This is a genomic window from Salinispora goodfellowii, assembly GCF_059570675.1.
Genome location: NZ_JCANTD010000013.1, coordinates 1 through 55861, shown reverse-complemented (window position 1 = coordinate 55861; position 55861 = coordinate 1). Strand labels below are relative to the sequence as shown.

Here is a 55861-nt window from a genome sequence, read left to right as displayed (position 1 = left end):
TGGTTTCGTGCCCGTCGAGAGTGATCACCTCCCGCCCGAAGGAGCGCTGGTAGTTGGTGAACTTGATCCGACCACCGTTCGGGCCGCCGCAGAAACAGAACGTCTTCGTCTTACGGTCCACTCGCTCTAACTGGGTGATCTTCAGGTCGGGGTGCTCGACGCCGATCGCGGCCAGCACCTCGGCCCTTGTTTCGAGACGCACGCCGAGCGACATGTCCGGCGCGATCGTCTGGACCCCGAACGCCGTCAGGAGGTTGTGAGTGCTGGTCACCCCGTGCCGGCCCGTGGCCAGCACCAGACGTGCCGTCTCGACGGTGACAAGGCCACCGTGGGTCGCTACCGCCAGCGTCAGGCGGTCCCCCTCCAGGGCGACGGTGACAAGTTCCGACTTCTCCCAGACGGCCAGAGCGTCGTGGCGGAAGCCGTGCAGCGCCGTGAGCATGTCCCGGACCTGCGTCTCCCCCAAGACCGCGACCGGGTACTCCCGGATGGCCAGGCCGTTCCCGGCAAACGCCTTGATAACTGGCGCGCCAAGCCTCGTGCCACTCAGAATGGGTGGCTCTGGCAGTGGAGCGGTCAGGAACTGGAACGCGCGCTCGCACAGTTCGTCGGCGCGGTCCTCACCGAAGTGATCGATCAGGCGGCGGCCGGATGGCAGCAAGCTCAACTTCACCCCGTCGCCGTAGTGCACACAGCCGCCAAAGCCACTGATCACATTGCAGATCCCGGCGCACCCCGTGCAACGCAGCCCTCGGTCGACCGGGCACGGCCGATTCCGCATCCCCCGCCCGGCCTCCAACAACAGCACCCGTAGGTCCTGGGCCTGGCGCACGACCTCGTGGGCACAAGCCAGACCACCCGGGCCGGCGCCGACGACGACGACATCGAAGAACATGGCAGACATTCCTTCCAACAGTCGCAGGGGATCGGAAGCGAACAGCCACCCCCGCGACCGGACGCGCTGCATGTCCACGGCTGGCCCAGCAAATCGACAACAGCTGCGGCCAGCGCGATGATCACCATGCAGGGCAGCAAAGGTGCCCGTCCGGACAGCTATCTCCCAAGACTGCGCGGACGATCCGCCCCGGCCTTTCGGGGAAGGCTCACTTACAGTCGCCGACGTCGGGTGTTGTCGGACAGGCATGTCATCGGACTATGACAATCCACCGACACCCGCTGCCGCGACCGCGCCCGGCCGTCTCGGTCGGCCGCGACCCCGGCGATGCTCGACAGGGTTAGCTGCCCGTACGCGTGCGACGATGCTTCTATGAACCACAGCAGCGCCGGCTTGGTCATCTGGGACGTTGACGGGACGCTTATCCCTGCGGACTTGCGCTGGCTGACGCGCGCGATCGCTCGTGCGTACGGCATCGCGCAGTCCGAGGTTGTCTTCCCTGACAAGAAGGTGCATGGGTATACGGACGAGTCGATCGCCATCGACACGGCGATCGCTTCGGGCGTGGACCCGTCATCTGCGGAGGCGGGCATACCCGCCTTCCGCCAGGCCATCGCCGCGGTCATGCGAGAGGGCCGGCAGGAGCTGGCTGAGGTCCAGCCGCCGTATCCAGGTGCGGCGGCGAGCATCGCGAAGCTGCACGAACATGGCTTCATCCAGACCGTGCTGACCGGCAACCTGCGTTCGGCCGCCGAGGTGAAGCTGGACGTGGCGGGCTTGGACGGTTTTCTTGATCTTCGCATCGGCGGGTTCGGGTCGGACGCGCGAGATCGCTTCCAGCTTCCGGCAGTCGTAGCTCAGCGCTACTCCGCGATCTACGGTGATCCGCTCGATTCCGCTCGAGCGATCGTCATCGGTGATGCGCCCAACGATATCGCTTGCGCACGTCACGCCGACTTTCGCGTCGCTGTCGTCGCTCACCGGCTTGGGCGTCGAGAGCTGGCATCCTACGAACCTGACGTGGTACTCGACAGTCTCGACCCGACGACGGTGGTGGCAGCCGTCAGTTCGCTGTTGAGTGCGGGCGGGACGCCGGCTGCTCGTTAGGCGGCCATCTGCTCCTCGAGTTCGAGGACAAGCGGCTCGTCGCGCCATCGGTCCAACCGTTGTCGAGCTCGTTGGGCTCGAGCGATGCCCCGATGGTTGCCACCTGCTTTCAGCTGGTCGTAGGTGGCGCCAAGCAGGGTGCAGGATCGTTCGAGTTCGCCGGCGTCGGCGTAGGCGCTGGCGAGGTCTACGGCTGCCGCCAACGCGACGTTGGCGTTGGCGTGGTCGTGTTGCAGCATCTGTACCGCACTTTCCAGCACGGTCACCGCCTGGTGGGGCTGACCGAGCAGGAGATGGCACGTGCCCGCGTAGACGTGGAGGCGAGCGCTACTCCAGTCGCTGTAGAGGCCGACACAGTCAACGGGCGACAAGTCGTTGACCGCTTCTTCTGCCCGCTTCAGGGCCGCCGTGGCCTCGCGGGGAAGTCGCAGGGCCGCGAAGGCTTGGGCCTGCTCGGCAGCTACTCGCGCCCGTGCGGGTGGACTGAGATCGGTGGACGCGCGGGCGGCCTCATCGAGTAGCCGCAGGCCGATCATGATGTCACCGTCTGCGTCGATCAGTGTGGCGGCTTCGGAGTGGAGGTTGCTCTCGAAGATGCGTGCCGTTGCGCTGATCCTGCGGCTGCCGAGCCTGTCGCCGAGCTGGCGGGCATAGGCGCAGTGAGCGAGTGCGAGGGCGCGGTTGCCCTGTGCGCTCCACAGCCGGCTGGCGACGATCGAGGCTTCGGCGAGCATCGCTCCGATATCAGCGCGGATGGGAGCACGACCCGCTTTGCGATACAGCGTCGACAGGCAGTCACGGTGGGCCTCGATCAGGCCCAGTAGCGCGTCGGGGGACACGGCCTGGCGCTGCTGGGCCAGCATGCTGGTGAGTGTGGAAAAGCTGTTCCACTCGCCCATCAGGTAGTCCGTTCCCGGCATGCGGGCGAGCGCCTCCGCAGCGGTGGAGGACGAGGGCTCAGCAGCCACGTGGCACGCCGTAGGGGCGGCCGTGCCGCTCAGCACGCGCCGGTTGCTGGCGAGCCGGATGCGATCGTATTCCCGGACCAGTCTGCCGCCGGTGCCCAACACCTCGTCGCTTCGGGCCCAGAAATCGCGGCCCACGCGCTGCCGGCCGGTCTCCACGTTCGCGATCGTGCTCCGCCCATAGCTCACCCGCGGGGCGTACGCCTCCTGCGTGTAACCAGCGGCTTTGCGGCTGCGGGCCAACATTTGACCAAGAGCGATCCATGCCTTGGCCACGTCTTGTGGTGGCACGCTCGACATCAGCAGCTCCCGATGGGTACGAACGCTCGCGCGAGGCGAGGCAGGTTGGTGTGGGAGCACTGTAGTGCAGGTCTGTGATGCGTCAGCTACTCAGCGGCTTCATCCAACACTCTTCCGACAAAGTTCCGACATTGGCCTCGCGGTCGTCCGAACTCGCGTGACCTCCGATGCTCGTATGCTCCCTGCTCGTGACCCACGAGCCGGCCAACAATGATCACGAGATTGAAGCCAAGTACCGCGTCGACGACCTGCAGGGGTTGATCACGGCGCTCGCCCGGCGGCAGGTCGTGTTGACGGAGCCGTCGGTCCAGGACGACCAGGCGTACGCACCAGCCGGCTGGTCGTACGGAATGTTGAAGGTCGGTGTGCCGTTCGCGCGTCTTCGCACGCAGGAGGGGCGTCATCTGTTCACCGTGAAGAAGCCGATCGACAACGAGATGGCGTGCCTGGAGCACGAATGCGTGATCCTCGACCGCGACGCGATGCATGATGCTCTCGCCACGATGGGTTGGGTGCCAACGGTGCGGATCGTTAAGCAGCGCCGAGTCGGCGATTGGGACGGCGCGAAGGTATGCGTGGACGTCGTTGACGGGCTCGGCGCGTTTGTCGAGGTGGAGCGATTGGTCAGCTCCCAGCACTCAGGTGAACAGGTGCAGCGCGGACTCGACGCGATGATTCGCTCACTCGATGTGCCAGTACGGCGGGTTGTGGACACCTACGACACGTTGATCTGGAATCTGACGAGCGCGGCCGTGAGGACGTCGGCCCCGTTCTGAGGTGGGTCGAGTCCACGGATGTTGCCGCCCCGGCTGTGACGGCTGGAGACCTGGGCCGCCGCGCTCGACTGGCTTCAGGGGAACTGCAGGAGTGGCACGTCGTAGAGGTCGGCTTGGCGAACACGCGTCATCGTTGGCTCGAGGATCTCCACGATGATCATTTCGGTGAGGAACTGGACGGTCGCGGCGAGCAGGTGGCTGGTGTGGGCGGTGGCGCTGTGCGCTTTCAAGCCCACGGTGAGGTGGATGTGCGGCTGGATGGCGTCGGTGTCGGGGTCGTAGGCGAGGGTGCCGCCACCGAGGGCTTCGATGTTGGTCAGATGGACTTTGGACCAGACCGGGGCGTCGGGGTTGTCGAGGCGTTCGCAGGTGCCGACGATGTCCGCGGTGGCGAGGCCGGCGATGAAGGTGGGGATGTAGCCCTGGCGGATGTCGTGGGCGCGGCAGGTGCGGTCGATGGCGTCGTAGAAGTCTTCCCCGTGGTCGAATACCGCGACGATGGTGCGGCCGGTGACGACTTCGCGGCTGCGCAATAGGGGCTCCTTCGAATTCGGTCGGCGTGCGGTGAGAGCTGGGTGCCACCGGGAGGATCGTGTCGCGTGGCGCCGGTGCCGGCCTATTAGCGAGTGAGGATGGTAAGGGTGTCCTCGAAAGTGCGGGCAAGGCTGGCGAGCACGGCCTGTCCCTTGGCTTCGGTGGCCAGTGATGGTTGCCCGACTACTCCGGTGCTCGTGTAGGCGGTCATGCCGAGCGTCAGGAGGTGTGGCCGTTCCGTGAGGTGGTCGGCGGTTCCGAAGCCCGGACCGACGGTGTGCGGTGCGGCGTGGAGCAGGATAGACGTCTCGATCTCTCCGGCGTGCATGTCGTCGTGGGTGGTGCTGTGCAAACCGGCGTCGTGGCGTGCTTGGTCCCAGTCCTGGCGTCCCGGGAACAGTGCGAGGCGTGGCCGGTCGGTGTTGGCCTCTTGGACGATGTTGGACAACACGTAGTTGCCGCCGTGCCCGTTGACGAGCACGAGACGATCGATGCCTTGCTCGTGGAGGGACGCCACGACGTCGTTGATGATGGCGGTGAGGGTGGTCGAGCTGAGACTGACAGTTCCTCGCCACGCGGCGTGCTCGTGAGAGCAGGACAGAGTGATTGGCGGAAGTAGGAACAGGTCGTAACGTTCCGCGAGCGCGGTGGCGATGGCGCTGGCCACGATGGTGTCGGTGGCGAGCGGTAGATGCGAGCCGTGTTGTTCGAAGCTGCCGATGGGCAGGACGGCGACCGACGCTTGGCGGCGCGCTTCGTCGGCTGCCGTGGCGATCGTCCAGAGGGTCACGCGCCTATTCTGCCGCTCGTCTAGGGGGACGTGAGATCCAGCAAGCCACGATGTTGCCCGTGCCGGCACCCCGACCACCGGCGGCCGGTGCGTCGATGTCGGCGCTATGCGCCAAGTGGTCGGTGAGACCTTCGAGGCGAGGTTGGTTCAGGTAGGCGGCGGCTGCCAGGTGAGGCAGTAGCCCAGGGCCGGCATGGAGGTAGTCGAAGCGATATCCGTTTCCGGCACGGCCGATCCAGCTATGTGTCTGCACGTCGGGGTGCAGAGTCCGGTGGACGTCGCAGAGCCCGAGTGTGGCGAGGGCGTCGAGGAAGTCGTACTCGAAGGGTCGGAAGCCGGGGTAGCGGGGTTGGTGGTCGCGGCTGATGACGTTGTAGTCGCCGCCGACCACCAGATGTGCGCGGTCGGTGGTGGGTAGTCGGGCCAGGGTGTCGGTGACGGTGGTGAGGAAGGTCCGCTTCTTGGCGAGCTTGGCCGGTGCCCGGTCGCTGGAGGGGACGTAGAGTCCGAGGATCGTGACGGCGGGGTCGGTGTCGAGGATGACGGCGGGGGCCCGGCCAGGCAGGCTGATGCCCGCGCTGAGGTGCGAGGCTGGGCGGGTCGGGATGCGGCTGGCGATGGCGCAGCCGCGGTCGCCGTCAGTCGACGGCTGGTGGGCGATGGACATCCCGGCTGCCCGCAGGCCGGTGAGCAGGTGCCGGGTGCCGGGTCCGTTGCTGGTTTCGGTCAGGATGATCACGTGGTCGTCGCGTTGCAGCAGCCAGGTCAGGAGTTTCTGCGCGCGGGCGAGCGCGGCGGCCTGCACGTTGATCGTCAGAATGGACAGCACGGTGAGCCTCGCTGGTCAGGGGCCGTCGGCGGGTAGCAGGGCGAGAATAGTGTCCACGACCTGTTCGGGGTTGAGGCCGTGGCAGGAGACGACGTGTTGGCGCCACTGCTGCCGGTGCAGGTGGGTGGCGGCGTCGCGGTAGAGGGCGAGTTCTTTCTCGGGCGAGCCGGCCAGTTCCAGCCTGGTCAAGTGTGGTCTAGCTGCCAGGCGGGTGCGGATGACCTCTGGGTGGTCTTCGAGGTAGATGACGGTGGCGGGCAGGACGTAGCGGTTGTAGGACCAGATCTCGCCGAGGTCGAGGCCGTCGATGCGTTGCAGCACCAGCGAGGAGGCGACGTACCGGTCGGTGACGACGTGCAGTCCGTCGTCGAGCCGGGGGATGATCTCTGTTTCGATGTGCGCGGCGCGGTCGGCGGCCAGAGCGAGGGCCAGTGCCTTGCCGTGCAGGAAGGATTCCTGGCGGCGCAGGAGCTGGCCCAGGGGCGTGCGGGTGGGCTCGCCGGTCAGGTGGACCCCTGCCGGTCCGAGTTCGGCGAGGCGGTCGGCCAGGCGACGGGCGACGGTGCTCTTGCCGACTCCGTTGGGGCCCTCCACGGCGATGAACAGGCTGCTCACCCCTTGGCCAGGGACAGCGGGAGCAGTCGACGGCCGGATGGGTCGGTGACGGGGCACTGCTCGGTATCGACATCGCCGATGCGGCCACCGGTGGCGATGACCGCGGCAGGGCAGCCCTTGCCGCACTGTCCGGCCAGCGCGCAGGAGCCGCAGGTCGGGTTGGCGCCGAGCCGGTAGCGGCCGTGGAAGTCGTAGGCGTCGAGGCCGGTGACAACCTCACTATCGAGGATGTTGCCGGTGAGGAACTCGGCATCACGATGCGCGGAGGCGGGCGTGCGAGCGGCGAAGACCAGGTAGGGGCACACGGCGACCTGCCCGTCGACGAAGACGTAGATCAGTTTTCCCGCGTCGCATCCGCCCAGCGGCAGGTCCTTGTTGGGGAACCGGATGCGCACGAGGTCGACCTGGCCGGCGAAGCGGTCGGTCACGGCCGTGATGGCGTTCATCGCGGCCGTGGTGGCGGCGAGCTTACTGCGGCTCTTCACCCCCCGTCCGAAGGAGGACAGCGGGTTCATCAGCACGTACTCGGCGCCGACGTCGACGGCGAAGGCGCACAGGTCAGCGAACTCCTGCGGCACGGTCAGCGCGTTGGGCGTGGACAGCAGGCCCTTGAGGAGGCCGGCCTCGGCGAACTTGCGGGTGGTGGCGACGGTGGTGGCGAACGACGACCGGTCGCCGCGGAACTTGCCGTGGCTGTCGGGCCGGAACCCGTCAAAGGACACGTTGACGTGAACGTTGCCCAAGGCGGCCAAGGCGGCTATATCGGCGTCGCGGGTCAGCGTCGCGTTGGTGCAGATGCCCACCGGCAGTCCCTGATCGGCCACCGCCTGGCACATGGCGATCAGGTCGGGGTGGACGAAGGGCTCGCCCCCGGTGAGCGTGAGGCGTTCGACTCGGGCGTCGAGCAGCCGGGGCAACACTCGGGTGGTGAAGTCGCCCAGGGACAGGTCAGACCCGACTGCGGTCGAGGAGACGAAGCAGTGGGCGCAGTGCAGGTTGCACCGTTCGGTGATCTGCACCAACGCCTTGCGTCCATCCCCGCCGACGGAGGTGCGGAAGTAGCAGGACGAGGCGTGGGTGTCCACGATGAGGCGCTTCATAAGGATCTTCCCGCGGTAGTGAGATGAACTCCGGACGCGCCAAACGGGGCGGCGTCGGGATGCCCTGCAGGATCGTCGTGCCGGGGGTGGTGTTGCCGCTGCCGCCCTGCCAGCTGACGGTCCACCCGCCGCTCTGGTTGCCGATGTCGTCGGCGCTCCTGCCGGCGACGAAGATCCGGCTGTTCGTGCGCAGCGGCAGCGCGCCGCCGTTCTTCAGCAGCACCTGCGACTCGGCCACCGCCTCGCGGGCCAACTCACGGTGTGCCGCGCTGCCCAGGGTGCCCGCGTACGAGCGGTCCGCGAGGGGGCGCTCGAAGAGGCCCAGCTCGAACTTCTTGGTCAGGATCCGCCGGTTGGCGTCGTCGATGCGTGACATGGGCACCCGGCCGGCCTGCACCTCGGCGCGCAGGAGCGTGATGAAGGACCGCCAGCCGTCGGGCGCCATCACCATGTCGATGCCGGCGTTGACCGCCTGCGCCACCTCGGCGCCGGTGAAGCCGGGAGCGCCGTCGATCTGGTCGATGCCGTTCCAGTCGGAGACCACGAAGCCGGTGAAGCCCAGCTCGTTCTTCAGCAGGTCGGTGATCAGGTAGCGGTTGCCGTGCAGCTTCTGCCCGTTCCAACTGCTGTACGAGATCATGATCGAGCCCACGCCCCTGCCGATGGCCGCCACGAACGGCGGCAGGTGCACGGCGCGCAGCTCCGCCTCGGAGAGCTGGGCGTCGCCCTGGTCGGTGCCGTTCGTGGTCCCCCCGTCACCGACGTAGTGCTTGGCGGTGGCCAGCACGCTGGCCGGCCCGCCGAGCGTGGCGCCCTGGTAGCCGGTGACGATGCCGCTCATCTGCGTCGCCAACTCGGGCTTCTCGCCGAACGACTCGTAGGTGCGGCCCCAGCGGTCGTTGCGGGCCACGCAGAGGCAGGGCGAGAACGTCCAGTCCACGCCGGTGCCGGTGACCTCCTCGGCGGTCGCCCGGCCGATCCGCTCGGCCAGGTCGGGGTCGCGGGTGGCGCCCAGACCGATGTTGTGCGGGAAGATCGTCGCGCCGACCACGTTGTTGTGCCCGTGCACGGCGTCCGAGCCGTAGATCATCGGGATGCCGAGCGGCGTGGCCAGCCCGCCCCGCTGGAAGGCGTCGTACATGTCGGCCCAGCCGGCCGGGGTGTTCGGTGACGGCGCCGAGCCGCCGCCGGAGAGGATGGAGCCGAGCCGGTAGGTGGTCACGTCGGCCGGACTGACCTTGGCCCGCTCGGCCTGGGTCATCTGGCCGATCTTCTCGTCCAGCGACATTCGCGACAGCAGATCCGCCACCCGCTGCGCCACCGGCAGGGACGGATCCTGATAGGGCAGCGTCTGAGCCGCCGCGACCGGGGTCAGGGTCAGGCCGGTCGCGGCGAGCGCGACCGCCGTGGCCACGCCGACGACGGCTGTCCGGGTACGAGATGGGCGCGTGGACCTGTGGAGCCGGATGGGCATGAGCATTCCCTTCGGGAATCGTGGTGGTGCTCCTGAGGTTGCCCTTGCCCGGACCTCGGCTCCGCTTCATGATGCCACGCCCCGCGCCCTCCTCGGAGGACGGCCGCACCAACCGGCCGACGCCTCACCGGCCGGTTAATAGTGCCGTGACCACGAACGTAGACGGTGTGGGGGTCAGGCTGCTCGGGTGGCGGGTTGGCCCCATCGTCGTTGGCGTTCGCTGCGGATGCGGGCGCGTTCTCGGCGTTGGGCGGCCAGGACGTAGGGGTGGCGGGCGTTGGCGTTGCGCCACCGTAGGTAGGCCCTCAGCCGCCGGGTCAGCGCGGGGTGGTTGGGGTGGTTGGAGCCGGCGATGACGAAGGTGCGGAGCTGCCCGAATTGGGCCTCGATCGGGTTGGCCCAGGAGGCGTAGGTCGGGGTGAAGCAGAGTTCGACCTTGTTCCGGGCCGCCCATTTGCAGATCTTGACGCCTTTGCGGACAGGTTGTCCAGGATGACGTAGATGGGCGCGCCGTCCGGGCAGCCGGTGCGGGCGTCCCACCGGCGTTCACCCGGCCCCTGCCTGCGGGCGGATCACCAGGGGCCCGAAGTCGTCGAACGCGAACACCCGCTGCGGGAAGCGGCTGCTCACGTGCTCGATCCGGGCGAGCTTGACGTCCCGGTCAGGGTCGGTGGACTCCTTCCACGTCTTGGTCCGCTGGAAGGTGATCCGATGCCGGTGCAGGATCTGCCGCAGCCGTTCCCGCCCGACCCGGACCCGTCGAGTCGAGTGAACGCGCAGGTGGTCGGCGAGCTTACGGATGCTCCACCGGGTGAACGGCCGCCCCAGCCTCTCGGGGCGGGTGTTGGCCGTCTCGACGATGTACTGCTCTTCGTCAGGACTGATCTGGCGGGGACGGCCACCCGCCCACTGAGGGTCCAGGCTAGCCATCCCCATCTCGTTGAACCGGTGGATGACCTGCCGGATCGTGTCCTCATCGGCTTGGACGAGACGGGCGATCGCCGGCACCGTGTTCCCGCCGGCAGACGCGAGCACGACCATCGCCCGCCGTAGTCGGATCGCTGAGCCGGTTCCCCGGCGGGTGATTCTGAGCAGCTGCTGACCTTCCTGATCACTCAGCCGCCGCACGCGTACAGGATCTGCCATCGCCACAGCCTGACCGCCGCGACGTCGTCGGGCCGTCAGGCCGGACGGCGTGTCATCCAACACCGTGAACGTTCGTGGTCACGGCAGTAAGCGGCACAGCCGTCCCACCTGACCACCACCGCTGCCGCGAACCGGAACACCGGTCAGGTAGCGGCGATCCCGCGTCGGTAGGCGCGGTGGCGCGCGGCAGAGCTGCATTTCGCCTGTGGCGTTTCGCCTGCTGCCAAGAATTGCCGATCTTTGTCTGCTCCGGCCCAACAGCGGCTCTACGGTCACCTCGGCGTGCCCTGACCCGCCGCCAGCAACCGTTCGATCGCCCTTTTCCGTCGGTTGACCACACCGGCAAAATTGACCAAGAAGACGAAATAGACAGTAGTCTCCGAGGCCCACATCGCCACCTGGGAGCCACCGCCCGCACGTGGTGCGACGGTGATGGACATCGTGATGCCGCCGTGGATTCCACGCCGGCGCATGTTGATCGTTCCCGGCCCGGTTGCGCTGGTCCACAGCACCGTACGAGGGCCGCCGAACGCATCGCGCACGATCTGCGCCGTCCGCGCAGGGTCGCACGCGGTCTCGCACGTGGTTGTCGAGACAGCCTTCCGCGTCTCGATGAACTGCCAGACAATCAGGCCGACCATACCGGCGACGAAGGCGAAGCAGAGGAAACCTTCCACAAGGGGCACCCTTCTCAACGAACGGAACCGACGCGGTCTGCGGTGACCGCAGGGGATTAGCCGGCGTGCCGGCGGGTCTGGTCAAGTCGTTGCATCTCGTAGCCGGTAAACATGAGGGTCGGCAGCCCGCGTGACTTCTTGAACTCGATGCCGGCGTCGATCAGCGGTAACGCCGAGGAGATGTGCAAAGCGTCCCCGCTGTACATCTCCCAGACGAGGCGGGCGGCGCCGAACGTGGCGAACCCGCCCTGGTCGCCCGCCACGAGGTCTCGCAGCGCGCTGAGGAAGCCCTCCCGGTCCCTGGTCGCATACTCGTGGAGCGGCCCGAGGCGATTCCACATGTCATCGCCGTCGATGCCGCTGTTGTGCACGTCGAACGAGTACCGGCCAAAGACCTCCAGCCACCGCAACATGTCATCGGGGAACGGGGACCGAGGTGAACGCCTGAACACTCCCATGCCCTTTGCTGACGGACCGCTGTCCGTCAGAGACCGGCGGATGCACCGAAGAACGCTCGTCGTGCCGGCGACACGGTGAGAGGACGGCATGGAGACATGAATCGACGGCCAGCGCGCACCTCCTACGGCTACCTCGCGCCGCCCCAGGCCCTCGTGAAAGGCTGGGAGTGCAACAACGAGGACTGCGGGACAGGGGACGAGCCGGCACCGACGTCGTGGCCGTTTCCGTGTCGAATCTGTGGCCATCCGACCGACGCCACCTTCGAGGAACCGTGGGCGCATGAAGCCAGGGGATACCGGATCCGGCATCACCTGAGCGGCCCGAACGGGCACCGGCGGCAGATGGCCGAGCTGGAGCAATACGTCTGGGCGTACAAGGAGGCGCACTTCCGGGACGACCGCGCGGCGGCCCGCCGGGAGTGGCGGGCTTACCGCCGGGCCCGGCCGCCGCGATGGCAGGAGACCGACGGCTTCTGGATGACGTCGGCGACCATGTACGAACTGGTTCAGCTCGCCGCCACCTTCGACGACCTCGATCTTGCGATCGACGATCTGCTGGACTGCTATCCGTTCATCGACACCCGGGACGTCGAGGAAGACAACACCCGACGGACCATCTCGCGCACCTTCGTGTCCATGTGCATCGTGATGCTGGAACGCGAATCGTCCATCGACCATCCTCGGGAGGTGGAACTTCACAATGCGATGCGGGACGTCGCGGACCGCATCACGGGCGTTCTGATGGAGCAGCACCACAACGGCTTCCGACGCATCGCCGAGATCCGTGCGCTCCATCGCGCCCGGGTCGCCATCGCGCGGACCCGCTGGTCGGCCACGGTCGCCTTCGACGGGCTGCCGCCTGTCTCCTCGACGAGGACGTTCGGCCGAAGATCCTCGGCCACGGACGATCCGCCGGACCTTCCCCCCGTCGCCGACCTGGACCCGTGGCTTGCGCTGGCACTCGCCGACGCGGCGATCGCGACGGCAGAGATGCACGATGACACCGGCCCGCTCGACGAGCTGATCCGACGCCTGGACCGCGACGGGTTCTGCCCTGGTCTCATCCACCTTCTGCGGGGCCGGCGCCAGGTGGTGACCGGAGACCTGCCGGCGGCCGTGCGGGAACTGAAGCGCTGCTCCCAGGCGTCCGACCGACTCTCCCGACGGCTACAACCGCAGGCCCTCGCCACTGTCGGCCTGCTGCTGACACGGATCGATCCGGACGACCTCGACGAGGGCATCGCATGGTGTCGCGCAGGCCGGCAGGCCGGTGTGCGCTGGTGGCGGCGCACCACCGCAGCTGACGCCGGTCTGGCCAGGCTGCTGTTGCGGCGGGCGCTGCGGCCCGGAGCGCCGCCCGCCGAGAAACGTGCCGACGTGCGCGAGGCGGTGCGGCTGATTCGCCGCAGATGTCGCCATTGGCGCTGCTACGACGCGGACGATCGGCTTCTGCTTCAGGAAGCGCTGGCCGCCCGGGACGCGCTCACCGGTAGCCCCGGCAACGAACATCGGCACCGTGCTTGGCGCGACTCGGTCAATGCGCCGTGGAGCACGGCGGCGAGGGCCCGCCTGGCCGTGGCATGGGCGGAATGGGCCGTCGGCGCTGGCAATTCCGAATACGCCGCCGAGGCGTACCAACAACTGGTTGATCTCACATCGCAAGACGCCGTCGCCCGATACGGCGCTCGCGCCAAACAGCGGGTGCTGGCCGCCGCCCAGGAGTACGCCGAAGAGGCCGGATACTGGCTGGCACGGACTGGGCGGTACCGGGATGCGGTCCTCGCGTTGGAGACCGGGCGGGCGATCGGCCTGACCGAGGTGATCGGGCGGGACAACGACGCGGTGTCCGATCACCTCCACGCCGCCGGCCGGGCAGACCTCGCCGACGAGTACAGACGCGCGACCGAGGACTTCGATGAGCGGACACGCCACTCGTCCGCCGGCCTCCGGCGATCCTGGACCTGCCTGCGGGACGTCGCCCGGCGTGTTGCCGTGGTGACCGGGGCGGATCCGCTGGCCATCGCGGTGACCTACGAAGCCATTACCGCCGAGACCGGCGATGGTGCCCTGGTCTACCTCGCCGCGGCGAAGGCCGGCGGGTACGCGCTCGTGGTCGCCGCCCGGCACGACCCGCAGTACGTCGACCTGCCCAAGCTCGACCGGGCCACCGTCGCCGGGCTCGTTGGCGAGGTGCTGCCCGGAACAGAGGCTGCGACCGGCCTCACCCGCTTCGCGATCATGGACGGAAAGCCCGCTCGGGCCCGCGAGATTTTACCGCTGGGGCGGACGAAGAACGATCCGATGAGCGAGGCGCTCCGTGTCCTGTGGAACGATGGCATGCGGGACCTTGTCCTTCTGAGCGCGAGGGGTCGAATTGTCACGCTGGTGCCGGTCGGTCTGCTCAACCTCCTGCCGTTGCACGCCGCCGGCGAGCCGGGGACGCCCGGCGACGAACGCACCGAGTGGCGCCACGTCGGGCAGTTCTCCGCGATCCGCTACGCGCCGAATGCACGCGGCCTCCGGCGCTGCCGCGATACGGCACGGGAACTCGTCGGTCGGGAGCAGACGCTGCTCGTCATCGACGTACCGGACGGCTACGGAGTCCACCCGGGCGGCCATCTGCGGTACGTCACCCGAGAGACGACCGAGGTCACCCGTCGTTGGACGGGGAAGCCGACGTCGCCGAGCCATGCATGCACGTGGGAGGAGTTCCGCACCGCAGCCGCCGAGCACACCGTATGGCATCTCGCCTGCCACGGCTCCGCCGAACCAGGCTCAATCTTGGACAGCCGACTGTACTTCGCCGACCGCCAGGTCACGCTGGAGGAACTGCGCCATACCCTGGTGCCGAGCCGACGCCGCCTGGCCGTGCTCTCCGCTTGCCAGACCAACATCAGCGGCTCCGCGCTACCCAACGAGGGGATCGGACTTCCGTCGGCCCTGATCCAGATCGGGTTCGCCGGAGTGATCGCGACCGCGTGGTCAGTCGACGATCTCGCCACCACCTATCTGATGACCGCGTTCTACCATCTGTGGTGCCAGGAGGGGCACGAACCGGCTGTCGCACTGAACCACGCCCAGCATTGGCTCCGCACCGCGACCCGGGCCGACCTGACCGCGCTCCTGACCGACATCGATCCGCCCGGCGGGTTCGACGAGTGTCCGTACGCCGATCCGAGGCATTGGGCCGCCTTCGCCTACACCGGCGCCTGACCGAGGTCTCTGGCAGCCGTACACCGGCGCGGTTCCTCTCGACCCAGGCAGGTCGCCCGTAGGCAGCACGGGCCGCACAACCTGGTCGCGGAGCCCGTGCCCGACCCGTCGCTGCTGGGACGCGCATGCCGGTCGGCAGCCCCGGCTTGCCCCGCCGACGACGACGGGCAAAACGAACAACTGGCACTCGTCGACCAACCCGGCCCGGATGGCCTGCGCCGCGAGCTTGGCACCGCCGATGGTGAGATCGCTGGCGGCCGTGGCCTTCAGTCGGCGTACCGCGGTGGGGTCGGATCGGCGTTCGATCCGGGTGTCGGCGGTGGACGCCGCGGCGGGTCCGCTCGCCGGGCGACAAACTCTGATGATGATGAACGTCGATGTTGCGGAGTCGCGCGCGGTCGTGCTCGAATGGCTCCGATCGCCAGCGGTGCGAACGAGAGCATCCCGGCATCAACCGGTCCGGTTCCGCGCTGCGGGAGCCGGCCGTCGTGGAGGACGACCATGCGTAGCTTTCTCGCGGTGTGCACCGCCGCCCTGCTCCTCGGTGCCGCGGCCGGCAGCGTTCCGACCGGCGCGTCGGCCGCCTCCGCCCGCTCGTGTCACCGTGGCCTGGTGTTCTGTGAGGACTTCGAGCGACTTCCCGTCGGCGGGCCCAGCACGGTGAACTGGGGGGTCGACACCCGTCGCGGCACGCTCACCGTCGAGCGGGCCCGTCGCGGCAACCAGGTGCTGCACGTGCACACGGTCGACAACGGGCGCGCCTTCCTGCGTGTCGACGACGTCGCCGCGCCGGCCACCGGGCTCTACGGTCGGATGCGTCTGCGCGTCGACGCCTTCCCCACCGCCCCGGACTGGGCACACTTCACGCTGGTGGAGGCGACCGGCGCCGGCAGCGCGGAGGTCGTCCGGCCGGTCGGCGGCCAGTACGCGCCCACGGTCCCGGGAACCTTCTGGGGTGTCGGCGCGGACGGCGGACCGACCGGCGACTGGACGAACTGGCGAGAGTCCGCCCCGGTCACCGAGGACGCCTGGCAGTGCGTCGAGTGGAAGTTGGACGCGACCGACAACCGGGTGGCGGTGTGGCTCGACGGCGTGGCGAACCCGGAGTTGACCGCCTCCACCACCGAACACGGCGGCAACGACGTGCCCTTCGTCCTGCCGGCGGTCGACACGGTGAAGATCGGCTGGCAGCTCTATCAGGCCGGCACGACGCCGGGCGAGTTCGACCTCTGGATCGACGACGTCGCCCTGGCCGGCCGCCGGCTCGGCTGCTGACCCGAGGGCCCCCGACCGCGGGCCGGTCCGCTCGACGGACCCGCCCGCCGTCGCCGTCCGGCGGGCGTGGCGTGGGCGGGATTTCTGGGGTTCCGGCTAGGGGTGGGTTGGTCCTTATGGTGGCTTTCGGACCGAGTCGCCCCTGGAGGTTGGTGATGACGACACTTCCGGACGCCGGGCTGCGCGCGCGGATGGCGGGTTACTACGACATCCTGGAGAAGGCCGCCGACCAGGGGGACCTCTACGCCCGGTTGCTGCGGGGGCCGGCCGACCCCTATCCGGTCTACGAGCAGATCCGCGCGCTCGGGCCGCTGCCGCGCAGCGCGCTCGGCACGTGGGTGACGACCGATCACCAGATCGCCAACAAGGTGCTGCGGGACCGCCGGTTCGGGGTGCGGCTGGCCGACGGGCAGAAGGTGCCGGAGTTCATGAACTTCGACAACTCGATACTCGGACTGGACCCGCCGAACCACGCCCGCCTGCGCAAGCTCACCATCCCGGCGCTCAACCCGCGGATGGCCGGCAGGTGGCGGGACCGGGCGGACCAGCTCTGCGCCCAGTTCATCGACGAGCTGCCCACCGACGGCTCCGCGTTCGACCTGATGACCGAGTTCGCGCAGAAGCTGCCGGTCACGGTGATCGCCGACCTCGTCGGCATCCCGGACGACCTCCGGCCGCGCTTCTCGCGGCTGAGCCGGCGCATCGCGCCCCTGCTCGACGGCGTGGTCTCGTTCCACAAGGTGCGCGGGGTGGATCTGGCGATCGACGAGCTGACCGACATGTTCCGCGGCATCATCAAGCTGCGGCAGGAGAACCCCGGTGACGACCTGATCAGCCAGATGCTGCCCGCGATCGACGACGGCAGGCTGACCATGGACGAGCTGGAGCCGCTGTGCATGTTCCTGCCGCTCGCCGGCTCGGAGACCACTGTCAACCTGATCGGCAACGGCGTGCGGGCGCTGCTCGCCAACCCGGAGCAGTGGGACATGCTCCGCGCCGACCCGGCGGGCCTGGCGGCGGGCGTGGTCGAGGAGACGTTGCGGTTCGACCCGCCGGTGCAGCAGTATCGCCGGGTCGCCCACCAGGAGATCGAACTCGCCGGGGAGATCCTTCCGGTCGACGGCGAACTCGCGATCCTCGCCGCCGCCGCCAACCGTGATCCGGCCGTCTTCGACGACCCGCACCGCTACGACATCACCCGCCGCAGCGCCGCCGACACGCTGTCCTTCTCGGCCGGCATCCACTACTGTCTCGGCGCGCCGCTGGCCCGGGTCGAGGCCGAGGCGGCGTTCCGGGCGATCGCGACCCGTCTGCCCGACCTGCGCGTGGCGGGCGAGCCCCGACGCCGCGACTCGTTCATCATCCACGGCATGCTGCACTTCCCTCTCTCCACCGGGTGAGCGCAGTGGATCCACAGTGTGTGAAGGCGCTTCCATATGCAGCGCAAGTCGGGCAAACTGGGCCCGCCACCTAGCGACATCGAGGGGAATCATGGAGCCATCGACCACTCAGTACGCCGCAGTGGAAAGTCCTGATGTGGATGGCCGGCCGGCGGCGTTGCGTCTGTCCGGCCTGCACAAGGAGTTCGGCGCGAACACCGCTGTCGACCACGTCGACCTGGTGGTGCCGCAGGGCTCCTTCTTCGGACTGGTCGGCCCGAACGGGGCGGGCAAGACCACGTCGTTGTCCATGGCCGTCGGGCTGCTACGACCCGACGAGGGCGCCTCGCAGGTGTTCGGCGTGGACGTGTGGTCCGACCCGGTCGAGGCGAAGACGCTGATGGGTGTGCTGCCCGACGGGCTCTCCATGCCGGAGCGGCTGACCGGACGCGAACTGCTGACGTACGTCGGGCAGTTGCGCGGCATCGAGGCCGACGTGCTGGCCGGCCGGGTCCAGGAACTGCTCGACGTGATGGAACTCGGCTCGGCGGAGCGCACCCTGGTCGTCGACTACTCCACCGGCATGCGCAAGAAGATCGGGCTCGCCACCGCCCTGCTGCACGGGCCCCGGCTGCTGGTGCTGGACGAGCCGTTCGAGGCCGTCGACCCGGTCTCCGCGGCGGCGCTCAAGGCGATCCTGATCGGCTTCGTCGGCGCCGGTGGCTCGGTGGTGCTCTCCAGCCACGTGATGCCGCTGGTCGAGCAGCTGTGCGACACCGTGGCCATCATGGCCGCGGGGAAGGTCGTGGCGGCCGGTCCACTCGCCGAGGTGCGCGGCGACACCACCCTGGAGCAGACGTTCGTGCGCCTGGTCGGCGGCGACGAGCACACCCGGAAGGGGCTGTCGTGGCTGGCGTCCTGATCCGGATGAAGCTGTCGATCATCAAGAACTCGATGACCGGCGGCCGGGCCGCCTGGATGCTCGTCGGCGCGGTATTCGGCCTGCTGTTCGCCGCCGCCACCATCTGGCTCTCCCTGGTCGACCTGCCCAACGGCGACGTGCTGGGCGACCTGCTGGCGGGCGTGTTCGCAATGTGGACGCTCGGCTGGCTGATCGGCCCGCTGTGGGGCGGCTCGGCGGTGCTGCGCGCCGACCACTTCACGCTGCTGCCGGTGCCGCGCCGCCGGCTCGCGGTGGGGTTGCTGGGTGCGGCGTTCGTCGGCATCACCACCGCGGTCACCGCGCTGGGCTTCCTCGCCCTGATCACGTACGCCGCGCGGCAGGGTCTCGTCCCGGCGTTGCTGGCGGTGCCGGTCGCCGCCCTGCAACTGATCTTCGTGGTGCTGCTGTCCCGGGTGGTCTACGCGCTGTTCGGTGTGGTCGCGGCGTCCCGGGTGGGTGCGGCGATCACCGGGGTGCTGTTCGCGGCGATGCTCGTGCTCACCCAGTCCGGCTGGATGATCGTCGTGGCGGTGATGTACTCCGACATCCTCGAAACCGGGTTCTCCCACACCACCACCGTCACGCTGCGGGCGATCCCGTCGAGCTGGGGCGTGGTGGCGGTGGACGCCGCCGGCCGCGGGGACTGGCCGCTCGCCCTCGCCGCACCGGCCGGCCTGGCCGTGCTCTGCGTGCTGCTGCTGCTCGTCTGGTCGGTCGAGCTGGGCAACCCGCGCCGGGCCCGGGTCACCATCCGGGGCAGCGCGGGCCGCGCCCCGGTAGGCGGCGGCCCGACCGGCGCGGTCGTCCGCAAGGAGCTGCGCACCTGGTGGCGTGATCCGTTGCGGACCACGACCGCGGTCGTGCCGATCGTCTGGGCGCTGGGCACCGTGCTGCTGCCGCTGACCTTCGACGCCCGGCTCCTGCTGCCCTGGGCCGGCCCGGCGCTCGCGCTCTTCGCCATCACCTCGGCCTGCAACCTCTACAGCCAGGACGGCACGGCGCTGTGGCAGACGATGACCACCGGCACCCAGCGCGCCGACGTGCGGGGCCGGCAGTGGGCGTACCTGCTCGTCTTCACGCCGCCGGCCGTCGTGGCGAGCGTCGCGTTCGTCTGGTGGAGCGGTCTGACCTGGACCTGGCCGTGGGTCGCCGCCGCGGTGCCCGCGCTGCTCGGCGGCGGCGCCGGCCTGATCATCTATTCGTCGGTGTTCGGCATGGTCCCGGGCCCCGACGCGCACAAGCGGCCGAGCAACCCGCTGGAGCGCGCCGACACCACCGGCCAGTCCAACGTCCTGTTCTGGGTCGGGCTGCTGCCGCCGGCGCCGGCGCTCGCCCTGGTCTATCTCGGCACCCGGTTCGACCAGCCGTGGCTGACCTGGGCCGGGGTGCCGGTCGGCGTGCTCACCGGCATCGTCGTCGCCTGGGTGCTCGGCGGTGCGGCGGTTCGCAAGCTCAGCGCGGACGGGTCCGACCTGCTGCACACCATGCGCACCGGCCGACCCACAGTGGTCCGCGCCGCCGCCGACGGTGAGGCGGCCAGGAAGGGCGGCACGGTCGAAGGGCTGAGCTGGGGCCTCGGGTCGATCCTGCTGATCCCGCAGGGGATCATCCCGCTGGTGTTCATCCTGGCCGACATCCAGGTCAAGTCGTGGTTCCTGGCGATGTACGTGCGGCCCCTCTACGGCGTGCCGATCGCCGTGGTCAGCATCCTGGCCGGCGTCGCCCTGTACGCCCGGGCCATCATGACCAAGGTCAACAACCGGGCCGGACGCGCCGGCGCGCCGTCGTCGGCCGACGGCCGCGAGCTCGAACCGGTCTGACCCGGCGACCGCCGAACGGGGGCGGGGCAGGCATCGTGGTGATGCCTGCCCCGCCCCCTTATTCGGCGGTGCGGTGAGGGGCTGCCACCTCGCCTAGGGGTTGGTCCGTGATCAGGGCATTCATAGTGTTCGGGATATCGCCCGTCGCCGTGACGGTTGCCGTCCGCCGGACCGAATTCGAGGCGCCGATGTCCGAGAACCGCAGCCCCGACAACGATCCCATCGCCGTTGTCGGGCTGGCGTGCCGGTTGCCCGGCGCTGCCTCCCCCGACGAGTTCTGGCAGCTGCTGCGCGACGGCGTCGACGCCGTCCGCGAGGCCCCGCCGGACCGCTGGCCGGCCGGCCCGGACCGCCCGAGGGGCGGCTGGCTCGACGACGTCGACCGCTTCGACGCCGGGTTCTTCGACATCGCCCCGCGCGAGGCCGCGGCCATGGACCCGCAGCAGCGCCTGGTGCTGGAGCTGAGCTGGGAGGCACTGGAGCGGGCCGGAATCACCGCGGCCGACCTGCGGGGCAGCGCCACCGCGGTGTTCGCCGGGGCGACCGGCGGCGACTACGCGACCATCGCGCAGCGCGGCGGCGGCACCCCGATCGGCCAGCACACCACCACCGGCCTGAACCGGGGCGTGATCGCCAACCGGGTGTCCTACGCCTTCCGCTTCACCGGCCCGAGCGTGACCGTCGACGCCGGGCAGGCGTCCTCGCTGGTGGCCGTGCACCTCGCCGTGCAGAGCCTGCGCTCCGGCGAGGCGGACGTCGCGCTGGCGGCCGGCGTGCAGCTCAACCTCGCCCCGGAGAGCACCCTGGCGCTCTCCGCGTTCGGCGCGCTCTCACCCGACCAGCGGTGTGCCGCGTTCGACGCGTCCGCCAACGGCATCGTGCGCGGCGAGGGCGCCGTGGTGCTCGTGCTCAAGCCGCTGACCGCGGCAGTGGCCGACGGCGACACCGTGCACTGCGTGATCCGCGGCAGCGCGGTGAACCACGACGGCGGTGGCGAGAGCCTGGTCACCCCCGTCGAGGAGGCGCAGGCGCGGGTGCTGCGGGCGGCGCACCGCCGCAGCGGCCTCGCCCCGGACCAGGTGCGCTACGTCGAGCTGCACGGCACCGGCACCGCCCTCGGTGACCCGATCGAGGCCGCCGCGCTCGGCTCGGTGCTCGGCGCCGGCCGCACCGGCGAACCGCTGCGGATCGGTTCGGTCAAGACCAACATCGGTCACCTCGAAGGCGCCGCCGGGATCGCCGGCCTGCTGAAGACCGTGCTCGCCATCAGCCACCGCGAACTGCCGCCCAGCCTGCACTTCACCGCACCCCCGGCGAGCATCCCGCTGCGGCGGCTCGGCCTGCGGGTCCAGACGGAACGCGGCGAGTGGCCCGGCGCCGGTCCGCTCGTCGCCGGTGTCAGCTCGTTCGGCATGGGCGGCACCAACTGCCACGTCGTCCTCGCCGAAGGCCCGGCGCCGGCCACCGACCCGGCGCACGGCGAGGCCGTCGGCGCGACCACGGACCCGGCGGATCGCGGCGCTGTCGCCCGGGCGGTCACGGCCCCGGCGGCCGGCGGCGATGTCCCCGGCACGGCGGCCGGCGTCGGGACTGCCGGGCTGGTGCCCTGGATGGTGTCGGCCCGCACGCCGGAGGCGCTGCGCGAGCAGGCCGCCCGGCTCGCCGCCGGCGCCGACCCGGACCGCAGCGACCTCGCCGTCGCCCGCGCGCTGGTGCACACCCGTACCGGTTTCGAGCACCGCGCGGCGGTCCTCGGGCGGGACCGGGCCGAGCTGCTCGACGGGCTCGGCGCGCTGGCCGGCGGGCTGCCCGCCACCGGCGTCGTCACCGGCACCGCCCGGCCCGGCCGGATCGTGTTCGTGTTCTCCGGCGAGGGCTCGCAGTGGGACGGCATGGCCCGGGCCCTGCTCGACCAGTCACCGGTGTTCGCCCGCGAGTTCGAGGCGTGCGACCGGGCCCTGCGCCCCTACGTCGACTGGTCCCTGCTGGACGTGGCGCTCGGCGTCGACGGGGCGCCCCCGGCCGACCGCCTCGACGTGCTCCAGCCGTACCTGTTCGCGGTCCGCGCGGCGCTGGCCGCGATGTGGCGGGCGCACGGCGTCGAGCCGGCGGCGACCGCCGGCAGCTCCCAGGGCGAGGTGACCGCGGCGTACGTGGCCGGTGGGCTCACCCTCGACGACGCGTGCCGGGTGATCGCGCTGCGCAGCCTGATCTACACCCGGCTCGTCGGGCGCGGCGGCATGGTCGCGCTGACGCTGACCCGCGACGAGGTGCGCGAGCTGATCGCCGGCTGGGACGGCCGGATCGAGATCGCCGCCGTCAACGGGTCGCGGGCGGTGGTCGTGGGCGGCGCTCACGACGCCCTGGACGAGCTGGTCGCGCACTGCGTCGCGCACGACCTCCAGGCCACCCGGGTACGGGCCGGCTTCGCCTCACACACCGCGCAGGTCGACGAGTGCCGCGACGAACTGCTCGACGCGCTGGCCGAACTGCGACCGCGCACCGGCACGGTGCCGTTCTGGTCCACCGCGCTCGACCGCTGGGTCGACACCGCCGAACTCGACGCGAACTACTGGTACGACAACGTGCGCCGTACCGTCGAGCTGGAGGCCGCGGTGCGCGGCCTGGCCGCCGACGGCTTCCGGTTCTTCGTCGAGGTGAGCCCGCACCCGACACTGGTGCACAGCGTCCGGGACACCGCCGCCGAGGCCGGCCTCGACCTGGTCGCGGTGCCGACGCTGCGCCGCGACGACGGCGGCCTGGACCGCTTCCACACCTCGGTCGCCACCCTCGCGGCCTCCGGCGCCGAGCCGGACTGGGACAGCGTGCTCGGCGCGCCGGCCGGGCCCCGGGTCGCGCTGCCCACGTACGCGTTCCAGCGCGACCGGTTCTGGATCACCGACGACCCGGCCACCCTGCCCACCCGGCCGACCCGCCCGGTCGCGGCGACACCGCTGTCGGCGGACCCGCTCGACCTGGTCCGCGCCCACGCGGCGGCCATCCTCGGCCACGCCGGGCCGGATGCCGTCGACGCCGACCGGACGTTCCGCGGCCTCGGCTTCGACTCGCTGACCGCGGTCGAGCTGCGCAACCAACTGGTCGGCGCCACCGGCGTCGAGCTGGACACCACCGCCCTCTACGACCATCCGACACCGCGCCGACTGGCCCGGCACCTGGGCAGCCGCGCCGCCGGCGCCGGCGACGCCGTCCGCCCGGTCACCGCCGCCGTGGCCCCCGGCAGCGAGCCGATCGCCGTGGTCGGCATCGGCTGCCGGTACGCCGGCGACGCGCACGGCCCGGCCGAGTTCTGGCGGCTGGTGGCCGGCGGCGTCGACGCGGTCACCGGGCTGCCGACCGACCGCGGCTGGACCGTCGACCTGCCGTCCGGCTCGGCCGGCGGGTTCCTGACCGACGCCGCCGACTTCGACGCGGCCTTCTTCGGCATCTCGCCGCGCGAGGCGCTGGCGATGGACCCGCAGCAGCGGGTGCTGCTGGAGACCGCGTGGGAGGCGCTGGAGCACGCCCGGCTGGACCCGCGTTCGCTGCGCGGCACCGCGACCGGCGTGTTCGTCGGCGCGATGGCCCAGGAGTACGGGCCGCGGTTGCACGAGGCGTCCGGCGCGGTCGAGGGTCAGGTGCTGACCGGCACCACGATCAGCGTCGCGTCCGGGCGGATCGCGTACACGCTCGGGCTGGAGGGCCCGGCGATGACCGTCGACACGGCGTGCTCGTCGTCGCTCGTCGCACTGCACCTGGCCGGGCAGGCGCTGCGCTCCGGCGAGTGCGACCTGGCCCTGGCCGGCGGCGTGACGGTGATGTCGACCCCGGGCATCTTCACCGAGTTCTCCCGGCAGGGTGGCCTCGCGCCGGACGGGCGGTGCAAGGCGTTCGCCGACGCCGCGGACGGCACCGGCTGGGGCGAGGGCGCCGGGGTGCTGGTGCTGGAGCGGCTCGGCGACGCCCGCCGCAACGGCCACGAGGTCCTCGCGGTGCTGCGCGGCACGGCGGTCAACTCCGACGGCGCGTCCAACGGCCTGACCGCGCCGAACGGACCGTCGCAGCAGCGGGTGATCCGCCAGGCCCTGGCCAACGCGGGGCTGCGGCCGACCGACGTGGACGCGGTCGAGGCGCACGGCACCGGAACCCGGCTGGGCGACCCGATCGAGGCGCAGGCGTTGCTGGCGACCTACGGGCAGGACCGCTCGCCGGACCGGCCGCTGCTGCTCGGCTCGGTGAAGTCGAACCTCGGACACACCCAGGCCGCCGCCGGCGTCGCCGGCGTGATCAAGATGGTGCTGGCGATGCGGCACGGCGTGCTGCCGGCGACGCTGCACGTGGACGCGCCGTCCGCGCACGTCGACTGGTCGTCCGGGGCGGTGCGGCTGCTGACCGAGCCGCGGGACTGGGCCGCCGAGGTCGGCCGGGTCCGCCGCGCGGGCGTCTCCTCGTTCGGCATCAGCGGCACGAACGCGCACGTGATCGTGGAGGAGGCACCGGTCGCGGCCGGCGTCGCGTCGCCCGTGGCGGCCGGCCCGGCGCTGCCGTGGTCGCTGTCGGGCCGGTCGGCGGAGGCCCTGGCCGCGCAGGCCCGCGAACTGGCCGGGTTCGTCGCCGGGCGGCCGGAACTCGACCTGGCCGCGGTGGCCCGGGCGCTGGTGTCGACGCGCGCGGTGCTGGAGCACCGGGCGGTGGTGGTCGGCACCGACCGGGACGACCTGCTGGCCGGCCTGGCCGCGGTGGAACCGGCCGGCGCGGCGGGCCCCGCCGACGGCGGCGTCGTCCTGGTCTTCCCCGGTCAGGGCGCCCAGTGGCTCGGCATGGCCGCCGACCTGCTGGCCGAGTCGCCGGTCTTCGCCGCCCGGATCGCCGAGTGCGCGGCGGCCCTGGCCCCGCACGTGGACTGGTCCCTGCTCGACGTCCTGGCGTCGGCCGACGAGAGCTGGCTGCTGCGCGTCGACGTGGTGCAACCGGCCCTGTGGGCGGTGATGGTGTCGCTGGCCGAGGTGTGGCGGACGTTCGGCGTCGAGCTCGCCGGGGTGGTCGGGCACTCGCAGGGCGAGATCGCGGCGGCGGTGGTGGCCGGGATCCTGTCGCTGCCGGACGGCGCCCGGGTGGTGGCGGTGCGCGCGGCGGCGCTGCGGGCGATCGCCGGCACCGGTGGGATGCTCGCGGTGGCCGCGGACCCCGCTGCGGTGACCGCGCTGATCGAGGATGTCGCCGGGGTGTCGGTCGCGGCGACCAACGGCCCGGCGTCGGTGGTGCTCTCCGGCGACGTGGCCGGCGTGGACGCCGTCGAGGCCCGGTGCGCGCAGCAGGGGGTGTGGTGCCGGCGGGTGCCGGTGGACTACGCCTCGCACAGTGCGCACGTCGACGGCCTGCGGGCGGAGCTGCTGGCCGCGTTCGACGGGGTGACCCCGCGGGCGGGCACGCTGTCGATGCACTCCACCGTGGCCGGCGAGCGGATCGACCCGGCGGAGCTGGACGCGGCGTACTGGTTCGAGAACCTGCGTCGCCCGGTGCGCTTCGACGACGTCGTGACCGGCCTGATCGCCGCCGGCCACCGGACGTTCATCGAGGTCAGCCCGCATCCGGTGCTGACCGCGGGAATCGGCGAACGCGGCGGCGTGGCCGTCGGCTCGCTGCGCCGGGGCGAGGGCGGCCTGGCCCGGATGCTGCGCTCGGCCGGTGACCTGTGGACCCTCGGCGGGCACGTCGACTGGCGGGCGGTGACCGGCGACGGCCCAGTCGGCGAGCTGCCCACCTACCCGTTCCAACGGCAGCGGTTCTGGCTGGAGCCGCACGGTCCGTTGCTCGGCGAGCCGATCAGCCTGGCCGGCGCCGGCGCCCTGTGGCACGGCACCCTGTCGACGGCGGCCCTGCCCTGGCTGGCCGACCACGCGGTGCTCGGGCAGACCCTGCTGCCGGGGGCGGCGTTCGCCGAGATCGCGTTGCAGGCCGTGCCCGGCCTCGGCGAGCTGACCCTGCAGGCCCCGCTGGTCCTGCCGGCCACCGGCGACGTCGCGATCCAGGTGATCGTCGAGGACGGCGCGCTCCGGATCGCCTCGCGGGCGCCGGACGGGCCGGACTGGACGGTGCACGCCACCGGCACGGTGGCCGAACCGGGCCCGCCGGGCGACGCCGGGCTGACCGCGTGGCCGCCGGCCGGCGCGGACGAGCTGGATCTGAGCGACTTCTACGCCGAGCGGGCCGCCGCCGGTTACGGATACGGCCCGGCGTTCCGCGGGCTGCGCCGGGCCTGGCGCGCCGGCGACGACACGTACGCCGAGGTGGAGCTGCCGGCCGGGGCCGCCGCCGGACTCGACCGGTTCGGGCTGCACCCCGCGCTGCTCGACGCGGCCCTGCACGGCGCGCTGCTGGCCTTCGACGGCGCCGTGCTGCCCTTCGCCTGGTCCGGCGTGCGACTGTACGCCACCGGCGCGACCCGGCTGCGGGCCCGGATCAGCCCGGTCGACGCGGACACCGTCGCGGTGTCGCTCGCCGACGCCGCCGGCGCGCCGGTCGCCGAGGTCGACGCGCTCACCTTCCGCCCGGTGTCGCCGGCGGCGCTCACCGCCGCCGCCTCGGCGCTGCGCGAGGCGTTGTTCGAGGTGCGCTGGACGCCGTCGGACGCCCCGGCCACCGTGGCCGCCGGGACGGTGCTGTGGGCCGACGGTCCGCTGCGGGAGCGACTCGCCCGGGTCCTCACCGCGATCCAGGAGCACGTCGGCGGTGACCGCGACGAGCCGCTGGTGATCGTGACGAACGGCGCGGTGCCGGTCGGCGGCCCGGTCACCGACCCGGCCGGCGCGGCGGTCTGGGGGCTGGTGCGGTCGGCGCAGACCGAACACCCCGGGCGCCTGCTGCTCGTCGACACCGACGGCGACCTCGGCGGGCAGCCGCTGCCCGCGGACGAACCGCAGGTCGCCCTGCGCGACGGCGTCGCCCACGTGCCGCGGTTGACCCGGCTGGCCGTCACCGCCGCCGAGGACACGCCCGCCACCGGCGGCACGGTGCTCGTCACCGGCGGCACCGGCGTGCTGGGCGCGCTTGTCGCCGAGCGGTTGGTCACCGCCCACGGCGTACGCCGGCTGGTGCTGACCAGCCGTCGGGGCGTGGCGGCGCCGGACGCGGCCGGACTGGTCGAGCGGCTGGGCGCCCTCGGGGCCGAGGCCACGGTGGTCGCCTGCGACGCCGCCGACCGGGCCGCGCTGACCGCCGTGATCGCCGGGATCGACCTCACCGGCGTGGTGCACTGCGCCGGCACGCTCGACGACGGCGTGCTGACCGCGATGACCGCCGACCGGCTGGACCGGGTGCTCGGCGGCAAGGCCGACGCCGCGCTGCACCTGCACGAGCTGACGGCGGGGACGGACCTGGACTTCTTCGTGATGTTCTCGTCCGTCGCCGCGACGCTGGGCACCGCCGGGCAGGCCAACTACGCGGCCGCCAACGGCTTCCTCGACGGCCTCGCCGCACTGCGGCGAGGCCAGGGGTTGGCCGGCACCTCGATCGGCTGGGGGCTCTGGGCCGAGACGTCCGCGATGACCGGGCAGCTCACCGGCCGCGACGTCACCCGGCTCGGCGGCACGCTGTCCACCGAGGACGGCCTGGCGCTCTTCGACGCCGTGCTGCGGTCCGGCCCGGCGCACGCGGTGGCGGCCCGGATCGGCACCCGCGGTGAACCCGTCCCGGCCCTGCTGCGCGGCCTGGTCCGGCAGCCGACCCGGCGGGCCGCCGCGACCGGGGCGTCCCCGGCGTTCACCGCGGACGACCCGGCCGAGCGCCGTCGTCGGCTGCTCGATCTGGTACGCGCCGAGGCGGCGGCGGTCCTCGGGCACGCGTCGCCGGCGGCCGTCGACCCGGACCGGGTGCACGCCGACCTCGGCTTCGAGTCGCTCACCGCGGTCGAGCTGCGCAACCGGCTGGCCCGGGCGACCGGGCTCAGCCTGCCCGCGACCCTGGTGTTCACCTATCCCACCCCGAACGCCGTCGCCGACTACCTCGCCGAGCGCCTGGGCGCGCCGGCCGTGTCGTCGGCCCCGGCCGCGACCCCGGTCGTGGCGGCGGCCGGCGAGCCGATCGCGATCATTGGGATGAGCTGCCGCTACCCGGGCGGGGTGACCGGGCCGGACGAGTTGTGGCGGCTGGTCGCCGAGGGCGGGGACGCGGTCACCGGGTTCCCGGCCAACCGGAACTGGGACACCGACGCGCTCTACGACCCCGACCCCGACCGGCCGGGCACCACGTACGCCACCGAGGGCGGTTTCCTGCACGACGCCGACGCGTTCGACGCGGAGTTCTTCGGCATCTCGCCGCGTGAGGCCCTGGCGATGGACCCGCAGCAGCGGATCCTGCTCGAAACGGCCTGGGAGGCGTTCGAGTCGGCCGGCATCGACGCGCGCACCGTGCGCGGCACCCGGGCCGGCGTGTTCACCGGCGTCATGTACCACGACTACCAGACGCTGCTCGCCGGCTCGGACACCCCGGACCTCGACGGGTACGCCGCGATCGGTGTCGCCGGCGGCGTCGTCTCGGGTCGGGTCGCGTACACGTTCGGCCTCGAAGGCCCGGCGGTCACCGTGGACACGGCCTGCTCGTCGTCGCTGGTGGCCGTGCACCTGGCCGCGGAGGCGCTGCGCCGGGGCGAGTGCACGACGGCGCTGGCCGGCGGCGTCACCGTGATGGCGACGCCGGGCACGTTCGTCGACTTCAGCCGGCAGCGCGGTCTCGCCCCCGACGGCCGGTGCAAGTCGTTCGCCGCCGCCGCCGACGGCACCGGCTGGTCGGAGGGGGCGGGGCTGCTGGTGCTCGAACGGCTCTCCGACGCCCAGCGCAACGGGCACCCGATCCTGGCGGTGGTCCGCGGCAGCGCGGTCAACCAGGACGGCGCCTCGAACGGGCTGACCGCCCCGAACGGCCTGTCCCAGCAACGCCTGATCGCCGCCGCGCTGGAGGCGGCCGGGCTGGAGCCGCGGGACGTCGACGCGGTCGAGGCGCACGGCACCGGAACGACGCTCGGCGACCCGATCGAGGCCGAGGCGATCATCGCGGCGTACGGGCGGAACCGTCCCGCCGACCGTCCGCTGCGGCTCGGCTCGCTGAAGTCGAACATCGGCCACAGCCAGGCTGCCGCGGGCGTCGGCGGGATCATCAAGATGGTGCTGGCCATGCGGCACGGGCTCCTGCCCCGGACGCTGCACGTCGACGAGCCGACGCCGCACGTCGACTGGGCCGGCGGCGCGGTCGAGCTGCTGCGCGAGCCGTGTGCGTGGCCGGAGACCGGCCGGGCCCGGCGGGCCGGGGTGTCCTCGTTCGGGATCAGCGGGACCAACGCGCACGTCGTGCTGGAGGCGCCGCCGGCCGTCGTCACGGCCGAGCCGGTGCGGGCCGGCGGGCCGGTGCCGTTGGTGCTCTCGGCGCCCGACGCCGCGGCGATGCGGGCCCAGATCGAGCGGATCCGGGACTTCCTCGCCGAGCGGCCGGACCTGGATCCGGCGCGGGCCGGTGCGGCGTTGATCCGCTCGCGGGTCGTCTTCGACCATCGGGCCGTGCTGGTCGGCGACGGGGCCGAGACCGGGGTCGTCACGCCGGGCGCGCTGGCGTTCCTGTTCACCGGTCAGGGCGCGCAGCGGGTCGGGATGGGTGTCGGGTTGGCGGGGCGGTTCCCGGTGTTCGCGGAGGTGTTCGACGCGATCGTGGACCGGTTCGAGGGCCTGCGGGAGGCCCTTAGTTCCGAGGCGATCCATCGGACGGTGCACGCGCAGGCGGGGTTGTTCGCGGTCGAGGTCGCGTTGTTCCGGTTGCTGGAGTCGTGGGGGGTCGCCCCGGACTACCTGTTGGGTCACTCGATCGGTGAGATCGCCGCCGCGCACGTCGCCGGGGTGATGTCGCTGGACGACGCGGTCACGCTGGTCGCCGCTCGCGGTCGGTTGATGCAGGCGCTGCCGTCCGGTGGGGCGATGCTGGCGGTGCAGGCGTCCGAGGCCGACGTGCGCGCGGTGCTGGCGGCGCGGGCGGCCGAGGCGGGGAGCCGGTGGGCCGACCGGGTGGACGTGGCGGCGGTGAACGGGCCGACGTCGGTGGTGCTGTCCGGGCTGGTGGAGACGATCGAGGAGCTGGCGTCGCGGTTCGCGAAGGCGACGCGCCTGACGGTGTCGCACGCGTTCCACTCGTCGTTGATGGAGCCGATGCTGGCCGAGTTCGCCGCGGCGATCGGGCACGTCGACTTCGCCGCGCCGCGCATCCCGGTGGTGTCGAACCTGACCGGTGAGCCGGTCGAGGAGTTCACCGTCGACTACTGGGTGCGGCACGTGCGGGAGGCGGTGCGCTTCCACGACGGCATGTCCTGGCTCGCGGAGCACGGGGTGACCCGGTGCCTGGAGGTCGGACCGGCGGGTGTGTTGTCGGCGACGGCCGCCCCGGAGTTGACCTGTGTGCCGGCGTTGCGCAAGGACCGCGACGAGGTCACCGCGTTGCTGGCCGCCGCCGGGCGGCTGTGGACCGTCGGGGTGTCGGTGGACTGGGCGGCGATCCTGCCGCCGGCGGGACACGTCGACCTGCCCACCTACCCGTTCCAGCGGCGGTCCTACTGGCCGGCGCCGTCGACCGCCGCACCGACTCCGCCCGACGCCCCCGGCGAGGCGCGCTTCTGGGCCGCGGTCGACCGCGGCGACGTCGCCCAACTCGCCGGTGACCTGAACGTCACCTCCGACACGCTCGGCTCGGTGCTGCCCGCGCTGGCCGCCTGGCGCCGGGACCAGCGTTGCGCCACACTCGTCGACGGGCTGCGCTACCGGGAGAGCTGGACCCCGCTCAACCTGCCCCCGGCCCGGCTCCCCGGCCGCTGGCTCGCCGTCGTCGCCGCGGGCACGCCGGCCGGATCCGTCCTCGACGCGCTGCGCGGCCAGGGCGCCGACGTTCTGGACGTCGCGGTGTCCACGCCGCACGACCTGACCGAACGCCTCCACGACCTCGACGGCACCGCCCTCGCCGGTGTCGTGCTGCTCACCGGGCTCGCCGAGGACCCGCTGCCGGACCTCACCGCCGTACCGTCCGGGCTGGCCCTGACCGTGACGGGCATCCAGGCGCTCGCGGCGGCCGGGATCGACGCGCCGGTGTGGTGCCTGACCCGGGGCGCGGTCTCGGTCGGACGGTCCGACCCGCTGCGCGCCGACGTGCCGGCCACGGTGTGGGGGCTGGCCCGGGTCGCAGCCATCGAACAACCCGTCACCTGGGGCGGCGTCGTCGACCTGCCGGCCGTGGTGGACGAACGGGCCGGGCAACGTCTCGCGTCGGTCCTCGCCGCGGGCGCTGAGGACCAGGCCGCCGTCCGGACGTCCGGCGTGTTCGGCCGCCGGCTGGTACGCGCCCCCGCCCCGGCCGCCACGCCGGCCCCTCCGGCCGCCACCGGCACCGTCCTGGTGACCGGCGGCACCGGCGCGCTGGGCGCGCACGTCGCCCGCCGGCTCGCCGCCCGCGGCGTACCGCGTCTGCTGCTGCTCTCCCGGCGCGGCCCGGACGCGCCCGGCGCCGCCGAACTGGTCGCGGACCTGGCGGAGCGGGGCAGCGAGGCGACCGTCGTCGCCTGCGACGCCGGCGACCGCGACGCGCTCGCGGCCGTGCTGGCGGCGATCCCCGCCGAGCGGCCACTGACCGGCGTCGTGCACGCCGCCGGCGTGGTCGACGATGCCACCTTCCTGTCGCTCACCGTGGCGCAGCTCGACGCCGCCCTGCGGGCGAAGGCGGTGGCGGCGGTCCACCTCGACGAGCTGACCCGCGACCTGCCGCTGGACATGTTCGTGTTGTTCTCCTCGTTCGCGGGCAGCGTCGGCAACGCCGGCCAGGCCGGTTACGCGGCGGCGAACGCCCGCCTCGACGCGATCGCCGCGCGGCGGCACGCCGCCGGGCTCCCGGCCACGGCCGTCGCCTGGGGCCCCTGGGCCGCCGACGTCCCGGGGCCCCAGGCGACGGCCGCCGGCGCCGCGGGCATGGCCGCCGGGGACGTGGGGGAGCGGCTGCGCCGGGCCGGACTGTCACCGATGCCGGTGCCGACCGCCCTCGACGCGCTCGACACCGCGCTGCGGTGCCAGGACCCCACGATCGTGGTCGCGGACGTCGACTGGACCCGGTTCGCCCCGACCCGGGCGAGCGCGTCGACGCGCTCGCTGGCCGAGCCGCCGGCCGCGACCGCCGCGCCGGCCGACCTCACCACGCTGACCGCCGCCGACCGGCGACGCGCCCTGCTCGACCTGGTCCGGACCCGGACGGCCGCCGTGCTGCGGCACCCGATGCCCGACGCGATCGACACCGGCCGCGCCTTCCACGACATGGGGTTCGACTCGCTGACCGCGATCGAGCTGCGCAACGCGCTCGTCGCCGACACCGGCCTGCGGTTGCCGCTCACGCTCGTCTTCGACCACCCCACTCCGGCCGTGCTGGCCGACCACCTGGCGGCGCTGCTCGGCGGCGGTGCCGACGAGCCGGCCGAGGCCGCCCGGCCGGTCGCGGACGACGACGACCCGGTCGTCGTCAGCGCGATGGCCTGCCGCTTCCCCGGTGGCGTCGGCACCCCGGAAGACCTGTGGGCGCTCGTGCGCGACGGCGTCGACGGACTCACCGAGCCGCCGGCCGACCGGGGCTGGCGACCCGGAGCGGGCTTCGTCGGCGGGTTCCTCGCCGACGCCGCCGACTTCGACGCCGCCCTGTTCGGCGTGTCCCCGCGCGAGGCCCTCGCCATGGACCCGCAGCAACGACTGCTGCTCGAATCGGTCTGGGAGACCTTCGAGCGCGCCGGCATCGACCCGCGATCGGTGCACGGCGCCCGGATCGGCGTGTTCGCCGGCACCAACGGTCAGGACTATCCGGCGGTGCTGGCCGCCGCCGGTGGCGCCGACGTCGAGTCGCACACCGCCACCGGGAACGCCGCCGCCATCCTGTCCGGGCGGGTCTCGTACGCCTTCGGCCTGGAAGGCCCGGCGGTCACCGTGGACACCGCGTGCTCGTCGTCGCTGGTCGCGATGCATTTGGCGGCGCAGGCGATCCGGGCCGGGGAATGCCACGCCGCCCTGGCCGCCGGGGTCACCGTGATGTCCACCCCGGGCGCCTTCGACGAGTTCGACAGGCAGGGCGGCCTCGCCCCGGACGGCCGTTGCAAGGCGTTCGCCGACGCGGCGGACGGCACCGGCTGGGGCGAGGGCGTCGGCGTCCTGCTGCTGGAGCGCCGTTCAGTGGCGCGGGAGCACGGCCGGGAGCCGCTGGCCGTGTTGAGGGGCAGCGCGGTCAATCAGGACGGCGCGTCGAACGGGCTCACCGCCCCGAACGGCCCCGCGCAGCAGCGGGTCATCCGGCAGGCCCTGACGAACGCCGGCCTGACGCCGGCCGACGTGGACGCGGTCGAGGCGCACGGCACCGGGACCCGGCTGGGCGATCCGATCGAGGCCCAGGCGTTGCTGGCGACCTACGGGCAGGACCGGCCGGCGGACCGGCCGTTGTGGCTGGGCTCGGTGAAGTCGAACATCGGGCACACCCAGGCCGCCGCCGGCGTCGCGGGAGTGATCAAGATGGTGCTGGCGATGCGGCACGGCGTGCTGCCGGCCACGCTGCACGTGGACGCGCCGTCCGCCGCGGTCGACTGGTCGGCCGGCGCGGTGCGGGTGCTGACCGAGGCCCGGGGCTGGGCCCGCCCCGGGCGGACCCGCCGGGCCGGGGTGTCCTCGTTCGGGCTCAGCGGCACCAACGCCCACGTGATCCTGGAGGAGGCGACGCCGGCCGCCGCGGCGCCCGCGCCGGCCGGGCCGGCCGGGCCGGTCGCGTGGGCGTTCTCCGCGCGCACCGCCGCCGGCCTGCGCGGCCAGGCGCGGCGACTCGCCGGGTACGCGCCGTCGGCCGATCCGGCCGACGTCGCGCGGGCGCTCGCCGCCACCCGGGCCACCTTGGAGCACCGCGCGGTCGTCGTCGCGGACACGGCGGAACGCTTCGCCGCCGCCCTCGCCGAACCGGAACCGATGATCTCCGGGGTCGCGTCGCCGGGCGGCCTGGCGTTGCTGTTCACCGGTCAGGGCGCGCAGCGGGTCGGGATGGGTTCGGGTCTGGCGGCGCGGTTTCCGGTGTTCGCCGACGCGTTCGATGCGATCTGTGCCCGCTTCGACCAGGTGTTGGATGTGCCGTTGCGGGAGGCGATCGATTCCGAGGCGGTTCATCGGACGGTCTTTGCGCAGGCGGGGTTGTTCGCGGTCGAGGTGGCGTTGTTCCGGCTGCTGGGGTCGTGGGGCATCAGGCCGGACTTTCTGTTGGGTCATTCGATCGGGGAGGTCGCTGCCGCGCACGTGGCGGGGGTGATGTCGCTGGACGACGCGGTGGCGTTGGTGGCGGCGCGGGGTCGGTTGATGCAGGCGTTGCCGGCGGGTGGGGCGATGCTGGCGATCCAGGCGTCCGAGGCCGACGTGCGCGCGGTGCTGGCGGCGCGGGCGGCCGAGGCGGGGAGCCAGTGGGCCGAGCGGGTGGACGTGGCGGCGGTGAACGGGCCGACGTCGGTGGTGGTCTCCGGCCCGGTGGAGGCGGTCGACGCGCTGGCGGCGCGGTTCGCGAAGGCGACCCGGCTCACCGTCTCGCACGCGTTCCACTCGGCGTTGATGGAGCCGATGCTCGACGAGTTCGCCGCCGCGATCGGGCACCTCGACTTCGCCGCGCCGCGCATCCCGGTGGTGTCGAACCTGACCGGGGAGCCGGTGCCGGAGTTCACTGCCGGCTACTGGGTGCGGCACGTGCGGGAGGCGGTGCGGTTCGACGACGGCATGACGTGGCTCGCGGAGCACGGGGTGACCCGGTGCCTGGAGGTCGGGCCGGCGGGTGTGCTGTCCGCGACGGCCGCGCCGGCACTGACCTACGTGCCGGCGCTGCGCAAGGACCGCGACGAGGCCACGACGCTGCTGGAAGCCGCCGGCCGGCTGTGGACCCTGGGCGCGCCGATCGACTGGACCGCCGTCGTCGGCCGCCCCGAACACCCGCTGGACCTGCCCACGTACGCGTTCGACCGCACCCGCTACTGGCCCCGGACGCCGGCCCACGAGGGCGACGACGACCGGTGCTATGCCGAGGCCTGGATCCCGGTCGCCGAACCCACCGCCCCGCCGGCCGGCACCTGGCTGCTGGTGCTGCCCGACGGCGTCGACTGCGCCGACATCGTCGCCGCCTTCCCCACCGCCCGGACCGTCACCGTCGACGGCACCGCCGGTCGCGCCGACTTCACCGCTCTGCTCACCACGGCCACCGGCACCGGGCCGCTGCGCGTGCTGTCGCTGCTCGGGCTGGACACCACGCCGCACCCGGGCCAGCCGGACGTGCCGGCCGGTCTCGCCGCCACCGTGGCGCTCGCCCAGGCGGTCACCGACCTGCCGGGGCCGGCGAAACTCTGGTGCCTCACCCGCAACGCGGTCGCCACCTGCGCCGCCGACGGGGTGAACGCCGTCCAGGCCCACCTGTGGGGCCTCGGCCGGGTCGCCGCCATGGAACTGCCCCGACACTGGGGCGGTCTCGTCGACGTGCCGCAGCACCTCGACGAGACCGACCGGCGCCGGCTGGCCGCCGCGCTCGACGACGCGGACGAGGACCAACTCGCGCTCCGGCCGGCCGGCATCCTCGCCCGCCGGCTGCGCCCGGTCACCCCGCCGGCCGACGCGGCCGAGCCGACCATCCCGACCGGCACCGTGCTGATCACCGGCGGCACCGGCGCGCTCGGTGCCCACGCCGCCCGCTGGCTCGCCGCCCGGGGCGTACCCCACCTGCTCCTGCTCTCCCGGCGCGGCCCGGACGCGCCCGGCGCCGCCGAACTCGTCCGCGAGCTGACCGCGGCCGGCACCACGGTCACGGTGCGGGCCTGCGACGTGGCGTCGCGCACCGACCTGGCCGCCGCCATCGACGCCATCCCCGCCGAGCACCCCCTCGACGGTGTCGTGCACACCGCCGGGGTGACCGCCGACAGCCCGCTGGAGACACTCACCCTCGACCAACTGGCCGCGGTGCTGCACGCCAAGACCCTCCCGGCGGCACACCTCGACGCCCTCACCGCCGGCCGTCCGCTGCGGATGTTCGTGCTCTACTCCTCGATGGCCGGCGCGGTCGGCAACCCGGGGCAGGCGAACTACGCGGCGGCCAACAGCTACCTCGACGCGCTGGCCGGCGACCGGCGCGCCCGTGGCCTGCCCGCGACCGCGCTGGCCTGGGGACCGTGGGCGGACGGCGGGCTCGCCGCCGGGCCCGCGCTCGCCGGCCGGCACCGCGCCCTCGGCCTGACGCCGCTGGCCGCCGGCCGGGCGATGGCGGCCTTCGGCGCCGCCGTGGTCGGCGACCGCCCGGCGGTCGTCGTGGGCGACGTCGACTGGACCGCGTTCGCGGCGGCCACCGGGCCGGGCCGGCCCAACCGGCTGCTCGCCGAACTCACCGACCTGCCGTCCACCGGCGACAGCGGCCCGGATTCCCCGGCCGAGCGGCTACGCGCCCGCCTCGCCGCCGCCGCCGACCGCGACCGGGTGATCCTCGACCTGGTCCGCGCCGAGACGGCCGCGGTCCTGCGGCACCGCGACCCGGCCCGGATCGACCCGGCGTCGGCCTTCCGGGACCTCGGATTCGACTCGCTGCTCGCTGTCGAACTGCGCAACCGGCTCGGCGCCGCCGCCGGACTCCCGCTCCCGGCGACGCTGGTGTTCGACCATCCCACGCCGGGCGCGCTCGCCGCGTACCTGGCGCCGCAGGTGGCCGGCGAGCGGGAACGCCCCAGCGTGGCGAGCGAGATCGACCGGCTGGAAGCCCTCCTGTTCGGCGTCGCTCCGGACCAGGACGAGCGGGACGGCATCACCGCGCGACTGCGCGGCCTGCTCGACAAGTGGAGTCGTACCAACGTCGGGCCCGAACCCGACGCCGACCTCGACGCCGGGCTGGACCTGGCGACCGCCGACGAGATGCTCGAACTGATCCAGCGTGAGTTCGGCAGCCCCACATGACCACCCACCGGAACCGACACCGCGTACTAGGGGACAGCCATGGCGAATGAACAGAAGCTTCTCGACCATCTGAAGTGGATGACCGGCGAGCTGCGCCAGGCCAACCGGCGCCTCCGCGAGGCCGAGGAGGGTGCCCGCGAGCCGATCGCCATCGTGGCCATGAGCTGCCGGTTCCCCGGCGGGGTGGACAGCCCGGAGGAGCTGTGGCAGCTCGTCGCCGGCGGACACGACGCGCTGGCGCCGTTCCCCGGCGACCGCGGCTGGGACGTCGACGCGCTCTACGACCCGGACACCGGGCGGCACGGCACGTCGTACGTCCGCGACGGCGGTTTCCTGTCCGGGGTCGACCGGTTCGACGCCGGCCTGTTCGGCATCGCGCCCCGCGAGGCCACCGCCATGGACCCCCAGCAGCGCATCCTGCTGGAAACCGCGTGGGAGGCGTTCGAGCGGGCCGGCCTCGATCCGCGTTCGCTGCGGCAGCAACGGATCGGGGTGTTCGCCGGCACCAACGGCCAGGACTACGGCTCGCTGATCGCCGGCGACGACGAGACCACCGAGGGCTACCTGGCCACCGGCACGGCGGCGAGCGTCATCTCCGGCCGCCTCGCCTACGCGTTCGGCCTCGAAGGGCCCGCCGTCACCGTCGACACCGCCTGCTCGTCCGCCCTGGTGGCCCTGCACCTGGCGGTGGAGTCGCTGCGCCGGGGCGAGTGCGCCCTCGCGCTGGCCGGCGGCGTCACGGTGATGAGCACGCCGACCGCGTTCGTCGAGTTCAGCCGGCAGCGCGGGCTCGCCGCCGACGGGCGCTGCAAGCCGTTCGCGGCGGCGGCCGACGGCACCGGCTGGGGCGAGGGCGCCGGACTGTTGCTGCTGGAGCGGCTCTCCGACGCCCGGCGCAACGGGCACCGGGTGCTGGCGGTGGTGCGCGGCACCGCCGTCAACTCCGACGGGGCCTCCAACGGGCTGACCGCGCCGAACGGCCCTTCCCAGCAGCGGGTGATCCGGGAGGCGCTGGCCGGCGCCGGGCTGTCCCCGGCCGAGGTGGACGCGGTCGAGGCGCACGGCACCGGCACGAAGCTGGGTGACCCGATCGAGGCGCAGGCGCTGCTGGCCACGTACGGGCAGGACCGGCCGGAGGACCGGCCGTTGTGGTTGGGCTCGGTGAAGTCGAACATCGGGCACACCCAGGCGGCGGCCGGCGTCGCCGGGATCATCAAGATGGTCATGGCGATGCGGTCCGGGGTGCTGCCGGCGACGCTGCACGTCGACGAGCCGACACCCCAGGTCGACTGGTCGGCCGGCGCGGTCGCGCTGCTGCGCGAGGCGCGCCCGTGGCCGGAGACCGGCCGGCCTCGGCGGGCCGGCGTCTCCTCGTTCGGGATCAGCGGAACGAACGCACACGTGGTGCTGGAGGCCGCCGCACCGGCCGAGGAGGAGCCGGCCGCCGCGCCGTGCGGGCCGACGCCGTTCCTGCTGTCCGCCCGCACCGGGGCGGGCCTGCGGGATCAGGCGACCCGGCTGCGCGCCCTGCTGTCGTCCGGCGTGGCACCGACCCCGGCCGCCCTCGCCTCGGCGCTCGCCACGACGCGGGCGGCGCTCGACAGCCGCGCCGTGGTCGTCGCCGACGGCCTCGACGAGTTGGCGACCGCGCTCGCCGGGCCGGTCGGCGGCGACGTCGTCACGCCGGGCGCGCTGGCGTTCCTGTTCACCGGTCAGGGGGCGCAGCGGGTCGGGATGGGTGTGGGTCTGGCGGCGCGGTTCCCGGTGTTCGCGGAGGCGTTCGACGCCGTCGTGGGCCGGTTCGACGGGTTGCGGGCGGCCCTGGGGTCGGAGGCGATCCACCGGACGGTGCACACGCAGGCCGGTTTGTTCGCGGTCGAGGTGGCGTTGTTCCGGTTGCTGGAGTCGTGGGGTGTCATCCCGGACTACCTGTTGGGTCACTCGATCGGTGAGGTCGCCGCCGCGCACGTCGCGGGTGCGCTGTCGCTGGACGACGCGGTCACGCTCGTCGCGGCGCGGGGCCGGTTGATGCAGGCGTTGCCGGCGGGTGGGGCGATGCTCGCGGTGCAGGCGTCCGAGGCCGAGGTGCGGGAGATCATCGCCGGCACGGGGGTGGACGTCGCGGCGGTCAATGCTCCGACGTCGGTCGTGATCTCCGGCCCGGTGCAGGCGATCGAGGAGCTGGCGTCGCGGTTCGCGAAGGCGACGCGCCTGAGGGTGTCGCACGCGTTCCACTCGTCGTTGATGGAGCCGATGCTGGCCGAGTTCGCCGCGGCGATCGGGCACGTCGACTTCGCCGCGCCGCGCATCCCGGTGGTGTCGAACCTGACCGGTGAGCCGGTCGAGGAGTTCACCGTCGACTACTGGGTGCGGCACGTGCGGGAGGCGGTGCGCTTCCACGACGGCATGTCCTGGCTCGCGGAGCACGGGGTGACCCGGTGCCTGGAGGTCGGACCGGCGGGTGTGTTGTCGGCGACGGCCGCCCCGGAGTTGACCTGTGTGCCGGCGTTGCGCAAGGACCGGGACGACACCGACAGTCTGCTACGCGCGGTCGGGAAGCTGTGGACCCTCGGCGTGCCCGTCGACTGGGCGGCGATCCTGCCGCCGGCCGGACACGTCGACCTGCCCACCTACCCGTTCCAACGGCAGTCCTACTGGCCGCCGGCCCGCGCCGGGCACGGCAACGTCGCCGCCGCCGGACTGTCCGCCGCCGAGCACCCGTTGCTCACCGCCGCGGTGACGCTCGCCGACAACGACGGCATCCTGCTCACCGGCCGCCTCTCCGTGCACACCCACCCGTGGCTGGCCGACCACGTCGTCATGGACCGCGTCGTGCTGCCCGGCACCGCCTTCGTCGAGCTGGTGCTGCGCGCCGCCCAGCAGGCCGGCGGACTCGACCTCGCGGACCTCACCATCGAAACCCCGCTGGTGCTGCCCGCCACCGGCGGTGTCCAGCTCCAGGTGCGGGTCACCGACGACGCGGGCGAACGCTCGGTGCAGGTGTACGCCCGGCCCGAGCCGGCCGCCGGCGCGGAGCCGGAGTGGACCCGCCACGCGTCCGGCGTGCTCGCCACCCCCGCCACCGTCGATGAGTTCGACCTGGCGGCCTGGCCCCCGTCGGGCGCGGAGCCGATCGACCTCGGCGACTTCTACGGCGACGCCGCCGCCCGCACCGGCCTGCGCTACGGCCCGGTGTTCCGCGGACTGCGCGAAGCCTGGCTGCTCGACGGCGACGTCTACGCGGAGGTCGCGCTGCCGGCCGAGGCGCACGCCGACGCGGCCCGGTTCGCGTTGCACCCGGCCCTGTTCGACGGCGCGCTGCACGCCGCCGCGCTCGGCGGCCTGCTGCCGGACGACGGCTCCGCCCGCCTGCCGTTCGCCTGGACCGACGTGCGGCTGCACGCCTCCGGCGCCCCGACGCTGCGGGTCCGCCTGCGTCCCGACGGCCCGGAAGCCGTCACGCTCCAGGTCGCCGACGTGGACGGCGCCCCGGTCGCCACCGTCGGCCGGCTGGTCCTGCGTCCGGCCTCCCGCGACCAGCTCGACTCCGTCACCGGCGGCGCGGTGCGCGACGCGCTGTACGCCGTGACGTGGACCGCGCTCCCGCCGTCCCGCGCCGAGGCGCCCGTGGCCGACGTGGTCGTGCTGCCGGTCCGGTCCGACGACGTGCACACCGCCGTCGCCGAGACGCTCACGGGCGTACAGGAATGGCTTGCCGACGACCGGCACGCCGACGGCCGCCTGGTGGTCGTCACCCGCGGTGCCGCGCCGGTCGGCGGCGCGGTGACCGACCTGGCCGGCGCGGCGGTGCGGGGTCTGTTGCGGTCGGCGCAGACCGAGAACCCGGGCCGGATCGTGCTCGCCGACCTGGACCACCCGGAGCCGTCCGAGACGCTGCTGGCCGACCTGCTCGCCCGGGACGAACCGGAGCTGGCGGTACGCGGCGCCGACGTGTTCGCCCCACGGCTGACCCGGGCCCTCCCCGCGCCCACGCTCACGCTGCCGGTGGGTGCGGAGTCGTGGCGGGTGGCTCCGGGTGGCGACGGTGCGTTGTCGAGCCTGGGTTGTGTCGAGGTTCCGGTCGCGGAACTCGGTGCGGGTGAGGTGCGCATCTCCGTTCGTGCGGTCGGGGTGAACTTCCGTGACGTGCTGGTGGGTCTGGGGGTGTATCCGGATCCGGCGGCGGTGATGGGTTCCGAGGGCGCGGGTGTGGTGGTCGAGGTCGGCCCGGACGTGTCGGACCTGGTCGTGGGTGATCGGGTGTTCGGTCTGTTCCATGGTGGGTTCGCCCCTGACGTCGTGGCTGACCACCGTGTGGTGGCGCGGATGCCGGAGGGTTGGTCGTTCGCGCAGGCGGCTGCGGTGCCGATGGCGTTCCTGACGGCCTGGTACGGGCTCACGGACCTGGGGCGGCTTCAGGCTGGTCAGCGGGTGTTGGTGCACGCGGCTGCCGGTGGTGTCGGTATGGCGGCGGTGCAGTTGGCCCGGTTGTGGGGTGCGGAGGTGTTCGCGACGGCGTCGCCGTCGAAGTGGGCGGCTGTCCAGGAACTCGGCGTCGACCCTGCGCGCATCGCCTCATCCCGGGATCTGGGTTTCGCTGACGTGTTCGGCGTCGTGGATGTGGTGTTGGACTCGCTTGCCGGTGAGTTCGTGGACGCGTCGTTGGGGATGTTGGTTCCGGGTGGCCGGTTCGTGGAGATGGGAAAGGCGGACGTCCGTGACGCCGCTGAGGTCGAGCGTCGGCTCGGGGTCTGGTACAAGGCGTTTGATCTGTCGGAGGCGGGTGCGGATCGCACGGCGGTGATGTTGGCCGAGCTGCTCGCCCTGTTCGAGACGGGGAAACTGCGGCTGCTCGCGCCAACGGTCGCGGATGTGCGGGAGCTTCCGACTGTGCTGGGCGCGATGAGCCGCGGCGCGCATGTGGGCAAGAACGTGGTGTTGGTGCCCCGCCCGATCGACGGCCCGGTGTTGATCACCGGTGGCACGGGTGGTTTGGGTGGATTGCTGGCGGCGCATCTGGTGGACGTGTACGGGGTGCGGGATCTGGTGCTGGTCAGCCGCTCCGGTGGACCCGCCCCGGAGTTGGACGCCCGGGTACGGGTGGTCGCCGCCGACGTGACTGACCGGGACGCGCTCGCCGCCGTGATCGACGGCATCGACAACCTTGCGGGTGTGGTGCACTGCGCCGGGGTGCTCGACGACGGGGTGTTCACCAGCCTGACGCCGGAGCGGGTGGCCGGGGTGCTGGCGCCCAAGGTCGATGCGGTGGTGCACCTGCACGAGTTGACCCGGGACATGGACCTGGCGATGTTCACCGTGTTCTCGTCGGTGTCGGCGGTGTTCGGGTCGGCGGGCCAGGCGGCGTACGCGGCGGCGAACGCGTTCCTGGACGGCTTCGTGTCGTACCGTCGCGGGCTCGGTCTGGTCGGTCAGTCGCTGGGCTGGGGGCTGTGGGCCAACACCGCCGGCATGGGCGGCCGGCTGACCGGCGCCGACGCCGACCGGGTCACCCGGGCCGGCGACGCGCTCCCCGACGAGCTGGGCCTCGCCCTGTTCGACGCGGCCCGGCACCTGCCCGCCCCGCACCTCGTCCCGGCCACCCTCGACCTCACCGCGTTCCGCCGCGCCGGCACCCTGCCCGCGCTGCTGCGTGGCCTGGTGCGCGGCACCGGCCGACGCGCCGCCCAGCACACCGGCGGCGGCTCCGGCCTGGCCCGCCGCCTGCTGGCGCTGCCCGAGGCCGAACGCGAACGTACCCTCGTCGCCCTCGTCTGCGACCAGGTCGCCGCCGTCCTCGGCCACAGCGGCGCCGACGCCGTCGACGCCCGGCACGCCTTCAAGGACCTCGGCTTCGACTCGCTCACCTCCGTCGAGCTGCGCAACCGGCTCAACGCGGCGGCCGGGATCCGGCTGCCCGCCACCGTCGTCTTCGACTACCCGAACCCGACACTGCTCGCCACCTACCTCGGCCGGCAACTCGCCGGCACGACCGACCCGGCCAGGCCCGCCGCCGTCGCCACCGTCGACGCCGACGAACCGATCGCCATCGTCGGCATGGGCTGCCGCTTCCCCGGCGGCGTCGAGAACCCGGCCGACCTGTGGGACCTGCTGACCGCCGGCACCGACGCCATCGCGACGTTCCCGGCCGACCGCGGCTGGGCCGGCGACCACGACGGCTACGCCCGGGTGGGCGGCTTCATCGACCACGCCGCCGACTTCGACGCGCGGCTGTTCGGCATCTCACCCCGCGAAGCCCTCGCCATGGACCCGCAGCAGCGGGTGCTGCTGGAAACCTCCTGGGAAGCGTTCGAGTCGGCCGGCATCGACCCGGTGACCCTGCACGGCAGCCAGACCGGGGTCTTCGTCGGCGCGGCGGCCTCCCGCTACGGCCAGGGCGCGGACCTGCCGGCCGAGGCCGAGGGACACGTGCTGACCGGCATCGCGACAAGTGTGATCTCCGGCCGGGTCGCCTACTCGTTCGGCCTCGAAGGCCCCGCCGTCACCATCGACACCGCCTGCTCGTCGTCGCTCGTCGCGCTGCACCTCGCCGTGCAGGCGCTGCGGCAGGGCGAGTGCGACATGGCGCTGGCCGGTGGCGTCACCGTGATGGCCGGACCGGACATCTTCGTCGAGTTCGACAGGCAACGCGGGCTGGCCGCCGACGGGCGGTGCAAGGCGTTCTCCGCCGAGGCCGACGGCACCGGCTGGGGCGAGGGCGCCGGCGTCCTGCTCGTCGAACGGCTCGCCGACGCGCAGCGGAACAACCACCGGATCCTCGCCCTGGTACGCGGGTCCGCCATCAACCAGGACGGCGCCTCCAACGGGCTGACCGCCCCCAACGGGCCGTCCCAGCAACGGGTGATCGACCGGGCGCTGGCCGCAGCGGGGCTCCGCGGCGCCGACGTCGACGCGGTCGAGGCGCACGGCACCGGCACCGCGCTCGGCGACCCGATCGAGGCGCAGGCGCTGCTCGCCACGTACGGGCGGGACCGGGACCCGGAGCGTCCGCTGCTGCTCGGCTCGGTGAAGTCCAACATCGGCCACACCCAGGCGGCGGCCGGCGTCGCCGGGGTGATCAAGATGGTGCTCGCGATGCGGCACGGCGAGCTGCCGCGCACGCTGCACGCCGCGCACCCGTCGCCGCACGTCGACTGGACCGGCGGGGCGCTGAGCCTCCTCGACGCGCCGACGGCCTGGCCCGTCACCGGCCGGGCCCGCCGGGCCGCGGTCTCCTCGTTCGGCATCAGCGGCACGAACGCGCACGTGGTGCTCGAACAGGCGCCCCCGGCGTCCGCCGCCGAGCCGCAGCCGGCGCCCGGCCTGGTGCCGTGGGTGGTCACCGGCCACACCGCCGATGCCGTGCGCGCCCAGGCCGGCCGGCTGCGCGACCTCGCCGCCGCGGACGGGCGTTCCGGCGGGACGTCGCCGCTCGACCTGGTCGCCGTCGCTCACACCCTCGCGACCGGCCGCAAGGCCCTGAAGCATCGGTCCGTGGTGGTCGGCGCCGACCTCGACGAGATCCTCGACGGCCTGACCGCTGTCCGCGACGGCGGGCTGACCGCCGGCACCGAGCTGCTCGGCCGGACCGCGTTCCTGTTCACCGGTCAGGGGGCGCAGCGGGTCGGGATGGGTGTCGGGTTGGCGGCGCGGTTCCCGGTGTTCGCGGGGGTGTTCGACGGGATCGTGGGCCGGTTCGACGGGTTGCGGGCGGCCCTGGGGTCGGAGGAGATTCACCGGACGGTGCACGCACAGGCCGGCTTGTTCGCGGTCGAGGTGGCGTTGTTCCGGTTGCTGGAGTCGTGGGGTGTCATCCCGGACTACCTGTTGGGTCACTCGATCGGGGAGGTCGCCGCCGCGCACGTGGCGGGTGTGCTGTCGCCGGACGATGCGGTGACGTTGGTGGCGGCGCGGGGTCGGTTGATGCAGGCGTTGCCGGCGGGTGGGGCGATGCTGGCGGTGCAGGCGTCGGAGGAGTCGGTGCGGGAGGCCATCGCCGGCACCGGTGTGGATATCGCGGCGGTGAACGGCCCGACGGCGGTCGTCGTCTCCGGCCCGGCCGAGGCGGTCGACGCGCTGGCGGCGCGCTTTGCGAAGACCACCCGGCTCACCGTGTCGCACGCGTTCCACTCGTCGCTGATGGAGCCGATGCTGGCCGAGTTCGCGGCGACCGTCGAGGGCATCACCTTCGCGCCGCCGCGCATCCCGGTGGTGTCGAACCTGACCGGCGAGCCGGTCGAGGAGTTCACCGCCGACTACTGGGTGCGGCACGTGCGCGACGCGGTGCGCTTCCACGACGGCATACGGTGGCTCACCGCGCAGGGAACCACCCGCTTCGTCGAGGTCGGCCCGGCGGCGGTGCTGACCGGGCTGGTGCCCGACGGCGTCGCCGTCGCCCCGCTCCGCAAGGACCAGGACGAGGAACGATCCACCCTGCGGGCACTGGCGGACCTGTTCGCGGCCGGTGTCCCGATCGACTGGCCGGCGGTCGGCGGCTGGCGGTCACCCGCCCGGGCCGACCTGCCGACGTACGCGTTCCAGCGCGACCGTTACTGGCTGACCCCGTCCCAGCCGGCCCCGGCGATCGGCGGCGACGACAGCGGCTTCTGGTCGGCGGTGGAGCGGGCCGACCGGGACGGGCTGGCCGCCGAGCTGGGCCTGGCCGCCGACGACGCGGGCGCGCTGGACGGACTGCTGCCGTCGCTGTCCGCGTGGCGTCGCCGCCGTCGCGCGCAGAGCGTCGTCGAGGGCTGGCGGTACCGGATCGGCTGGGCACCGATCGCGGAGCCGGCCCCGGCGGTGCTGGCGGGGGCATGGCTGGTGGTGTCCGACGACGCGACCGACGTCGCCGACATCACCGCCGCCCTGACGGCGGCAGGCGCCGAGGTGGTACGGGTGCAGGGGCCGGCCGACCGCGCTGTGCTGACCGGCGTGCTGGCCGTCGCCACCGACGTCAACGGCGTCGTCTGGGCCGGAAACGCGGGCCATTCGTTGACCGTGCTGCTGCAGGCGGTCGGGGACGCCGAGATCGGCGCCCGGGTGTGGGCGGTGACACGTGGTGCCGTCGCGGTGGGCCGGTCCGAGTCGGTGACCGATGTCGCCGCCGCGACGGTCTGGGGTGTGGGCCGCGTCGCGGCGCTGGAACTGCCGCAGACGTGGGGCGGTCTGGTGGACCTGCCGGCGGTGCTGGGCGAGCGGGAGGGCCGCCGGTTCGCGGCGCTCCTCGCCGCCGACGGCGAGGACCAGCTCGCGGTACGTGCCTCCGGGGTCTTCGCCCGCCGCCTGCGACGTGCCACCCCGGCCGGCCCGTCGAGCCCGGTGTCGTTGTCCGGCACGGTGTTGGTCACGGGTGGGACGGGTGCGCTGGGTTCGCGGGTGGCGCGGTGGGTGGTGCGGCGTGGTGCGTCGCGGGTGGTGTTGGTGTCGCGTCGTGGTCAGCGGGCTTCGGGTGTCGGTGACCTCGTGGCGGAGTTGAATGCTGAGGGTGCCGAGGTGTCGGTGGTGGCGTGTGATGTGGCCGACCGGGACGCGGTCCAGCGGGTGGTGGCCGGTATCGATGATCTGACGGGTGTGGTGCACGCGGCGGGTGTGTCCGGCGTGGAGAGCCTGCTGGACGTGTCGGTGGAGTCGTTCGGGGCGGTGGTGTCGGGCAAGGTGTCCGGTGCGGTGCACCTGGACGAGGCGACGGCTGATCTCGACCTTGACCTGTTCGTGGTGTTCTCGTCGATCGCGGGTGTGTGGGGCAGTGGTGGTCAGGCGGCGTATGCCGCGGGTAATGCGGTGTTGGACGCGTTGGTGGAGTCCCGGCGTGCGGCGGGGAGGGCGGGTACGGCGGTTGCGTGGGGTCCGTGGGCCGAGGGTGGGATGGCCGGTGAGGCTGGTGCGGCGGACTACCTGGCGCGTCGTGGTCTGGTGGCGTTGGATCCGGACCTGGCGGTGCGGGCGTTGGCGTTGGCGGTTGATGCCGGTGATGTGACGTCGGTCGTGGCGGACGTGGACTGGTCGCGGTTCGTGCCGACGTTCGCCGCCAAGCGTCCGGCGCCGCTGTTCAGTGAGCTGGTCGTCGCGGCGGAGGCGGTCGCCGACGGCGGCGGGTTGGCGGCTCGCCTGGCGGGCCTGCCGGAGCCCGAGCGGCGCCGGGAGTTGCTGGCGTTGGTGCGGACGCAGACCGCGAGGGCTCTGGGGTATGCCGGTGCGGCGCAGGTGGAGGCCGGGACGGCATTCCGGGAACTGGGTATCGACTCGGTGACCGCGGTGGAGGTGAGAAGTCGCATCAACGCGGCCACCGGCCTGCACCTGGGGTCGTCGCTGGTGTTCGACTACCCGACCCCGCAGGTTCTCGCCGACCATCTGCTGCGGGCGCTGGGCCTCGCCACCGCGACCGACGCGTCGGTGCTCACCGTGCCGCAGCCCCTGACCGACGACGACATCGTCATCGTCGGGATGGCGTGCCGGTATCCGGGTGGGGTCGAGTCGCCGGAGGACCTGTGGCGTCTGGTCGCCGGGGGCGCCGATGGCATGTCGGTGTTTCCGTCCGACCGGGGTTGGGTCGTGCCGGAGGGTGCCGGCTATGCGGCGCTGGGTGGTTTCGTCGACACCGCGACGGGCTTCGACGCGGGCCTGTTCGGGATCTCCCCACGCGAGGCGGTCGCGATGGACCCGCAGCAGCGGCTGCTGCTGGAGGTGTCCTGGGAGACGCTGGAGCGTTCCGGGGTGGATCCGCGGTCGTTGCGGGGTCGTCCGGTGGGTGTGTTCGTGGGCGCGTCGAATTCGGGCTACACCGCTGACGGCGCGGACGGTCACGCGCTCACCGGTACGGCGAACAGTGTGATCTCAGGTCGGGTGTCGTACTCGTTCGGGTTCGAGGGCCCGGCGATGACCGTCGACACGGCCTGCTCCTCCTCACTGGTGGCGTTGCACCTGGCGGCGCAGGCGTTGCGGTCTGGCGAGTGTGACCTGGCTCTGGCGGGTGGGGTCACGGTGATCACGGGTCCGGAGGTGTTCGCGGAGTTCGCCCGCCAGGACGGCCTGTCGTCGGACGGCAGGTGCAAGTCGTTCGCGGGTGCTGCCGACGGCACGGGGTGGGCCGAAGGCGTCGGGATGCTGCTGGTCGAGCGGCTGTCGGACGCGCGACGGCACCACCACCGCGTGCTCGCCGTCGTCCGAGGCTCCGCGGTCAACCAGGACGGCGCGTCGAACGGATTGACCGCGCCGAACGGCCCGGCGCAGCAGCGGGTGATCCGGCAGGCTCTGGCCAGCGCTGGCCTGACCACCGGTGATGTGGATGTGGTGGAGGCGCACGGTACGGGCACCCGGTTGGGTGATCCGATCGAGGCGCAAGCGCTGTTGGCGACCTATGGGCAGGATCGTGAGCAGCCGCTGTGGTTGGGTTCGATCAAGTCGAACATCGGGCATACGCAGGCCGCGGCGGGTGTCGCGGGCATCATCAAGATGGTCATGGCGATGCGGCACGGGGCGTTGCCGGCGACGTTGCACGTGGACGAGCCGTCCCCGCACGTGGACTGGAGCGCCGGGGCGGTGGAGCTGCTCACCGCGGCCCAGCCGTGGCAGGCGCGGGATCGAGCACGGCGTGCGGCGGTGTCGGCGTTCGGGATCAGCGGGACGAACGCGCATCTGATCCTGGAGGAGCCGGCCGAACAGCCGGTCGTGGTCGAGTCGCCGCAGGTCGAGGGTCCGTTGCCGTGGGTGGTGTCGGCGCGGTCGGCGGAGGCGTTGGCCGGTCAGGTGGAGCGGTTGCGCGATGTGGTGGCCGCCGAGCCGGAGCTGGACCCGGCCGCCGTCGCCTGGTCGCTGGCGACCGGCCGGGCCGCTCTGGAGCACCGCACGGTCCTGCTCGCTGGGGCGCGTGCGGACGTCCTCGACGGCCTTCGGACGTCCGCCGGGCCGGACAGCGCCGGCATGCGGGCGTCGGCGGTGTCGGACAGCGCGGACGTGCGGGCGGTGCCGGACGGTGGCGGCTTGCAGGCGTCGGCGGTGCCGGACGGCGTCGATCTGTTGGCGTCGGTGGTGTCGGGTGTGGTGTCCGAGGGTGGCCTGGCGTTCCTGTTCACCGGTCAGGGTGCGCAGCGGGTCGGGATGGGTGTGGGTCTGGCGGCGCGGTTCCCGGTGTTCGCGGAAGCGTTCGACGGGATCTGTGCCCGCTTCGACCAGCTCCTGGACATGCCGCTGCGCGACGCGATCGACTCCGACGCGGTCCACCAGACCGTCTACGCCCAGGCCGGCCTGTTCGCCGTCGAGGTGGCCCTGTTCCGGCTCCTCGAATCGTGGCGGATCACCCCGGACTTCCTGCTGGGCCACTCGATCGGTGAGATCGCCGCCGCGCATGTCGCGGACGTGCTGTCGCTCGACGACGCGGTCACGCTGGTGGCCGCGCGAGGCCGGCTCATGCAGGCGTTGCCGGTCGGCGGCGCGATGCTCGCGGTGCAGGGGACCGAGGCTGAGGTGCGGGAGATCATCGCCGGCACGGGTGTGGACGTCGCGGCGGTGAACGGCCCGACCTCGATCGTGATCTCCGGCCCGGCCGACGTGATCGACGAGGTGGCGTCGCAGTTCGCCAAGGCCACCCGGTTGACGGTGTCGCATGCGTTCCACTCGGCGTTGATGGAGCCGATGCTGGCGGAGTTCGCGGCGGCGATCGCGCACATCACGTTCGAGGCCCCGCGTGTCCCGGTGGTGTCGAACCTGACCGGGGAGCCGGTGCCGGAGTTCACCGCCGGCTACTGGGTGTGGCACGTGCGGGAGGCGGTGCGCTTCGACGACGGCATGGCCTGGCTCGCCGCGAACGGCGTGACCCGCTGCCTGGAGGTCGGCCCGGCGGGCGTGCTGTCCGCGATGGCCGCGCCCGGGCTGACTTACGTCCCGGCGCTGCGCAAGGACCGCGACGAGGCGTCCACGCTGCTGGCCGCCGTCGGGCGGCTCTGGACCGTCGGCGTGCCCGTCGACTGGACGACGCTCCTGCCCGCCGCGCCCCGCGTCGACCTGCCCACGTACGCCTTCCAGCGGGACCGGTACTGGCGGTCCCCGCGCACGGCGGACCCGGTCGAGGCGGCGTTCTGGCAGGCGGTCGAGGACGAGAGGCTGCACGACCTGCTGCACACCGACGTGCCGGCGTCGCTCGGCGCCGCGCTCGCCGAGTGGCGGCGCGACCGGGTGGCGGCCGGCACGTCCGCCTCCTGGCGTTACCAGATCGTGTGGGAGCCGGCCGTCGAGCCGCCCTCGCCGGCCGCCGGCCGGTGGGTCGTGGTCGTGCCGCGGGCGGGCATGGCCGAGGCGATGTTCGGCGGCACCGGGCTGGACTTCGCCGAGATGCTGGCCGGCGACGCGGATCTCGCCGGCCTCGGCCCGGACGTCGTCGGCGTGGTGTCGCTGCTGCCCGCCACCGAACACGAACTCCTGAGCACGGTGCGCGTCCTGCGCGGCGCCCGCCTGTGGTGGGTCACGACCGGGGCGGTGTCGGTGGGTCGGTCCGACCCGCTGACCGACGTCACCGCGTCGATGCTGTGGGGCGCGGGCCGGGTCGCCGCCCTGGAGCTGCCGGAGCTGTGGGGCGGCCTGATCGACGTGCCTGTCGAACCGGACGAGCAGGACCGCCGTCGCCTCGCCGCGATGCTCGGCGGCGCCGAGGACCAGGTCGCGGTGCGCGGCGACGGGGTGTACGCCCGCCGGTTGCGCCCGGCCGCCGCGAGCGCGCCGGCCGCGCCCCGCACGTTCGACGGCACGGTCCTGGTCACCGGTGGCACCGGGGCGCTCGGCGCTCGGGTGGCGCGCTGGCTGGTGGGTCGTGGGGTGTCGCGGCTGGTGTTGACGTCGCGTCGGGGAATCGACGCGCCGGGCGCCGCCGAGTTGGTGGCGGAGCTGTCGCCGGCGCGGGTGGACGTGGTGGCCTGCGACGTCGCCGACCGTGCTCGCGTGGCGGAGCTGCTGGCCGGGATCCCGGACCTGCGCGGCGTGGTGCACGCCGCCGGGGTGTCCGGGGTGGGTCTGCTGACCGAGTCCACCCCGGAGGAGTTCGGGGAGATCGTGCGGGGCAAGGTCGCCGGCGCGGTCAACCTGGACGCGCTGACCGAGAACCTGGACCTGTTTGTGGTCTTCTCGTCGATCTCGGGGGTGTGGGGCAGCGGCGGTCAGGCCGCCTACTCGGCGGGGAACGCGTTCCTGGACGCGTTGGTGCAGTCGCGTCGTGCGAAGGGTAAGGCGGGCACGGCGGTGGCGTGGGGGCCGTGGGCCGAGGCCGGGATGCTGGTGGCCGAGGAGGGCGCCGAGGACTACCTGCGTCGTCGCGGGCTGCGGCCGATGCCGCCGGCGCTGGCGATCCGGGCGTTGGCCGAGGCGGTCGACGGCGACGCCGGTTGCGTGACCGTCGCCGACGTCGACTGGGCGCGCTTCGGGCCGGCGTTCACCGCCTCCCGGCCCAGCCCGCTGCTTCGGCACGTGCTCGCCGCCGAAGCGGTGGCGGTGCCGACCACGAGCCGTTGGGCGACGGAGGTCGCCGCGCTGCCGGCGGCGGAACGCTCCCGTGCCGTGCTCGGGCAGGTCCGCCGCACGGTCGCGGAGGTGCTCGGGTACGCCGACGTGGACCGGGTGCCGGCGGGTCGGGCGTTCAAGGACCTCGGCATCGACTCGCTGACCGCGGTCGAGCTGCGCGACCGGTTGCAGACGCTGACCGGGCTGGCGCTGCCGGCCAGCCTCGCCTTCGATCACCCCAGCCCGGCCGCGATCGTGCGGATGCTTGTGGAACGCCTCACCGACGCGCCGGCCACCGCCTCCGCCACCCCGGTCGCCGCGGTGACCGGCGACCCGGTGGTGATCGTCGGCATGGCGTGCCGGTACCCGGGCGGAGCGGACACGACCGAAGGGCTCTGGGCGGTGGTCGAGGGCGCCGAGGACGTGCTTACCCCGTTCCCCGGGGACCGGGGCTGGGACCTCGACGGACTGTCGGCGGGCGGCTCCGACACCTCGATGGGCGGCTTCCTGGACGGGGTGGCCGAGTTCGACGCCGGCCTGTTCGGAGTGTCCGCCCGGGAGGCGCTGGCGATGGACCCGCAGCAGCGTCTGCTGCTGGAGACCACCTGGGAACTGTTCGAGAAGGCGGGCATCCCGCCGACGTCGCTGGCGGGCACGGCGACCGGCGTCTTCGTGGGCTCGAACACCCAGGACTACTCAGGGGTGCTCGCCGCCGGCGCCGGCCACGACGGCTACGTGGCCACCGGCACCTCGGCGAGCGTCGTCTCCGGGCGGCTGTCGTACGTCTTCGGCCTGGAAGGCCCGGCCGTCACCGTCGACACCGCCTGCTCGTCGTCGCTCGTCGCGCTGCACATGGCCGCGCAGGCGCTGCGGGCCGGCGAGTGCGACCTCGCCGTGGCCGGCGGGGTGGCGGTCGTCTCGACGCCCGGCATCTTCACCGAGTTCTCCCGGCAGGGCGGGATGGCGCCCGACGGTCGCTGCAAGGCGTTCGCCGAGGCCGCCGACGGCACCGGCTGGGGCGAGGGCGCCGGCGTGCTGCTGCTGGAGCGACTGTCGGACGCCCGCCGCAACGGGCACGAGATTTTGGCCCTGGTCGCCGGTTCGGCGATCAACTCCGACGGCGCCAGCAACGGTCTGACCGCGCCGAACGGTCCGGCGCAGCAACGGGTGATCCGGCAGGCCCTGGCCAGCGCCGGCCTGACCGCCGCTGACGTGGACGTCGTGGAGGCGCACGGCACCGGCACGAAGCTCGGTGACCCGATCGAGGCGCAGGCGCTCCTGGCCACCTACGGCCAGGACCGCGAGCAGCCGCTGTGGTTGGGGTCGATCAAGTCGAACATCGGCCACACCCAGGCCGCGTCCGGCGTCGCCGGGGTCATCAAGATGGTCCTCGCGATGCGGCACCGTACGCTGCCGGCCACGCTGCACGTGGACGAGCCGTCGACGAAGGTGGACTGGTCGTCGGGCGCGGTACGGTTGCTGACCGAGGCCCGGGATTGGGCCGGCGGGGACCGGACCCGGCGGGCCGGGGTGTCGTCGTTCGGCATGAGCGGCACGAACGCACACGTCATCCTGGCGGAGCCCCCGGCCCACCCGGCCGCCGTCCCGGCGGAGCCCCCGGCCCACCCGGCCGCCGTCCCGGCGGAGCCCCCGGCCGGGCCGGCGGTGCCGTGGCTGCTGTCGGCGCGCTCGGCGCAGGCGCTGACCGGCCAGGCGCGCAAGCTCGCCGACTTCGTCGCCGCCCGGCCCGACCTCGACGTGGCCGCCGTGGCCGGGGCGCTGTGCTCCACCCGGGCCGTGCTGGAGCACCGGGCCGTCGCCGTCGGATCCACCCGCGACGAACTCCTCGCCGCCCTGACCACCATCCAGCCGGGCGAGCCGGTGACGGACGCGGCCGGCGGTGTCGTCCTGGTCTTCCCCGGGCAGGGCGCCCAGTGGCTCGGGATGGCCGCGGCGCTGCTGGACGAGTCGCCGGTGTTCGCCGCGCGGATCGCCGAGTGCGCGGCGGCACTGGACGGGTACGTCGACTGGTCGCTGCTGGACGTGCTGCGCACGACGGACGACGGCTGGATGACGCGGGTCGACGTCGTGCAGCCGGTGCTCTGGGCGGTGATGGTGTCGCTGGCCGCGCTCTGGCGGTCGCTGGGCGTGGAGATCGCCGGCGTGGTCGGCCACTCGCAGGGCGAGATCGCGGCGGCGGCCGTCGCCGGGATCCTGTCACTCGCCGACGCGGCGATGGTGGTGGCCGTCCGGTCGCGGGCGCTGCGCGCGATCGCCGGCACCGGCGGGATGGTCGCGGTCGCGATGGGCGCCGACGACGCCGTCGAGCTGCTGAACGAGCTGCCCGGCATGTCGCTGGCGGCGGTCAACGGCCCGGCGTCCGTGGTGCTGTCCGGCGACGTCACCGGCATCGAGGCGGTGCTGGCACGCTGCGCGCAGCGGGGCGTGTGGTGCCGGCGGGTGCCGGTGGACTACGCCTCGCACAGCGCCCAGGTCGACGGCCTGCGGGCGGAGCTGCTGGCCGCGTTCGACGGGCTGACCCCGCGGGCGGGCAGGATCCCGTTCCACTCGACCGTCACCGGTGGTCTGGTCGATCCGGCGGAGCTGGACGCGGCGTACTGGTTCGAGAACCTGCGTCGCCCGGTGCGGTTCGACCAGGTCGTCACCGGGCTGATCGCCGCCGGGCACCTGCTGTTCGTGGAGGCCAGCCCGCACCCGGTGCTGGTGGCGGGCGTGGGGGAGCGCGGCGGCCTGGTGACCGGATCGCTGCGCCGGGATGAGGGCGGGCTGGCGCGGATGCTGCGCTCGGCCGGCGACCTGTGGGCCCTCGGCGGCCACGTGGACTGGTCGGCGGCCACCGGCGGCGGCCCGGTGCGGGACCTGCCGACGTACGCGTTCCAGCGGCGCCGCTACTGGCCGTCGCCCGCGGCCGGAGGCGGTGACGCGGCGGCGATCGGCCTGTCCGGGCTGACCCACCCGCTGCTCGGCGCCACGACGCTGCTCGCCGACGCCGACGGCGTGCTGCTGTCCGGCCGTGTCGCGCCCGCCTCGCCGGGCTGGCTCGCCGACCACCGGGTGGCCGACCGGGTGGTCCTGCCCGGCACCGCCTTCGTGGAACTCGCCCTGCAGGCCGCCCAGCAAACCGGCGACGGTCGCATCGGTGAGCTGACCGTGGCGGCGCCGCTCGTGCTCGACGGCGGCGCGGCCCAACTCCAGGTCCGGGTGGCCGAGGCCGACGAGCACGGACGACGCGCCCTGCACATCTACTCCCGGCCCGAGCACGACGCCGACGCCCCCTGGACCCGGCACGCCTCGGGCACGCTGGAGCCGACCGGCCCGGCGGCACCGGCCGGTCCCTCCGCCTGGCCGCCGGCCGACGGCACGGCCCTGGACGTGCCGGCGTTCTACCAGGCCGCCACCGCGGCCGGTTACGGCTACGGCGCCGCGTTCCGGGGGCTGCGGCGGGCCTGGCGGGCCGGCGACGACGTGTACGCCGAGGTCGAGCTGCCCGCCGACGTCGCCGCCGAGGGCGCGGGTTACGGCCTGCACCCGGCGCTGCTCGACGCCGCGGTGCAGGCCGCCGGGATGGGTGGCTTCGTCACGGCCGACGGCCTCGCGCTCCCCTTCGCCTGGACCGGTGTGCAGCTGTTCGCCGTGGGCGCGACCGCCCTCCGCGCCAAGATCAGCGCCGCCGGATCGGACGCCGTCAGCGTCACCGTGACCGACCCGGCCGGCGCGCCGGTGGCGGTGGTCGAGCGACTGGACTTCCGGGCGCTGGGCGCGGGTGGCTTGTCGACCGGCAACGGCACCCGGGAGGCGTTGCTGCGGGTCGACTGGGCGCCGTTGCGCGACGTGGTCGCCACGGATGTGCCGGCCGAGGTGTGGCGGGTGGACTCGCCGGACGTGGCAGTGGTGTTGGAGCGGGTTCAGGGGTGGCTCGCGTCGACGATCGATGGCGTCCTGGTTGTGGTGGTCCACGCGGCGGTGCCGGTCGGCGGCGCGGCCGTCGACCCGTACGCGGCTGGGGTGTGGGGTTTGTTGCGGTCGGCGCAGTCGGAGAATCCGGGTCGGATCGTGCTCGTCGACG

Annotated in this window: 19 protein-coding genes and 1 pseudogene; 9 read left to right on the top strand and 11 right to left on the bottom strand. The window is 73.1% G+C overall.

The features are described from left to right. Nucleotides 1–895: FAD-dependent oxidoreductase (locus T398_RS14550; protein WP_496447421.1), on the bottom strand; the 895-nt coding region annotated here is incomplete at its 3' end. Nucleotides 896–1267: 372 nt separating this feature from the next. Here T398_RS14550 and T398_RS14545 point away from each other — a divergent pair. Continuing rightward, nucleotides 1268–2002, top strand: coding sequence for an HAD family hydrolase (locus T398_RS14545; protein ID WP_496447419.1), 735 nt, complete (start codon nucleotides 1268–1270; stop codon nucleotides 2000–2002). Here the strand turns inward: T398_RS14545 and T398_RS14540 are convergent. Beyond that, nucleotides 1999–3213 (bottom strand): helix-turn-helix domain-containing protein, encoded by a 1215-nt coding sequence (locus T398_RS14540; RefSeq protein WP_496447500.1) that lies wholly within the window; start codon nucleotides 3211–3213, stop codon nucleotides 1999–2001. The genes T398_RS14545 and T398_RS14540 overlap by 4 nt on opposite strands. Before the next feature lie 242 nt (nucleotides 3214–3455). Here T398_RS14540 and T398_RS14535 point away from each other — a divergent pair, with 242 nt between their 5' ends. Next, nucleotides 3456–4043 carry a class IV adenylate cyclase gene (locus T398_RS14535; protein ID WP_496447417.1) on the top strand — a complete coding sequence of 196 codons (588 nt, stop codon included), beginning with the start codon at nucleotides 3456–3458 and terminating at the stop codon, nucleotides 4041–4043. Nucleotides 4044–4117: 74 nt separating this feature from the next. Here T398_RS14535 and T398_RS14530 read toward each other — a convergent pair whose 3' ends face one another. From T398_RS14530 to T398_RS14490, 9 genes and pseudogenes are all read right to left on the bottom strand, one after another. After that, nucleotides 4118–4576, bottom strand: a complete 459-nt coding sequence (locus tag T398_RS14530) for a PPC domain-containing DNA-binding protein (protein ID WP_496447416.1) — start codon at nucleotides 4574–4576, stop codon at nucleotides 4118–4120. A gap of 86 nt (nucleotides 4577–4662) precedes the next feature. Continuing rightward, nucleotides 4663–5367, bottom strand: coding sequence for a creatininase family protein (locus T398_RS14525; RefSeq protein ID WP_496447414.1), 705 nt, complete (start codon nucleotides 5365–5367; stop codon nucleotides 4663–4665). Nucleotides 5368–5371: 4 nt separating this feature from the next. Beyond that, on the bottom strand, nucleotides 5372–6196 hold the full coding sequence (locus T398_RS14520; RefSeq protein WP_496447412.1) for an endonuclease/exonuclease/phosphatase family protein: 825 nt from the start codon (nucleotides 6194–6196) through the stop codon (nucleotides 5372–5374). Nucleotides 6197–6211: 15 nt separating this feature from the next. Continuing rightward, nucleotides 6212–6811 (bottom strand): dTMP kinase, encoded by a 600-nt coding sequence (tmk, locus tag T398_RS14515; protein WP_496447411.1) that lies wholly within the window; start codon nucleotides 6809–6811, stop codon nucleotides 6212–6214. Further along, a complete protein-coding gene (locus tag T398_RS14510) occupies nucleotides 6808–7830 on the bottom strand; it encodes a radical SAM protein (RefSeq protein WP_496447409.1) in 1023 nt (340 codons plus the stop codon). Before T398_RS14510 ends, tmk begins: the two co-directional genes overlap by 4 nt. Further along, nucleotides 7760–9325, bottom strand: a complete 1566-nt coding sequence (locus T398_RS14505; protein WP_496447407.1) for a glycoside hydrolase family 3 protein — start codon at nucleotides 9323–9325, stop codon at nucleotides 7760–7762. The genes T398_RS14510 and T398_RS14505 overlap by 71 nt, the downstream gene beginning before the upstream one ends. Before the next feature lie 234 nt (nucleotides 9326–9559). Beyond that, a pseudogene (locus T398_RS14500) lies at nucleotides 9560–10531 on the bottom strand (helix-turn-helix domain-containing protein). A gap of 272 nt (nucleotides 10532–10803) precedes the next feature. Beyond that, nucleotides 10804–11208 carry a hypothetical protein gene (locus T398_RS14495; RefSeq protein WP_358047240.1) on the bottom strand — a complete coding sequence of 135 codons (405 nt, stop codon included), beginning with the start codon at nucleotides 11206–11208 and terminating at the stop codon, nucleotides 10804–10806. 56 nt (nucleotides 11209–11264) lie between these two features. Further along, complete coding sequence (locus T398_RS14490; protein WP_358047243.1) at nucleotides 11265–11621, bottom strand: hypothetical protein; 357 nt, start codon at nucleotides 11619–11621, stop codon at nucleotides 11265–11267. A 141-nt stretch (nucleotides 11622–11762) separates the two neighbouring features. On the opposite strand from T398_RS14490, the gene T398_RS14485 reads away from it, so the two are divergent. The 7 genes from T398_RS14485 to T398_RS14455 form a co-directional block, all read left to right on the top strand. Further along, nucleotides 11763–14879 carry a CHAT domain-containing protein gene (locus T398_RS14485; RefSeq protein ID WP_496447405.1) on the top strand — a complete coding sequence of 1039 codons (3117 nt, stop codon included), beginning with the start codon at nucleotides 11763–11765 and terminating at the stop codon, nucleotides 14877–14879. A gap of 501 nt (nucleotides 14880–15380) precedes the next feature. Then, nucleotides 15381–16154: a hypothetical protein gene (locus T398_RS14480; protein ID WP_358047248.1), complete on the top strand. Its 774-nt coding sequence runs from the start codon at nucleotides 15381–15383 to the stop codon at nucleotides 16152–16154. A 155-nt stretch (nucleotides 16155–16309) separates the two neighbouring features. Then, complete coding sequence (locus T398_RS14475; protein WP_496447403.1) at nucleotides 16310–17554, top strand: cytochrome P450; 1245 nt, start codon at nucleotides 16310–16312, stop codon at nucleotides 17552–17554. Between the two features lie 91 nt (nucleotides 17555–17645). Further along, a complete protein-coding gene (locus tag T398_RS14470; protein ID WP_358047254.1) occupies nucleotides 17646–18455 on the top strand; it encodes an ABC transporter ATP-binding protein in 810 nt (269 codons plus the stop codon). Further along, on the top strand, nucleotides 18440–20296 hold the full coding sequence (locus tag T398_RS14465; protein ID WP_358047257.1) for a hypothetical protein: 1857 nt from the start codon (nucleotides 18440–18442) through the stop codon (nucleotides 20294–20296). The genes T398_RS14470 and T398_RS14465 overlap by 16 nt, the downstream gene beginning before the upstream one ends. 149 nt (nucleotides 20297–20445) lie before the next feature. Next, nucleotides 20446–37293, top strand: a complete 16848-nt coding sequence (locus tag T398_RS14460) for a type I polyketide synthase (protein ID WP_496447401.1) — start codon at nucleotides 20446–20448, stop codon at nucleotides 37291–37293. A 39-nt stretch (nucleotides 37294–37332) separates the two neighbouring features. Next, a partial coding sequence (locus T398_RS14455; RefSeq protein WP_496447399.1) for a type I polyketide synthase occupies nucleotides 37333–55861 on the top strand: 18529 nt, incomplete at its 3' end.

What these genes read in the sequence shown, in the direction of transcription:
- T398_RS14545 (WP_496447419.1), top strand. Translation starts at nt 1,268, where the DNA reads ATGAACCACAGCAGCGCCGGCTTGGTCATCTGGGACGTTGACGGGACG.
- T398_RS14540 (WP_496447500.1), bottom strand. Translation starts at nt 3,213, where the DNA reads ATGTTGGCCCGCAGCCGCAAAGCCGCTGGTTACACGCAGGAGGCGTAC.
- T398_RS14490 (WP_358047243.1), bottom strand. Translation starts at nt 11,621, where the DNA reads ATGTTGCGGTGGCTGGAGGTCTTTGGCCGGTACTCGTTCGACGTGCAC.
- T398_RS14485 (WP_496447405.1), top strand. Translation starts at nt 11,763, where the DNA reads ATGAATCGACGGCCAGCGCGCACCTCCTACGGCTACCTCGCGCCGCCC.
- T398_RS14480 (WP_358047248.1), top strand. Translation starts at nt 15,381, where the DNA reads ATGCGTAGCTTTCTCGCGGTGTGCACCGCCGCCCTGCTCCTCGGTGCC.
- T398_RS14475 (WP_496447403.1), top strand. Translation starts at nt 16,310, where the DNA reads ATGACGACACTTCCGGACGCCGGGCTGCGCGCGCGGATGGCGGGTTAC.
- T398_RS14470 (WP_358047254.1), top strand. Translation starts at nt 17,646, where the DNA reads ATGGAGCCATCGACCACTCAGTACGCCGCAGTGGAAAGTCCTGATGTG.